Source organism: Butyricicoccus porcorum, from assembly GCF_002157465.1.
Classification (GTDB): Bacteria; Bacillota; Clostridia; order Oscillospirales; family Butyricicoccaceae; genus Butyricicoccus_A; species Butyricicoccus_A porcorum.
Genome location: NZ_NHOC01000009.1, coordinates 1 through 57,671, shown reverse-complemented (window position 1 = coordinate 57,671; position 57,671 = coordinate 1). Strand labels below are relative to the sequence as shown.

Here is a 57,671-nt window from a genome sequence, read left to right as displayed (position 1 = left end):
ATTACAACAATTACAGCAATGCCTATCCGCTGTTGAAACAGTATGGCATGCGGGCGGTGCTGTCACCGGTCGGCACGCTGACCGAACAGTTTACCGCGAGCGATGACACCGGACATGAGGTCTGGTCGTACTGCACGGGCGCACAGCTCAAGGAGATGTCGGATTCCGGCGTGATGGAGATACAGAACCATTCGTATGATTTCCATTCACTCAGCCCGCGCCGCGGCTGCCTGCGCAAGAGCGGCGAAGACAAGGCGTCTTATCAGGAAACTTTTCTCAGCGACACCAGGCGGGCACAGGAGCTGTTTGTCTCACTGGAAATTTCGGAGCCGGTCTGCTATACCTATCCTTACGGTGCATGCAATGATGAAACGGATGCGCTGGTAAAGCAGTACGGTTTTGTCGCCACACTGAGCTGTGAGGAGGGCGTTGCGCATATTACGCGTGACCCGGCATGCCTGACCGGTATCCGCCGGTGCAACCGCGACGGGTGCATGACGAGCGAACAGTTCTGGAGCGGTCTGCTCGCCCAGGCGGAAAAGGGGGATTGAAATGCGTTGTGAGGACAAACGGCATTGCGATGACAACCGGTGCAGGTCGTGCTGCCGCATTGTCGATCTGCGGTGCAAGGAAGTCATCTGTATCGGCGACGGCAGCCGGCTTGGCTTTGTCAGCGATGTGGAAATTGACACCTGTACCGGCCGCCTGGTCGCCATTGTTGTGCCCGGGCGCGGCAAGCTGGGCTTTCTGGGCAAGCGGAACGACTGCGTTATTCCATGGGAGGCCATCCGCCGCATCGGGGATGATATTATTCTGACCAGCTTCTGCCCGCAGGAGTGCTGCCCACCGCGGGAGCACGAAAAGCACCGGTGCGACTGATGCGGCCGACTGTCAGAAAACTGTAAAATTTGCCGCGAAAGCAAAAGTTTTTCTTGCGTTCCGACCGGCGGTATGGTAAAATCAACGAGTATGAAAAATACACACGCATCGGGAGACGCGGCGTGGTGCTCCGGAAACGGGGTCGCCGCCGAAAAGGAACGATGCGGAGGAAAAAACTAAGGAGGACATTTCAATGTCAGTTATTTCTATGAAGCAGCTGCTGGAAGCAGGCGTGCACTTCGGTCATCAGACCAGAAGATGGAATCCGAAAATGGCGCAGTACATTTTCACCGAGAGAAACGGCATCTACATCATCGACTTGCAGAAGACCGTTAAGAAGCTGGAAGAAGCTTACTTCTTCGTTCGTGATACCGCAGCAGCAGGTGAGTCCATCCTGTTCGTCGGCACCAAGAAGCAGGCACAGGACGCTATCCGCGAAGAGGCTGAGCGCGCTGGCATGTACTACGTCAACGCAAGATGGCTGGGCGGCATGCTGACCAACTTCACCACCATGCGCACCCGTATCGCTCGTCTGAACCAGCTGAAGAAGATGCAGGAAGACGGTACCTTCGATCTTCTGCCGAAGAAGGAAGTTATCAAGCTTCAGCTCGAGATCGCAAAGCTGGAGAAGTACCTGGGCGGCGTCAAGGATATGAAGAAGCTGCCGGGCGCTATGTTCGTTGTTGATCCGCGCAAGGAGAAGAACGCAATCGCTGAGGCTCGCAAGCTGAAGATTCCGGTAGTCGCAATCGTCGACACCAACTGTGATCCGGACGAAGTTGACTATGTCATCCCGGGTAACGACGACGCAATCCGTGCCATCAAGCTGATCTCTTCCACCATGGCAAACGCTGTCCTGGAAGGCAAGCAGGGCGAACAGCTCGCTTCCGAAGAGGAAGAAGCAAAGGCTGCTGAATAAGAACCAAATATAGAAAAGCCCGCCGCGCTGAACGGGCGGGCTTTTTTCACACACCAGACGAATAACAGGGAGGAAATTACATCATGGCATTTACTGCAAAGGATGTTAAGGCACTGCGCGAGCAGACCAACGTTGGTATGATGGACTGCAAGAAGGCACTCCAGGAAGCTGACGGCGATTTCGACAAGGCAATTGAAATCCTGCGCGAGAAGGGCCTCGCAAAGGCTGCCAAGAAGGCAAGCCGTATCGCTGCTGAGGGCATTGTCTGCATCGAGGTTTGCGACGCATGCGGCGCTGCTGCAATCGTTGAGGTAAACTCCGAGACCGACTTCGTTGCAAAGAACGCTGATTTCCAGCAGTTTGCATCCGACGTTGCAAAGGTTGTTATCAAGGAAAATCCGGCAGACGTCGAGGCTCTGAAGAACTGCAAGATGGGCGACGTTACCGTTGAGGGCGCGCTCCAGGAGAAGGTTCTGACCATCGGCGAGAACCTTCAGATCCGCCGCTTCGTTCGCTACGACGACAGCACCGTAAATGTTGGCTACACCCATATGGGCGGCGTCATCGGCGTTCTGGTTGGCCTGGAAGTCTCCGACAACCTGAAGGGCAACCCGGTTGTCGCTGAGCTGGGCAAGGACATCGGCATGCAGGCTGCTGCAATGCGCCCGCTGTTCATGGACAAGTCCGATGTTGACCAGGCTACGCTGGATAAGGAGAAGGAAATCCTGCTGGCACAGGCGCTCGAGGAGAACAAGACCGCTGCTAAGCCGAAGCCGCAGCAGATCATCGAGAAGATGGTTATGGGCCGCATTGGCAAGTACTACGAGGAAAACTGCCTCCTCCAGCAGGCATTTGTCAAGGAGAATAAGGTTTCCGTTGAGAAGCACATTGCAGCTGTAGCCAAGGAGCTGGGCGGCTCCATCAAGCTGGCGAAGTATACCCGCTTCGAGAAGGGCGAAGGCATCGAGAAGAAGCAGGACGATTTCGCAGCAGAAGTTGCATCTATGGCAAAGTAATCAGAGTATATTGCTGATATGCGATTCAGCCTCCTGCGTTTGCAGGAGGCTGTTTTTGTAAGCGGCACAGAAAGGAACAAGGCAATGGCAAAACGAGGAAATTTGATGACATTCCGTGAGGATGTCCGTGTCGTAGACGCGACCATCCGCGACGGCGGCCTGTGCAACAATTTTTACTTCACCGACGAGTTTGTCCGTGACCTGTACAAGGCAAATCAGGAAGCTGGCGTCGATTACATGGAATTCGGCTATAAGGCATCGGCTGATCTGTTTGACCCGGAGGAGTTCGGCAAGTGGAAGTTCTGCCGCGATGAGGATATCTATGATATCGTCGGCGACAACGATACCGATCTGAAAATTGCGGTCATGGCGGATGTCGGACGCACCAACTACAAGCGCGACATTGTCGAGCGCAGCAACAGCCCGATTGATCTTGTCCGCGTTGCAACCTATATCAACACCATGCCGGCGGCCATCGAAATGATTGAGCATTGTGCGAAGATGGGCTATGAGACTACCTGCAACATCATGGCGGTTTCCAAGGCACACCGTGAGGATTTGAAGGAAGCACTGGATATGATCGGCAAGAGCTCCGCAAACGCTGTCTATCTGGTCGACAGCTATGGTTCGCTGTATCCGGAGGAAATTCGCGCGCTGTCCGAGATGTATCTGGAGAAGATGGATCAGTACGGCAAGCAGGTCGGCATCCATGCGCACAATAATCAGATGCTCGCATTTGCCAACACCATCGAGGCATGTGCGAGTGGTGTGAGCATGCTGGATGCGACGATGAACGGCATGGGCCGCGGTGCAGGCAACTGCATGATGGAGCAGCTGATGGGCTTCCTGAAGAACCCGAAGTACCAGCTCTGCCCGGTGCTGCACTTCATCGAGCAGCACATGCTGAAGCTGCGTGAAGAGGGCATTGTCTGGGGCTATAATACAGCATACCTGCTGACCGGACGCCTGAACATGCATCCGCGCTCTGCGATCGCGTTCTCCAAGGAGCATCGCTACGATTTCGAGCGCTTCTACCTCGATCTCGATCAGGAATAACTGCAAATCAAATCCGCTGGGGGGAAAACAACCCGGCGGATTTTTTTTGTGCATCGTGCATCTGCACAAAAAGCAAAATATATAACAAAAATATATTGTACAAAACTTCCATATGCGGTATAATATACCCATATAGGGGATGCCGGACACGGGCTTTCTGTCATGCAATAAACAGAGGAGGACATGGGAATGACCTTGCGAAATCTGCGGATCTTTCTGGCAGTAGCGGATTGTGGAAGTATGAGTGAAGCCGCGAAAAAGATGCACATTGCACAGCCGTCTGTCAGCGGTACAATTGGAGAAATTGAGGAACAATATGGTGTGCGCCTGTTTGAGCGCCTGGGACGGCGGCTGTATATTACGCCGACCGGAACGCAGTTGTGCGAATATGCCCGGCACATACTGTCGATGTATGATGCCATGGAGCTGCGGCTCCGGAATGCGGATGAAACCGACATGCTGCGCGTCGGCGCGACGGTCACCGTCGGTACATGCATTTTGGGAGGTGTATTACAGCGGTATATTTCAGAAACGCAGAATCAGCCGCCAAAGGTTGTTGTAGACAATACGCGTGTCATTGAACAGCAGCTGCTCAAGAGTGAGCTGGATGTCGCAGTGGTCGAGGGCAAAATCACCAGCCCTGACCTCGTGACGCAGTTCATGATGAACGATCCGCTGGCACTGGTCTGCGCGCGCGACAAAAATCCATTTGGTGCAAAAAAATCTGTCCGTCTGGCGGATTTGCAGGAGATCCCGTTTATTCTGCGCGAAGAGGGCAGCGGTACACGCGAGGTGTTTGAGAGCGTTATGCCGCACATCAACACGCAATGGGTGTGCAACAACAGCGAAGCCATCCTGCGCGGCGTGGAGATGGGCTTCGGCATGACGGTCATTTCGCGCCGCCTGGCATCTGACCGCCTGCGTTCGGGTGCGCTGACGGAAATCCATGTCGCGGATGCCGAGCTCAACCGCCAGTTCAGCATTGTCTGGCACAAGAACAAATACCTCGGCAAGAGCATGAAACAGTTTATCGAGGTCTGCTCGCAGTACGGGAAGATGTTCGGCGGACGATAATCTGTGCTGCAGGTACAAACAAAGCCCATGCCGGCTGGCATGGGCTTTTCTGCTGGTTTTGGCATCACAGGCGCGCTTCAATGGCGTCGTTGAGCGTCTGGATTGCCTTGATGCGTCCGAATTTTTTGTCCTGAGATTCCACAATGGTCCACGGTGCATACTCCGTGGAGGTCAGCCGGATCATGTCGTTGACGGCGGTTTCGTACAGATCCCATTTTTCGCGGTTGCGCCAGTCTTCGTCGGTGATCTTCCACTGCTTTTCCGGTGTATTCTGCCGTTCCGTGAAGCGGCGGAGCTGCTCATCCGAATCAATATGCAGCCAGAATTTGATGAGGATGGCGCCCCATTTCTCCAGCTCATATTCAAATTCGTTCAGTTCCTGATAGGCGCGCTTCCATTCTTCTTCTGTGCAGAAGCCTTCCAGACGCTCTACCATGACGCGTCCATACCAGGTGCGGTCGAACACGGCAACGTGGCCGTCCTTCGGGAGGTTCTGCCAGAAGCGCCACAGATGGTGGTGCATTTTTTCCACTGGTGTGGGGGATGCAATCGGGATTACCTCATAGCCGCGCGGGTCGAGCGCCGAGGTCAGGCGCTTGATGTTGCCGCCCTTGCCCGCGGCATCCCAGCCCTCATAGGCGATGATAATCGGGATGCGTTCCCGATAGACGATGTTGTGTAGCTTGGACAGTTTTTTCTGTTCATGGCGCAGCATCGTGCGGTATTTGTCCTCTTCAATGCGGCGGTACAGCGGAACCTCATCCAGTTTCGGCTTTTTGACCAGATGGAAGGTGTGTACCTGTGACTGGTATTCCGATGGGACGATGATCTTCGGCTTGTCGAGCGCTGTGCGGATAGAATCGACGATGATGCTGTAAATTTCGTTCATGGCGCTGCGGCGTTCGTGTGCACTGATGACATGCCAAGGCGCAAAGACCGTGTTGGTCTTTTCGAGCATTTCGTCGTAGACGCGGTAATATTCTTTATAATGCTTATTGCGGAATTTGTCGCGCTCTGTGACTCGCCAGCGCGTGTTTTTGTCCTCCATCAGCTTGGCATGGCGCTTGGCCTGTTCTTTACAGGAGATGTGCAGGAAGAACTTGATAATCAGGCAGCCGTCCTGTGACAGCTGGCGCTCAAAGGTGTTGATGCTTTCCATGCGGCTGTAGGCTTCTTCTGTGCTCAGGTTGCTCTCAATGCGGGCACGGGACACCTCGGGATACCAGCTCTCGTCAAAAATTGCCATCTTGCCTTTTTCCGGCGTGCGCAGCCAATGCCGCCACAGGAATGGATGGCGCTGTTCCTCCGGTGTCGGGTCCTTGGTATTGTGGACTTTAAAGAAACGGGGATCGAGCGTCTGGATCATGTTCGCAATCATGCTGCCCTTGCCGGAGGAATCCCATCCCTCAAACAGAACAATGACGGGCAGCTTGCTCTCTTTCATCCGGTGCTGTAAATTTGCCAGCTCTCCGCGCACCGCTTTGGTTTCCAGGCGGTACTCAACGTCCGTCATGCGGCGGTTAAAATCAATACTGTTCAGCATACAATACCCTCCCGTCGTTATGATGAAATATAACAAATCTGTTGTATCCAGTATAACAGAAAATGGCACGGAATTCATCTGCAATCTATACAATTTGACGGGCAATGTTTGTGCATAATGATAAATGAACGGGGAAGCATGTGGTTGTGCTTGCAATATGATACCAAAACTGGTATAATTCAAATATAAGAATTGTTATTGATATTGACTGAAAAGTGAGGTGAACGGGTGAAATATTCCAGGCAGAGAGAGCTGATCCGGGAAGCTGTGAACCAGTCAAACGGGCACCCGACGGCAGATGCCGTGTACCAGCAGGTGCGCCAGAAAGAACCGACGATCAGTCTTGCAACCGTATACCGCAACCTCAGCCAACTGGCGGAAAATAATATGATCCGGCGCGTTGTCGTGCCCGGAGATTCGGACCATTTCGACTGCACGATGGAGTATCATGAGCATATGATCTGCACCGGGTGCGGCAAGGTCGTGGATGTCTGGCCGGAGCGCCCGCTGGCCGAGCAGTTCCGGGCACTGCCCGGTGTTTGCTGCACCGGCTATGAGCTGGTTCTGTATGGCCTGTGCCCGACGTGTGCGGATCAGGAAAACCGACAGAAAACACAAGCAGAGAAAGGATGAATCACGATGGAGTTAAAGGGCTCGAGAACAGAAGCAAACCTCGCCGCCGCATTTGCAGGCGAATCGCAGGCGAGAAACAAGTACACCTACTATGCATCCAAGGCGAAGAAGGAAGGCTATGAGCAGATTGCTGCGCTGTTCCTTGAAACCGCGGAAAACGAGAAGGAGCATGCAAAGATCTGGTTCAAGCTGCTGCATGACGGCGCAATTCCGGACACGATTGCCAACCTGAAGGACGCCGCTGCGGGCGAAAATTACGAGTGGACGGACATGTACGCGACGTTTGCAAAGGAAGCGCGCGAAGAGGGCTTCGACCACATCGCATTCCTGTTTGAGCAGGTCGGCGCAATCGAGAAGGAGCACGAGGAGCGCTACCTGAAGCTGCTGGCGAATGTTGAAAACGGCGTGGTATTCTCCCGCGAGGGCGACGCGATCTGGAAGTGCCGCAACTGCGGACACATCGTTGTCGGCAAGCAGGCACCGGAGGTTTGCCCGGTTTGCGCACACCCGCAGGCGTATTTTGAGGTCAAGGCAGAAAATTATTGATTCGTGACATACAGGCGGCGGAAGCGAAGGCTTCCGCCGCTTTTTTCGTCCTGTGGCATAAAACCGTATCGGGGAGGAAAACTGGGAGTATTGACAGATGGGAGAAGTTGTGGTATGCTAACGCACAGAGGGACACCCCCTGGGGGTGTAAGGGCATTGCGTAACGGAGGTGAGCCAATGGTTCAGCAAAAAAAATTCCGCGTGACCGGCATGACATGCACCGCCTGTTCGGCACATGTCGAAAAGGCAGTGCGCGCAGTCGAGGGCGTCCGGCAGGCGGATGTCAGCCTGATGATGAACCGCATGATTGTTTCTTTTGATGATACAGCGACAAGTGTCGGAGAAATCTGCGCGGCGGTGGCGCGCGCGGGCTATGGCGCGGAAGAAGAGGGTACAACGGGTGCTGCGGAACAGCAGGCCAACCCGCTGGAACAGCAGCAGAAGGAAATGAAAACACGGCTGGTCTGGTCGATTGCGTTTCTCATTCCATTGATGTACCTTTCGATGGGGCATATGATGGGGCTGCCGCTGCCGGGGATTTTCCTCGGGCTTGAAAACGCCATCACATATTCGCTGACACAGTTTTTGCTGTGCCTGCCGATTGTCTATCTCAACCGCGCTTTTTTTATCAATGGCTTTAAAACGCTGTGGCACCGCGCGCCCAATATGGATGCACTGATTGCAGTCGGCGCATCCGCCGCACTGGTTTACGGCGTGTTTGCCATTTACCGCATGGGTGTCGGACTGGGTGCCGGGGATATGGCGCTGGTTGAACAATACCACATGGATTTGTATTTTGAATCCGCCGGAACGATCCTGACATTGATTACCGTCGGCAAGTATCTCGAAGTGCGCGCGCGCAGTAAGACCGGCTCGGCGATTGAGTCGCTCATGAAGCTCGCGCCGCAGACGGCGCTGGTCGAGCGCGATGGCAGACAGATAGAGGTCGGTGTGGACGAACTGCATCCGGGCGATGTTGTTGTTTTGCGTCCGGGTGACCGCGTCCCGGTGGATGGCATTGTCAAAGAGGGAAGCTCGAGCGTGGATGAATCGGCGATCACAGGGGAATCCATCCCAGTGGAAAAGACCATTGGCAGCCAGGTTGTGACAGCGACGGTGAACGGCAAGGGCTTTTTGAAAATTCGTGCCCAGCGCGTCGGCGCGGACACCACACTGTCGCAGATCATCCGTCTGGTTGAAGAAGCGGCGGCATCTAAGGCGCCGATTGCGCGGCTGGCAGACCGCATTGCGGGCGTGTTTGTCCCGACAGTCATGGCAATTGCACTCGCAGCGGCAGGTATCTGGCTGCTGTGCGGTGCGACGGCGGAATTTGCGCTGTCTATCGGCATTTCCGTGCTGGTTGTCAGCTGTCCATGCTCGCTGGGTCTTGCGACGCCGGTCGCCATCATGGTCGGCACAGGCAAGGGAGCGGAAAACGGCATTCTGTTCCGATCGGCGCAAGCGCTGGAGGAGCTGCACAGCATCGACACCGTTGTGCTGGATAAAACCGGTACGATCACGGAAGGACGCCCCTGCGTGACCGATGTGCTGCTCACCGGACTGGTGACGGAGGACATGCTGGTACGCATTGCGGCATCGGTCGAGGCATACAGTGAGCATCCGCTCGCAGAGGCGGTTGTGCGGTATGCGGAAGAGAAACACATTCAGCCGGAAAAAGTTGTCTCGTTTGAGCCGATTTTCGGGCGCGGTGTCGCGGCTACACTGGGGACACACCGGTATCTGGCGGGCAATGCGGCGCTGATGGAGGAAAACGGCATTAATCTTTCCGATGTGGCGTCGGAAGTGGACGCGCTGACACGAGGCGGCAAGACGCCGCTGTATTTTGCGCGGGAAGATGGTCTGCTCGGTGTGCTGGCGGCCATGGATACGGTCAAGCCGTCGAGTGCAGAGGCCATCCGTATGCTGCGCGGCCTTGGGCTGGAAGTGCGTATGCTGACGGGTGACAATCGCGTGACGGCAACTGCCATTCAGCATCAGCTCGGCATTGACACAGTGGAAGCGGAGGTTCTGCCGCAGGACAAGCAGGCGCACATTGCCGCGCTGCAAAGTGCAGGCAAAAAAGTGGCCATGGTCGGCGACGGTGTCAACGATGCGCCCGCACTCGCACGCGCCGATGTCGGTATTGCAATTGGCGCGGGCACAGATGTCGCGATTGACAGCGCGGGCGTCATCCTGATGCGCAGCGACCTGCGTGATGTCGCAGATGCTGTCCGCCTGTCGCGTGCGGTTCTGCGCAATATCAAACAGAATTTGTTCTGGGCATTTTTCTATAATTCCGTCGGCATTCCACTGGCGGCCGGTGTATTCTATGCCGCGCTCGGCTGGCGGCTGACGCCGATGTTTGCGGCGGCGGCGATGAGCCTGTCGAGTGTGTGTGTTGTCACCAATGCGCTCCGCCTGCGCGGCTTCCGCCCGCTGGCGCGCGCCGGACAGGAAGATGCGAAATCAGAACCCCAAACAATAGAGACACAAACAGAAGCAATGACAACAGAGAAAGGAAGTCAGACAATGAAGGCAACGATGAAAATTGACGGCATGATGTGCATGCACTGTGTGGGACATGTCAGCGACGCGCTCAACGCACTGGACGGCGTTTCGGCAAAGGTCGTGCTGGAGGATAACGCGGCGTATCTTGAGCTTTCCGGCGATTGTGATGCGGCACTTGCGGCGGTGAAACAGGCAGTAGCCGATGCGGGCTATACCGTCACCGGTGTGGAACCGGAGGATGCGCCGCAGAAGGCAACACTGAAAATTGACGGCATGATGTGCATGCACTGTGTCGGACGCGTCAGCGATGCACTCAACGCGCTGGACGGTGTTTCGGCAAAGGTCGTGCTGGAGGATAACGCGGCCTATCTCGAGCTTTCCGGCGACTGTGATGCGGCACTTGCGGCCGCACAGAAGGCAGTGGCGGACGCAGGATATACCGTCACCGGAACGGAGCGCGGCTGAGATGCGCGCGGACAAAGAAAACGTCAGCCGCCTGCTGCGCACCGCGCGCGGACAGATTGACGGCATTCTGCGCATGATCGACGAGGACGCATACTGCATTGATATCTCCAATCAGGTGATGGCGGCGCGGTCAGTGCTCGGACGCGCAAACCGCGAAATCATCAGCGCCCACCTCGAGGGCTGTGTCCTCGATGCCATGGAAAATGGTACCGGAGAAGAAAAAATGAAGGAGATTATGGCTCTTATTGATAAGCTTTCCAGGTAACAGGTAAAAAGCGGAATCCGCTTGTGCAAATTGCGAAAAATACATTGCGATAACAGGGGAAGTTTGATATAATAAAAACAATAATCATCTCCGGTAAAGCAGACACAGCGCGTATGGGAGCAAGGATGCGCAGCCTGTGGAGATGAACACAGAAAATCGAGGAGGCAAAATCATGAAACGCATCGGCATGCTGACCAGCGGCGGCGATTGCCAGGGTCTGAACTCTACCCTGCGCGGCGTTGCGAAGGCGCTTTACGAGGAATATGGCAAGGAAGTTGAAATTTATGGTTTCCGCGACGGTTATCGGGGCCTGATTGAAGGCGATGTGCGCCTGATGTCTCCGCGTGATTTTTCCGGTATCCTGACCATCGGCGGCACGATTCTCGGAACCTCCCGCCAGCCGTTTAAGAATATGCGCGACAAGGACGAGAACGGCGTGGATAAGGTCACCAAGATGATCGCTACCTATCAAAAGATGGAGCTGGACTGCCTGGTTATTCTCGGCGGTAACGGCACCACCAAGACCGCAAACCTCCTGCGTGAGGAGGGACTGAATGTCATCTCCCTGCCGAAGACCATCGACAACGATCTGTGGGGCACGGAGGTCACCTTCGGTTATCAGACCGCCATGGACATTGCAACCGATGTCATTGATAAGATTCATTCCACCGCGACGTCGCACAGCCGCGTGTTCCTGGTTGAAATCATGGGTCACGGTGCGGGCTGGCTGACGCTGACCGCAGGTATTGCAGGCGGCGCGGATATTATCCTGATTCCGGAGATCCCGTATAATCTGGAGTCGGTTGTCGCCAAACTGGAGGAACGCCGCAAGAATGGTCATTCGTTCACCATCGTGGCGGTTGCAGAGGGCGCGATCTCGCAGGAAGAGGCGCAGATGTCCAAGAAGGAATTCAAGGCGGCGCGTGCGCAGATGACCGACCCGTCCATCAGCTTCCGACTGGCGCGTGAGCTGGGCGAGGCATGCGGACAGGAGATCCGTGTCGTCAATCCGGGTCACTTCCAGAGAGGTGGAGGACCGGATGCCTATGACCGCATCCTGACCACCCGCCTCGGCACCGGCGCCGCCCGCCTGATTAAGCACAAGCAGTACGGCAACATGGTAGCGATCCGCAACGACCAGATTGTTGCAGTCCCGCTGAGTGAGGTCGCAGGCAAGCTGAAGACCGTACCGGTTGACAACGACCTGGTACAGGCAGCGCGCGATATCGGCATCAGCTTCGGTGATGAGAAGATCAAGAAGGATAAAAAGGACAAAAAAGATAAGGATAAGAAGGATAAAAAGGATAAGGACAAGAAGGAAGACTGATTCCTTTTGATGTAGCAAGCAAGGGGGGCTGTCCGGCAGGAATTGCCGGGCAGCCCTTGCCGGTCGACGGAGTTTTGGTATGAACATCACGCTCATTTATGGATCACAGCGCCATGGAAGCACCTGGCATATCGCGCAGAAATTTGTCTCGCGGTTGTCATGCGGCGGGGAGGTGCGGGAATTTTACCTGCCGTCCGCACTGCCGGAACTGTGCACAGGCTGCGGCGTCTGCTTTATGCAGAGCGCGCGGTACTGCCCGCACCGGCAGTATGTTGAGCCGATTGTGCGCGCACTCGATCAGGCAGATCTGATTATCCTGGCGAGTGCGACCAATGTGTTCCATGTCACAGGATCGATGAAAAATATGCTTGACCATATGGCATATCGCTGGATGGTGCATCGTCCGTCCCCGACGATGTTTACCAAACAGGCCATTGCAATCACAACAGCGGCGGGCGGCGGCATAAAGCCGACGCTCAAGGACATGACGGATTCCCTGTCGTACTGGGGTGTAGGAAAAATCTGGACCTATGGCAAGGCAGTGCGTGCGATTGACTGGAACGGCGTTCCTGCCGGCATCAAACGGAGCATTGACCGTGATGTTGCGCGCCTGTCAGAAAAAATCGGCGCGGGAGGCAGCGCGGTTGTGCCGTCGGGCGACATCCGGCGCAGATTCGAGCTGCTGCGCATGGCATATAAGATTCACAGCCTTTCACCGATTGACCACGAATATTGGGGTGTACAGGGCTGGCTCGAAAAGACGCGCCCGTGGGATACGGTTGACCGGACACCGGAGGACTTGAAATGAAAGCGGCACTCATACAGCTTTGTGTCTGTGACAGCGAGACACCTGCCGAACGCTGGCTGCGTGTGGAACGCCTGCTCGCCGGTCTGGAGGGTCAGGATATTGATTTTATTATGCTGCCTGAGCTGTGGGGCGTTGGGTTCTGCAATTATGACCGCTATGCACAGGAAGAGGAACCGCTGCACGGGCTGACGATTGCCCGCCTGACGCCGTGGGCGCGGCGGCTGCACAGCCATATTGTGACAGGCAGCTTTGTCGAGCGCACGCCGGATGGGAAACGGTACAATACCACCGCTGTGCTCGATGCAAACGGGTATCTGCTCGGCAGCTATCGCAAAATCCATCTGTTCGGTTATGATTCACAGGAGCACATGCTGCTCACACCCGGCCGGCATACGGGCGAGGTGTTTACCGCCTATGGCATTGTGGGCTTGTCCACCTGCTATGACCTGCGGTTTCCGGAACAGTTTCGGCGCATGGTGGACAACGGCGCAACACTGTTCGCGGTGACAGCCGCCTGGCCGCAGCAGCGGCTGGACGACTGGCGACTGTTCTGCCGCGCGCGGGCACTGGAAAATCAGAGTTTTCTGCTGGCGTGCAACCACACCGGTGACTGCGGCGGCACAGTCGGTGCCGGGCACAGCATGGCAGTCGCGCCGGATGGAACGGTGCTCGCAGAAGCGGACGAAGCGGAACAGATACTGGTGGCAGAGCTCGATCTCAACGAAGCGCAGCGCTTTCGCAGAAGATTTCCGGCACTGCATGATCGCGTGCCGATTGGATGAACAGCCGTCTGGCTACAGGCGGCTGTTTTGCTGTCGAAATGATTGCGGGATGTGCGCAGATGCGGTATGATAATAGAGAAATACTGCAATATCGTGATTCTATTCAAAGGAGAACGAAATGGAACAAACAAACAAGCTGTTTTGCAAAGGCGGCGGCTGTACGGCAAAGCTCGGTCCAGCCGTGCTCGAGCGCGTGCTGTCCCGGCTGCCCAAACCGACCGATGAACAGCTGTTGGTCGGCTGTGAATCATCGGACGATGCGGCTGTGTATCGGCTGACAGATGACATTGCAGTCGTGCAGACGCTGGACTTTTTCCCGCCGATGCTGGAAGACCCATATCTGTTCGGACAGATTGCGGCGGCCAATGCCCTCAGTGACATCTGGGCGATGGGAGGAACAGCGAAAACCGCACTCAACATCGTCTGCTTCCCGGAAAACATGGATTTGAATATTCTGGGCGCCATTATGACGGGCGGCAGTGAGAAGGTGCGCGAGGCGGGCGCAAGTCTGGTCGGCGGACATTCCATTGCGGACAGCGATGTCAAATACGGCCTGTCGGTCATGGGCACAGTGCACCCGGACAAAATCCGCACGAATAATACGTGCCGCATCGGCGACTGCCTGATTTTAACCAAGCCGTTGGGTGTGGGGCTGATTATGACGGCAAACCGCGTCGGACAGGCAAAACAGGAATGGTTTGATGCGGCAGTGCAGTCGATGACGACGCTCAATCGCTGGGCGTGTGAAGCGTCGATGCCGTATGAAGTGCACGCCTGCACGGATGTGACCGGCTTCGGCGTGCTCGGACATTTGCGCGAGATGATCCAACCGGCGTATTCGGCGGTGGTGCGTGCGGACAGTGTCCCGATGCTGGACGGCGCGCGCCAATGTGCGGAGGAATTTTTGCTGACCGCGGCGGCACAGCGCACACGCAATTTCCTGCAAGGAAAGGTACGGTTTGCGGTCGATGACTTTGCGCTGGAGGAAGTTCTGTTTGACCCGCAGACCTCCGGCGGTTTGCTCATGAGCGTGCCGGAGCGGCAGGCGGAAGCCCTGCTGGCGGAGATCCGTGCGCTCGGTCTGCGCTGCGGCATCATCGGCAGCATTGTACCGCGTATGGATTGTGATATCATTGTGACAAAATAAGGAGAGTTTTTTTATGAATCCAGTTGAGTTTCGATATGCGACGGAGGACGACGTCGATAAAATTCTGTTTTTTATCAAGGGCATTGCCGAATACGAAAAAATGTCGGATGAAGTCGTGACAACCGAAGCGCTGTTGCGCGAATGGGTGTTTGAAAAGAAGAGCGCAGAGGTCATCTTTGCGATGGAGGATGGAACAGAAGTCGGCTTTGCGCTGTTTTTCCATAATTTCTCGACCTTTGTCGGGCGCGCAGGCATTTATCTCGAAGATATTTTCGTGCTGCCGGAGCACCGCAAAAAGGGCTATGGCAAGGCACTGTTCACGCAGGTGGCAAAGATTGCCGCAGAGCAGGGCTGTGGGCGCATGGAATGGTGCTGTCTGGATTGGAACCAGCCGAGCATTGATTTTTACCGGTCTTTTGGTGCTGTTCCGATGAACGGCTGGACAACCTATCGTCTGGCAGGCGACACGCTTCAGGCTGCCGCCGCACAGGCACAGGACTGATTTTGAAAAAGGAGACATACAGGATGACGACAGTAGATGCAAAGGGCATGGCGTGCCCGCTTCCGGTTGTGGAGGCAAAAAAGGCGATGGCGCAGGCGGCGGAGGGCGAGATCATCCGCGTGCTGGTTGACAACGAAATTGCCGTACAGAATCTGACTAAGATGGCACAGCAGAAGCACTGTGCTGTGACAGACGGCGCGACAGAGGACGGAGCTTATTTTGTCGAGATCACGATGGGCGCACAGACGGAAATTCGTGCGGACGAACCGACGTCCTGCCAGCCCGCACCATCCGGCAAAACCGTTGTCGTGTTGTCCTCTGATACGATAGGCAGCGGAAATGACGAGCTGGGTCATGCGCTCATGAAGGGCTTTGTATTTGCGCTGACACAGATGGATACCGTCCCGGACACCGTGCTGTTATATAACGGCGGCGCGAAGCTGTCCAGCGAGGTGCCGGAGACCATTGCTGACCTCAAAAAGCTGGAAGAGGCGGGCTGTGAGGTGCTGACCTGCGGCACTTGCCTGAATTTTTACGGACTGACTGAAAAACTGGCAGTCGGCAGCGTCACCAATATGTACGTGATCTGTGAAACCATGAGCCAGGCGGGCAAGGTGATCCGCCCGTGAGCCGATTGGTCGTTGTGCGCGGCGCAGGTGATCTTGCCAGCGGCGTGCTGGCACATCTGTACCGCTGCGGCATTGCCGTGCTTGCACTGGAATGCCGCCAGCCTGCGGCAATCCGGCGATTGGCCGCGTTCTGCGAGGCGGTCTATGACGGCTCGCAGACGGTGGAGGGTATCACCTGCCGCCGCATCGACACGCCTGCACAGGCATGGGAAGTGATTGCACGCGGTGAGATTCCGCTGCTCATCGATGAGCAGGCGGACTGCCTTGCGGAGCTGGAGCCTGCGGCGCTGGTCGACGCGATTATTGCAAAGCGCAATTGCGGCACGCGCGCAGATATGGCGCCTGTTGTCGTGGCACTCGGCCCTGGATTCACCGCGCCGGATGACTGTCATGCCGTGATTGAGACCATGCGCGGGCACAATCTCGGCCGCCCGATTTATGATGGGCAGGCGCTGCCGAATACCGGTGTTCCCGGCCTTATCAAGGGCTTTGGCGCACAACGCGTCATGCATTCGCCCGCGGCGGGAATCATGCGCGGTGTACACCGCATCGGTGACGAGGTGGAACAGGGCGAGGTGCTCGGCTATGTGGGAGAAACACCGGTATATGCAAGCCTGACCGGTGTGCTGCGCGGCATCCTGCGCGATGGCTTTGATGTGCCGAAGGGCATGAAGCTCGCGGATATTGACCCGCGCGGCGAGCAGAAAAACAACTGCGTCACGATTTCAGATAAAGCGCGGTGTATCGCGGGCGGTGTAATGGAAGCGCTGCTCGTACTCGGCAGACAGAAGGGAGTGCAGTTTTTTTGAAGCTGATTGAAACGGAAAAAGCGGTCGGCATGGTGCTCTGCCATGATCTGACGGAAATTATCCCGGGCGTGCGCAAGGGTGCGGCGTTCAAAAAGGGGCATATTGTCACGGAGGAGGACATCCCGCATCTGCTCGACATGGGCAAGCGCCACCTGTATGTCTGGGATTTGGGCGACGGTTATGTGCATGAAAATGACGCGGCGGCGCGCATGGCGCGCGCGGTATGCGGTGCCAACATCAGTGGCGGCGCACCCAGTGAGGGGAAAATCAATTTAAAGGCGGACTGCGACGGCATTTTGAAAATCGACCGCGCGGCGGTTTATGATCTGTGCCGTGACCCGGAGATCTGTCTTGCCACCATCCGCCCCGACCGACTGATCCGCAAGGGCAAGCAGGTCGCAGGTACGCGCGTCATCCCGCTCGCGGTCAAAGAGGAAACCGTACAGCGGTTTGAGGAAATCTGTGCCGCACACGCACCTGTGATGGAAATCGTGCCGTTGAAGCCGGCGAAAATCGGCATCGTTACTACCGGCTCGGAAATCCAGTCGGGGCGCATCAAGGACAGCTTTGGCGATGTGCTGCGCGCAAAGGCGGCAGAATGCGGCGCCGAGGTCATCGGGCAGGTGTTCCCCGGCGATGAGGAAGAGGCGATTGCACAGGCAATTATCGATTTTATCGCACAGGGCGCGACACTGGTCGAAGTGACAGGCGGCATGTCGGTCGACCCGGATGACCGCACGCCTGCGGCAATCCGCCGGGTGGCGGAGCCGGTCAGCTATGGTGCACCGGTGCTGCCGGGCGCGATGTTTATGCTCGCCTATGCGGGTGAGGTGCCGGTTGTCGGCCTGCCCGGCTGTGTCATGTTTGCGCGCCGCACGATTTTTGACCTGATTGTGCCGCGCCTGCTGGCGGGCGAGCGCATCACACGCGAAGATATCGTTGCACAGGCAGTTGGCGGCCTGTGTGAAGGCTGCGAAACCTGCACATATCCGGCGTGCGGTTTCGGCGGCTGAACAAAGAATCGTTGGAGGACAATGCGTTGGTAGTGATTACTTCGGTCTGCCGCAGTGAGCGGCGCGGTACGGTAAAACAGAATATCGAAAGCGGTGTGCTGGTGGAAAACTTCGGTCTGGAGGGTGACGCACACGGCGGAAATTGGCACAGACAGGTCAGCCTGCTCAGCCAGGACAGCATCGACGCGTTCAATGCGCGCGGTGCGGGTGTGATTCCGGGCGCATTTGGCGAAAATTTGGCGGTGTCCGGGCTGGATTTGAAGACGCTGCCAGTCGGCTGTCAGCTGCGCATCGGCGGCAGTGCCCTGCTGGAACTCACACAGATCGGCAAGACCTGCCATTCCTCCTGTGAGATTGCACAGCGCATGGGTGAGTGCATCATGCCGAAGGAGGGCGTATTTGCGCGCGTGCTGCGCGGCGGCAGTGTCGCGGTCGGGGACACCGTTCAGGTCATCTGGCGTGCGGCAGTGCTGACGATCAGCGACAAGGGCGCAGCAGGTCTGCGCGAGGACAAAAGCGGGCCGGCTGTATGCGCGCTGGCAGAGAACCATGGATATCATATTGTGCATACACAGATCATTCCTGACGATTTTGACACCATTGCACAGACGCTTCGCATGCTGTGCGATGAGGACAGGGCAGATCTGATTCTGACCACGGGCGGCACAGGTTTTGCGCCGCGCGATGTCACGCCGGAGGCGACTGAATCTGTGCTTACACGCTGGACACCCGGCATCGCAGAGGCGATGCGGGCCGGCTCGCTGGCCATCACGCCGCGCGCCATGCTCAGCCGGGCAACTGCCGGGATCCGTGCCCGCGCGCTGATTGTCAATCTGCCGGGCAGCCCGAAGGGCGCGGCGGAAAATCTCGGTTTTGTCATCGATACACTCGGTCATGGAATCGCGCTGCTCAAGTCGGCGGAAGGAGAGTGTGCGCGGTGATTTATCTCGACAGCGCGGCAACCAGTCTGCACAAGCCGCCGCAGGTGGCACAGGCGGTGGCGGATGCGATTTTGCATCTCGGCAACGCCGGGCGCGGTGCCCATGAGGCGACGCTGTCCGCCGGACGCGTGATCTATGAAGCGCGCGAAAAGCTGGCTGAGCTGTTTGGTGTGAATGACCCAACGCGGGTCTGTATGATGTTCAATACAACGGATGCGCTGAATACCGCCATCGGCGGACTGATCCGTCCGGGCGACCATGTGGTGACGACAGAGGCGGAGCACAATTCTGTTCTGCGACCGCTGTATCGTGCAGAGCAGTGCGGCGCGCAGCTGACCATTGTTCCGATGGATCGAACGACCGGACGGGTGGAGGAACGGGATATCATCGCCGCCATCCGACCGGATACGCGCGCCGTTGTGTGCGCACATGCGTCCAATGTGACGGGCAATGTCATGGACATTGAAACAATCGGTTTGTATTGCCGCGCGCACGGCATTTTATTTGTTGTGGACGCCGCACAGAGTGCGGGTGCCTTCGACATCGACATGCAGCGCATGGGTATTTCGGCACTGTGCATGCCGGGACACAAGGGACTTCTCGGCCCACAGGGTACGGGTGTGCTGTGCGTGGCAGACGGTGTGCGCATTGCTCCGCTGCGCGTCGGCGGGAGCGGGGTGCACAGCTTTTCCCATGAGCATCCGTCGGATTATCCGACTGCACTCGAGGCGGGCACACTGAACACGCCCGGCATTGCCGGACTGTCGGCGGCGCTGGATTTTGTCATGAAAACCGGCCCATCCGCCATTCATATGCGGGAAATTGCGCTGGCGCGTGCGTTTTATGACGCAATACGCAGATTGGATGGCGTAATGGTATACGGCGACTGGACGACGGACAACCGTGCGGCGATTGTCACACTGGGGCTTTCCGGTTGGGATGCAGGCGAGGTGAGCGATGTGCTGATGCAGGACTACGGTATCTGCACGCGTGCGGGCGCACACTGTGCGCCGCTGGTGCACCGGGCGTTCGGCACGGAACACGGTGGGCTGGTGAGGTTCAGCTTCAGCTATTTTAACACGGAAGACGAGGTGCGCGCCGCAGTCGATGCGGTGACGGAACTTACACAGGAGGACAGCTGATGCGACAGAAACCACCACGGCTTATTCTCACGTTTGAAACGACAACCATGGCACTCAAAATGGAAAAGATCTGTCATGCAGCAGGAGCACCGGGACGGCTGATTCCCGTGCCGCGTGAAATTACGGCGGGGTGCGGGTTGTCCTGGCTTGCCGCACCGGAGGAGAAAGAGATTCTGATCGCTGTGATGCAGGACGGCGGGGTTGTTCCGCAGGATATTCACATAGTATAAGGAGGATATAAGGCATGGACATGCGGGAGCTTGCACAGAAACTCATGGATGGCGGCAGTCTGTATGTGCGCACGGCGCTCACAGGCGCGCATATGGGAGAAATGGCGGTCGCAGAAACAGAAGGGGAGTTCCCGGACTGGGCACGTGGGCCGCAGCCGGAGCGGTTTCCGTCGATTGCCTCCGGGGTATTTTGTGAGCGCATTTCCAGCCGCAGAGAGCTGGTCATCTGTGGAGGCGGGCATATTTCCAAACCGGTCTGTGCGCTTGGACATATGCTCGGCTATGCTGTGACGGTTATTGATGACCGCCCCGAATTTGCGGCGCAGGAGCGGTTTCCGGAGGCGGAGCGTGTGCTGTGTCAGCCGTTTGCACAGGCGCTTGCCCATCTCCCTGCGGATGCGAGCTATGTCATCGTCACGCGTGGACACAAGGATGATGCAGCCTGTCTGGCACGTATTTTGCAGGTGCCGTTTGCTTATTGCGGCATGATCGGCAGTAAGACAAAGGTTGCTTCTGCTATGCAGCGCATGCGCGCGTTGGGCTATACCCAACAGCAATTGGATACCGTACACAGTCCGATTGGGCTGAAAATCGGCGCACATACACCGGAGGAAATCGCGGTCAGCATTGCAGCGGAGTTGATTGAAGTGAACTCCATGCGTGAAGTGAGTTTGCTTTCCGCTGACATCATGCAGCAGCTGCTGTACCATCCGGGGCGCATGGTGATGGTGACGATTGTCCGGCGCGAAGGCTCTGCGCCGCGCGGCGCAGGTGCACGCATGTTGGTCGCGGAGGATGGAAACTGTTACGGTACCATTGGCGGCGGCTCTGTCGAGCACGCCGCGCAGCAACGCGCGCGCGACCTGTTCGGCGGCGTGCCGGAGTTGCAGGAATATGAGCTGGGCGGCGGCGAGGCATCGCACCTCGGCATGGTGTGCGGCGGGAACGTGACGATGTTGTTTACCCCGATTGAAGCATATTAAAGGTGTAGGAAAAATATTACAGAATTGCTATTATATAGCATAAGGATACAGGGGGCATCGATCTGTCAGACGGGATTATCTGTCTTTTAAAGTCGGAAAGATACATTTTTTTCGCTTTTTGGCAAAAAAGTAAAATCGGAGGCGGATTGATATATTCATTTATTTGCCTGTCCGTGATCGGCCAAAATTTTACAGTACTTCATATACTTTCTCTAACCAGTCCTTGATTTTTTGCCCTCTCTGTGCTAAACTGATTTTGATTAAATTCGGATATCCGTCTATGATTGGATATATTTCACTACATGGTAGCAATTATGCATGAATTGGGGGAACAGGGGGAGTATATATGGATGACAGGATACACTTCCGGAGAAATCCGGACTATATCTATCGCGAAGTAGCAGGCGAGGCGGTTCTGGTTCCAACCGGAAAGGAGGCGGAAACCTTCTTTGGAATTGCATCGTTGAATGCCACGGGTGCTTTCCTGTGGAAAGCGTTGGAGAAAGAACGCTCGTTCCGGGAGCTGCAGGAGATGTTTGCCCGGGAATATGAGCTGGAAGAGGCACAGAGCTTTCAGGATGTAACAGAGTTTTTAGAGACTGCGCTTTCCCGCAACCTCGTCTTGCGATGTTAACGGCGATCCATTGTGAAAGCAATTTTAAATAGATCGGCAAAAAATCAACAGTTAGGAGGAAACAAAGATGAAAACGAAATTTGCCAAGCGTGTTTTTTCTTCCATGCTCACGCTTGGGGTACTGCTTTCTCTGCTGCCAACGGCTGCATTTGCCGAGAAAGTAACGAGCAGTCCTGGCAATACCGATTTGGAAGTAGAGTATTTCAACAGCACTCTGTACGACTGGAATGAGGCCAAGGCCAATGCGGCGACAGCGAATGCTGACACGAACAGCAATGGCGGATTTGAGGGTAAGGGCTTCTACTTTACGGACACCAGTAGTGGTAAACCCAACAGTGATGCTGATATTCCCGCGTTTAGCAAGTGGATTATACAAAAAGATTCAGACGGCAAACAGGCGCAGAACTACTATATTTATTCCGGCCTGGCGGCCAGCAAGCTCAGCGAGAGCAGCAACGCTCCGTTCAGCAATAACGTGAATGCGGCAAACCTGTTTTCCAGTCAGAACAACGACTATACCAATGTATATACGAATGTAAAGGTGCCTTTCATCTATGATAAGGAAACCGGATATTACGAACTGAACAGCGACAAGAACGGCGTGTACTTTGAAAATGGTACCGGCGCTTCCGACACCAAAATGCAGATTGCCGATCTGCCTGCCGGATATACCGGTTATTCCGGATATCAGAATAAGAAGGTTACCGGATTTGCTCCCTTCAATAGCCTGAGCTCCACCTCTGGGGATGCCTATTCCACAGCGGGACTTGCTAGCACCACAAAAGCATATCCGATCAATAAGGCCAACAATGCGAACGGCCAGGGAAGTCAAAACAAAAACATTAAATATGGTTTTGGTATGGTCACCACTGTGGATTTCCAGATGACCGATACCGGTAAAGATGCCAATGGCAAGGATATTACTTTTGAGTTTGCAGGCGACGATGATGTGTGGGTCTACATTGATGGGGTTCTGGCATTGGATATCGGAGGAACTCACGATGCAATCACCGGCAGCATCAACTTCGCCACTGGCGATGTCATACTGTCTTCCCCGTATGGTAAGGTTGGCGACAAGACCACCGATAAAAATATGTCGAAATGCAACAGTCTGAGTAGTACCCTGAGCCAGACCAATTTGTACGGGGCTCTTGGCACCACCCGCACCGGCTTTGCCGCTCAGGGCAATCACACCCTGACCATCTACTACATGGATCGCGGCCAGGGTCGTACCAACTGCCTGATCAAGTTCAACCTGCCCCAGCGCGACAGCGTGTCTGTGACCAAGGATATCGGCGAGTATTATCTGGACGAACAGCATAAAACTTCGGAAGATAAGATCCCTTCCGAGGTTATGGCCAACCTGAGCAACATCGACTTCTCCTTCACCCTGTATCACGAAGGCAAAGCGGTTGCCGATAAGAGTTACTCCCTCTACGACTCCGACGGGAACTTCGTGAGCACCGGCAGCACCGATGCAAACGGCGGCTTCACCCTGAAAAACGGACAGACCGCCACCTTCCGGAACATTTCCCTGGACGAGGAATCCAGCTGGTACATCAAGGAGAATCTGAGTACCGGCACGAATACCCGTTGGGAAGCGGAGTGGACAGCCAGCTCCAGCGTAACCGGCGCAAAAACGGAAGACGTCACGCTGGGTGAAGGTGAAACCGGCGTGCCTTCTCAGAAGGTCACAGTCACCGGTTCCAGCTCCACCACTGATACGATCAATTTCGTCTGCACCAACAGCTACCAGCGCGGACCGGACCCAGACGTAGACATCTATGATGACACCATCGTGCTGGACTACGGTCTGCCGGTGGAAGTGGATGTCATGGCCAATGACGTGGTCACCAACTATGGTGAGGTCATTACCGATGAAGATGCGATTTCGTTGACAATCCCTGACATTACAAAGGACAGCGACCTGTACGCCAACTACACCGGAACCAGCTCCAACGGCGTGTTCACCGGAACCTACGGCACTGCCGAGGTGAAGGACGGTAAGATCGTCTACACCCTGACCAGAGATTTCTGCGGCATTGAAAAGGTGCCTTACAGCGTCACCGCGACTGTCACGGTGAAAGATGGAGATGGCAATGACGTGTCAAGGTCCACCACCGTCACCGGTACCCTGACGGTAATTCCGGCTACCTCCGTGTACTATGAGGAGAGCTTTGGAACACTGGTGACCACTAAGACCAACAACGCAAAATTTGAATCTGTAGGTACCAGCCTCATCGGCTATCAGGAGACCGGCCTGGTGGGTACCACCACCGACAGCACCTACGGCGCGGATGCCGTGTACATGAACAACCTGGGCGACAGCTACGGCACCAGCCTGAAGGCAGATACCACCAACGGCGCGGCCCAGTATTCCTACACCTTCACCGGCACCGGTACCACCATCTATGGCCGTGTGTCTAATAAGACCGGATATATCCGGGTGACGGTGACGGACAGCGAAGGCAAAGAAGTTGACAAGCAGTATATCGACACGATTAACTATGTGACTGTTCCTGACAGTGAGACCGAACAGATTCTCGATACCACCCTGTATAATATCCCCATTTACCAGAACACTGGGCTGCAAAGTGGCTATGACACCTACAAGGTGACCATCTATGTTTACAAGTCCGGCACCCTGCATGATACCAACAATGAGTTCTATCTGGACGGCATCCGGGTTTACCAGCCTATGGGTACCAGCACGAAGGATAACGAAGGATACGCCACGGCAAACAGCGCTTACTCCACAGACGGCGAGCAGAATGTGGCAGTGGTCAACATCCGGGAGAAGATTGTTGCCGATGCTGACAAGGGTTACGCAGACGATGTATTCACTCTGACCGACGTGAACGGAAACATCATGAATGTCAAAGACTACAGCGACATCGGCCCCAACCAGGAGCTGTATCTGAAAGAAGGCTACAGCGCCAGCTTTGCGTTAGTCAACTGGGATTCGAAGTCCTACAAGCTCTATCTCGGCCTGAAAGCCCCGAATGGAGAAGCGTCTGAAGTGACAGTTGGCTCCGGCACATTTGAAATCGGAAACAGCGCGGACTGCTACTATGACATCAGCGACTATGTGGAAGTGGAGACGCTGGAAGATGGCACCGTAATCGGTTATGTAAACATTGAGGGTGCAAGCGGTCTGACGGCGCTTACCAATCTCAAGGTCACCGGCGTGGATGAGTTTAACCTGGCTTATAGCACCGATCTTGATGAAGATAATGAGGGAGATATTGTCACTGACGATGAAGATACTGAGAACACTCTTTACCTAGTCAGCAAGACCTACGCAGCCGGCTTGGCTGAGGAAGCCGTGGAAGAAGTTCCGGTCTTCACACCTGGCAGCATCACGACCAGCTGCTCCTATGCAAGCAAGAGCAAGAAGGCGACTGTGAACGTGGTGACATCCAAGGATGTTGCCTATGTGACCATCAACGGCGTCAAGGTCACAGGCAAGAACGTTTCCGGTAAGCTCCGCTTCACACTGTCTTATAAAAAGGTGGAAGCTGGTACGACGTGGGATATCGTAGCCTACAATGCAGACGGTGTTGCCAGCGAGCATTACACCGCTACGGCGCAGTAAGAATGGAAGTGATTAATATGAAGGCGAATTATGAAAAGCCGATGATTGAGTTCGAAGAGTATGCGCTGGATACAGCAATCGCCACCGGCTGTGGAACGATTGTAGATCTTGGGCCGGAAGATCATGAGTACAACGGCAAGCAGTACACAGCGTGCAGTTATTTTGGTGAAGAAACGTTTGATGCGGAATCTCCCGCAAATATGAACTTCTTTGAGAGATGCTCCTGCTATCTGAGCGCGGGCGGCAGCACGGTATTTACATCCTGATGATTTGAGAGAGGGGGGCTGGATGCACCAAAAGCAGCCAGCCCCTCTTTTCCGAGGAAAGAAAAACGATGCAAATGAAGGAAATTCTGTACCTTTCTGTGGGAGATGTTCGGATTGGACTGCGCTCGGATGTTCCGCTTGGATTTCTGGACGGAACCGCAGCTTTCCGATGCGAAGCCTGTCTGCCCGATGTTTGGATTGATGTCATCGCCGCAGAGGTACTTCCTGCGACGCCGAACAACCCTTGCGGGGATGACGGGATCTTCCAATATTACCAGGACGGCAGTCTCTGTTATAAAAAAGCAAAAGCAGGACAGGATGGTGCGGTATCTTTGACTGTTTATGCTCCGGATTTTTCCCGGATAGAGCTGTATTTGAATGAAGGCGCATTTCCTGATGTTGTCCAAACAGCGGATAAGGTGCTACAGCTTCTTCCCATGCGGCAGATGCTGGCTCATTTTCAGGCGATGCTGCTTCATTCGAGCAGGATTGCCGTTTGCGACAAAGCGATTCTGTTTACCGCTCCCAGCGGGACAGGAAAAACAACTCAGGCCAAGCTCTGGAACCGCTTTGAGCAGGCGGAGATTGTGAGCAACGACCGTACCATCCTGCGCAAGCAGGGAAATGATTTCAGCTCCTATGGTTATCCGGTGGATGGAAGCAGCCCAATTTATAGCAGGAAATGGCTTCCACTTGGGGCAATCGTTGTTCTCTGCCAGGGAGCGGAAAATCATATCCGGCGTCTTCCGGTTCGTCAGGCATTAAAATGCCTGACGGAACAGACCGCGATGGATTTCCGGGATATGGAGGAACGAATGACCATTCAGCAGCTCTGGCTCGATCTGCTGGCGGTTTATCCGGTCTATCAGCTTATCTGCACGCCGGATCAGGACGCGGTAACTTGTCTCAGAAAGCAATTGGAGAAAGATGAGGTGATAGCGGTTGTCAGCGATTCGTGACAAGCTATTCGGGCTGTCCGCAAAGAAAAGAGTACCAATTACCGGTGCCTTTGAGCTGACCCCGATCTGTAATTTTCAATGTAAAATGTGTTATGTGCGCAAATCTGCCAGAGAGGTTTGTGAACTGGGCGGGCTTCAGCCGTTGGAATTTTGGCTGAAGGTAGCTGAACAGGCACGGGATGCTGGAATGCTCTCCCCTTTGCTGACAGGCGGCGAGACATTTTTGTATCCCCGGATCCGGGAATTATATCAGGCGATGTACCAGATGGGCATGGAGATCAGCATCAATTCCAACGGCAGTTGCATTACTGAGGAAACTGTGGCATGGCTTCGGGAGATGCCGCCTTCTCGAATCAATATTACGCTCTACGGAGGCAGCAATGAGACCTATGAACGTCTCTGTGGGGATCCCAATGGGCTGGACAAGGTTCGCCGGGGTGTAGATCTGCTGGTGCAGAATGGCATCCGGTTCAAGTTCAATTGCTCCTTGATGCCAGAGAATGCGGGGGATTTGAAGAAAATACTGGATTTTGCCAGTAGTTATGGGCTGGGGCTTCGAGTAGCAACTTATATGTTCCCACCTGCCCGCAGGATCGGGCATGGAGCGGAGTTTGCGTCGCGGTTGACTCCAAAAGAATGCGCCTATTACCAAGTGCTTTCTGATTGGTATCAGCTTCCGCCGGAGCAGTTTCGCAGGCTGGCAGCCAATGCCGCAAACTATCAGGAGTTGACACCGGAACTGCTCGCTGAAGCTGCGAAAAAGCCCGAGCAGAAGATGCACTGCCTATCCGGACGGTGCAGCTATTGGGTTGACTGGCAGGGAAACCTGAGCGGCTGCGGCATGATGGATTATCCGAAGATCAGCTTAAAAGATACATCCTTTGCGGATGCTTGGCAGCAGATCGTCGACTGGACTAATAACGCCAGATACAGTTCCTATTGTGGAAACTGTGTCAATCAACATCTGTGTTATGTCTGTGCGGCAATGGTCTATAATGAGACTGGTGGATTTTCAGAAAGGCCGGTTTATCTGTGCGAGAAGGCCAGATATGCCGCAGAATATTACAAACAATTTATGGATATGCTGCCAGATGGGGGACTGGCAATGTCCACAGAACCGACAACTGCACAGCCGATAGGCTGTGTGCTTGAATAAAACAATAGAAAAGAGGCAGGACATGAAAAAAACCCCTTTAAAGAGACTGCTTGCGGCGACCCTGTCTGCCACAATGCTTCTCTCGAGCAATTGCTTGACGGCTTTTGCTGTGGACGACACAGGTACAGTGGCTGGTGCGGAACAGACAGTGATTGTCTCCTTCGGTACGACCAGCCGGGAAAGCAGCTTTAATGATGGCTGGAAGTTCTATTTGGGTACATCTTCTACCGCACAGAATGTCAACTTTGACGACTCAAGTTGGAAGTCTGTCACCCTTCCGCATGATTTCAGCATCAGCCAGAGCTATACCACCAGCGGTGAAGCGGAAAGTGGTTTTCTGCCCGGTGGTACAGGCTGGTATCGGAAGAGCTTTACTCTGCCGGAAAGCTGCGCCGGTCAGACCCTGATGCTTAATTTTGACGGTGTCTATTCGGATGCTTATATCTATGTCAATGGCACTCTGATGGGAGAAAACCATTATGGTTATACCTCATTTGCCTTTGATATCAGCGACTTTGTCACCTGTGACGGACAGACGGAAAATGTCATCGCTGTCAAGGCGGTCAGCAATATTCGGTCCAGCCGCTGGTATTCCGGCAGCGGTATTTACCGTGATGTGACACTGATCGCCACCGATCCGGTGCACGTGGAGCGATATGGCACCAAGGTCACAACTCCGGATATCGAAAACGGAACCGGTACAGTCAGCACGGAAGTTACCGTGAAAAACGACAGCGATGAAGGTAAAACAGTCACGATACGCAATACTGTCTATGCCTCTGATGGCACAACAGCCTCGAATTCTGATGAAACGAGCGTGACCGTGAACGCAGGAGAAACCGCAACAGCGACGAGTGAGCCTATCGTCAACGATCCGAAGCTGTGGACGACCGACGCACCGAATCTGTATTATGTACGCACAGAACTCTTGGTCGATGGTTCTGTGGTCGATACGTATGATACGGACTTCGGCTTCCGATATTTCAGCTTTGACAGTACCGGATTTCACTTGAATGGAAAGAATGTGAAGCTCAACGGCGTGTGCATGCATCATGACCAGGGTGCATTAGGCTCTGCGGCAGCATATGACGCCATGTACCGTCAGCTTGCCAAGATGAAGGACATGGGTGTCAATGCCATCCGCACCAGCCACAATCCGGCAGATGAGGATTTCATTGATATTTGCAATGAGCTCGGCCTGCTGGTCATGGAGGAAGCGTTCGACGGCTGGAGTATTTCTAAAAATGGAAACAGCAATGACTTCGGCAAGTATTTCAACACCAACCTGAGCAGTTCAAACGCCATTCTTGGCGGTGACAGTTCGATGACCTGGGCAGAGTACGCGGTCAAGTCGATGGTCAGCCGTGACCGCAACGACCCGTCGATTATCCTGTGGTCGATTGGCAACGAGATTCAGGAAGGCGCTTCTGCGGATTCCTCTTATCCGACAGTTGCACAGAACCTGATTGACTGGATTCAGGAAGAGGATACAACACGCCCGACCACCATCGGTGACAATACCCGCGGCGGCAACAGCACTCTAGTTAGTGTTATTCAAACCATTATAAATGAGGACGGCATTGCTGGCTTTAACTACGCCAATTCCGCCAGCACTCTTTCCAACTTGGCAAAGAACTACGGTGGAAACACCGGCTGTATTATTGCTTCGGAGACTTCGTCTGCGGTCAATAGCCGCGGCATTTATACTTCGCAGTCGAATGCCAGTAACGCGGACGGCAAATATCATCTGACCTCTTATGATACCTCCGCAGTTAGCTGGGGTATCACGGCTCATGATTCCATCTATAATACCTATCAGAATGACTGTGTCGCGGGTGAGTTCGTCTGGACAGGCTGGGATTATATTGGTGAGCCGACCCCATGGAATGGAACCGGCAGCGGCTCGGTTTCAGGTTCAGGTGCCATTCCAAACAGCAGCTATTTTGGTATTGTCGATACCGCCGGTTTTGAAAAGGACACCTATTACCTGTACCGTAGCCAATGGAAGCAGGATGACACAACCCTGCATCTGGTGACGGCATGGGATAGTGACAATATGTTGACCAGCAGCAACAAGACCCCGGTTGTTATTTATTCCAATGCACCGAAGGTTGAGCTGTACCGCAACGGTACGCTGATTGGTACGGCCACGCGCACGGTCAACACGACCTCTGCGGGGCACAAGTATTATACCTATACAACCACCAGCAACAACTCCAGTGTTTGTACAGCTGTAAGCGGCTCGAATTCTACCAGTTTGTATGCGACATTCAATGTTGCATATGAAGTAGGTACAATTTCCGCGAAGGCATATGACGAAAACGGGAACGAGATCACCGCGACCAGCGGCAATGCTTCGGTTTCCACGCCGGATACGGTCAGCAAGCTGAAGGTACAGACCAACAAGACTGAGATTCAGGCGGACGGTAGCAGCCTCGCATATATTTCTGTCGATGTCACGGATGCCAATGACAATCTGGATACGACGGCAACCAATACCATCAATTTCTCCTTGACTGGCAACGGTGAAATTGTTGGCGTGGACAATGGCGATCAGGCGACCACAGACAAGTATCAGCAGTCTTCTGTTCTGACCTCCGCCACTTCTGCTCAGATTGCCGCCTACGCCGGTAAAGCTCTGGTCATCGTGCGTTCGACAACGGATGCGGGCAGCTTCACTGTGAACGTGACATCCGATGGATTGACTGGCGACAGCGTGACTGTGACGACCAATCCGGTCAGCGAGGGAACCGCACAGGACGGACTTGTCAGTTATACCATGGTGCGCGATTACACGGTATCTGAAGGCACAAAGCCGGAGCTTCGGACGGCAGCGACCGGAACCATGGCGAATGGAACTACGGTAACCGGTACGATTGCTTGGGAAGACATTCCGGAAACAACATATACCACAGCCGGAGACTATACAATTCAGGGCACACTTGTATTTGAAGGCATGGACCCCATCCATGTCACGGCAAAGCTTCATGTGATTGCCGATGTCATTGCGATGCGCAATATTTCCACGGCCACAATGGTCAATGCAATCCCGACGCTGCCGGATAAGGTCAGCGGCGTACTGGCAGACGGCACGCTCAGCGGTGAGTTTGCTGTGACCTGGGATACTATGACAGCTGACGAGTTTGCAAATGTCGGCGATATCATTACAGTTAACGGTACTGCAACCGTGATTGGCGACACAACGCTCCCGGTTACAGCGTCGGTACGTGTTGCGGAAGCGGTAAACACAGAGAGCACCAATGTTGCATCTTCGGCGTCTTTGTCAGAGGATTGTGCTTCTACATCGGACAATCTCAGCTCGATTATAGACGGTGTGACAAACAATTCGTCTGATACGAACGCGCGTTGGACCAATTACAATAACCGGAATACCTCTGATACAGCGTCCATCACCTTTACGTGGGCAACTGCCCAGTTAATCAGCAGCGTCAATCTGTATTATTTCACCGATAACTATTCTGCTTTGCTTCCGAGTGAAGTGACGTTTGCCTATTCTCTGAACGGAACCGATTTCACGGAAATCGGTTATGAGGATGTTACACCGACCGCAGGCTTTACGAAGACGGAATATGTGTTTAATCGGGTCATCAATCCGGTTGCACTGCGTGTGACATTTACAGAAAAGTCCGGGCATTGCGTCGGCCTGACGGAAGCAGAGGTCATGACCTATGCGGGCAAGCTGGAATATAACAGCTCGGCGGCGCTGTCCGGCATTTCTGTAGATGGAACGGCGGTTGATTTCATCGCGGATACGCTGTCGTATGAAGCAGCAGGCTCTCAGGTTACGGCATCCAGCGATGTCAATGCAGGTATTACCATTCTGCCTGCGCAGGATCATATTGTCCGCATCCTGACGGTTTCCGAGGACGGAAACGATGTCAAAACATATGAAGTGACGTTGACCGACAAGGAAGTCTGCGACCATGCAAATACTGAGGTGCAGAATGCGAAGGATGCAACCTGCACGGAGGACGGTTATACGGGCGATACGTATTGCACAGACTGTGACAAAAAGATCAGCAGCGGCGAGACAATCCCTGCCACTGGCCACAAAACTGAAGTGCGGAATGCGAAAGAAGCAACCTGCACGGAGGAAGGCTACACAGGCGATACAGTCTGCACGGTATGCGGCGAGACAGTTAAGGCCGGCAGTACGATTGCCGCAAAGGGTCATAGCTGGGATGAAGGCGTGGTAACCAAGGAAGCGACTGAAACAGAAGAGGGCATCAAGACCTACACCTGCACCAGTTGCGGTGAAACTAAGACTGGGGCGATCCCTAAACTGGAAGAAGTCAAGGTTCTTAAGGTTCCCGGTGTGACCCTCTCCGCTTCGCAGAATAACGGAAAGATCCGGCTGACCGGAGCTGTAGCAGATTATGAGAATCGGGATGATTATTACACGATTACCGGTCAGGGCTTTGTTTATATGACTAAAACGGCATTGGGCACAAAATCCCTGAATGTCAATACAGCTGGACGAACGAAAGTCAGTATCAAGAGCATGGGAAGTGCAGGAACGTATAGCTACAGCATGACACCTAAGAGTAGCTCTACGACGTATGTGTTCCGTGCGTACTTGACTTATACGAACAGCAGTGGAAAGACTGTCTATGTTTACTCTGCTCCGATTTATACAAGTTATACGGGCTTAGCAAAATAAAGAGCGTCGGCGGAAAAATATTGCCGCTTCCCTGTCGGAATTTGATTTATTTTCCTGACAGGGAAGCAGGCAACTGTAAAGATATGTCCGAATAGTTGAGAGGAAGAGGGAAAAAGTGCGCCAAATAAAGAAAAGGATACTATCACTTCTGACAGCAATTCTGATGTTGTCTGCTATTGTACCAATTGAAGCACTGGCCGCATCGGGAAATGGGCATTATTTTGTACCGTTAGGTACAGTGACTGAAACTGGGAATCAAAATGATGGAACAGCCGCTTTTGAAACGGATGCTGCCGTCTATATCAATCCCGCTTATATCGATGTCATTGACAAGGACGATATTCCGGTTCCGGATGACGTTGAAAACCCGGAAAGTTTCGGAAGATCCGGAATCAGTACATTTGCAGAGGATGAAGAAAGTGTCGTATATGTCGATACTGTGGAAGATGCGGGAGCCGTTCTGCGTGCGGGTATGGTCGCGCGTGAGGAGACCATCACGGTTTATTATTATGGTGATATATACAGCTCCGATTATTTTAAGGATTTGTGTATCAATCGTATTATCCCGGCAGCGCTTGCGGAGACAGGAAACGCCAATGAAGGAGATTATCTCCGTTACAACTATGGCGGAACCGGCTACAAAGCATCTATTGCAGCGGACGGTGAGGGAAAATATCGTTACTATACGATTGTCTTTACGCCGACCTATTTTACGACCGCAGAGCAGGAGACTGCGGTGACGAAAACGGTGGATGCGCTTTTGGAAGAAACTCTCACCTTTGAGGAGAGCGCCTCTGATTATGAGAAGACGTATTTGGTGTATGACTATATTTGCAGTCATGTCACCTATGATAACGAACATCTGGATGACAGCACCTACACGCTGAAATATTCGACCTATGCGGCTCTGCTTAACGGAACAGCTGTCTGTCAGGGATATGCTTCCTTGTTTTACAGGCTATTGAGAGAGCTTGATATGAGTGTCCGTATCGCGACCGGTTATGGCGGTGCAGCATCGGAGGACACGGCAAATTATTACGAAAACCATGCGTGGAATATCGCGCAAATCGACAGCAAGTGGTATTACGCGGATTCTACCTGGGACGCTGAGTTCAGCGACGAAGTGGCCGCAGGTACGTATTCCTATCAATATTTTCTGAAGGGAACGTTAGACTTTGACAGTCTGGAAGCTCCGTATTCTACTACAGGTATCCATTATCTAATTATGGATGAGGATTTTACAAATGCATACGGTATAGAGGAGACAAGATATATCGATGCAGGCGGAGCGGAATGTTCACATGAATATGTTGCAGCCGTCACGGAACCGACCTGCACAGAGAGCGGATATACTACGTACACCTGTTCCCTGTGCGGAGATAGCTATATCAGTGATGAAACGGAGGCTCTGGGACACGCTGTTGTGACGGATGCTGCTGTGACTGCAACCTGTGAGAAAACCGGTCTGACGGAGGGAACACATTGCGCAGTCTGTGGCGAGACACTCAAAGCACAGGAAATTGTTCCTGCCATTGGTCACAGTTGGGACGGCGGTGTTGTGACGAAGGAAGCTACTGCGGACGAAGAGGGGATCAGAACCTATACCTGTACAGTCTGCGGAGCTACAAAAACAGAGACAATCGCCGTCAAGATCCTGTCAGCACCGTTGGTGACACTCGGCGTTTCCCAAAACAATGGGAAAATCCGCCTGACTGGAACTGCAGCAGATTATGAGAATCGGGATGACTATTACACGATTACTGGTCAGGGATTTGTCTACATGACAAAAACCGCGTTGGGAACAAAATCCCTAAATGTCAATACAGCTGGACGGACGAAAGTCAGCATCAGGAGTATCGGCAGCGCAGGAACATACAGCTACAGTATGACACCTAAGAGCAGTTCCACGATCTATGTATTCCGCGCATTCCTAACTTATCAGAACAGCACCGGAAAAACGGTTTATGTCTATTCCAATCCTGCTTATACGTGCTACAGCGGAATCAATCTATAGAAATTGATTTATTCGGGCTTTTGCATATAGATAGATTGGATAAGCTCACGCCAGAAGAAACAAAAGAGAATTTTCTGGAATACTTGAAAGAAGCCAAGGTGCTACAATACAGTTAACAGAAAATTCAAAATCGTCCGAAAAAGGATGATATACAGCTCAATTACCGTCGCAGCCTGCCTGATATGGCAGATTGTGGCGGTGATTTTTTCTTTCTGTGTGAGGTGTTTTAGCCGAACACCGTTGAAACCGCCCCATACCTACGATATAATGATACCGGTATGATGCTTGTTATATCCAGATGCATTATCGAAAGATTTAGACAAAGTAAACAAAGAGTATTTTTCACAGGCGGGAGGCATTTCATGAACACAGCAGCGGTCATTCTGGCGGCGGGCTTCAGCCGCCGCATGCAGCATGCGGATAAGCTCAAACTGAATATTGCGGGCGTGCCGATGTATCAGCATGTGATTTCTCTCGCGTGTACCTGCGGGCTGTTTTCCACCGTCATTGTTGTGACCAATCAGCCGGATATCGCGGCATTTGCTGCACAAAACGGTGCACAGGCTGTGGAAAATCTACGCGCGGCGCATGGCATGGGTACCTCCGTCGCGGCGGGCACGCGCGCCTTGCCGGAGAATACAGATTTCTGTGCTTTCCTCACCGCGGATCAGCCATTTCTGACTGCGGATCTTCTGCGTAATCTGGTAGAAACGGCATGTGGGCAAAATAAAATCGCCGTCCCACGGGTGGACGGCGCGCCAAAATCCCCGTGCATTTTCCCGGCACGGTATTTTGGACAGTGCAAAGCCCTCTCCGCCGACAAGGGCGGAAAGGGCATATATCAGCAGCATTTGGATGATGTTGTATGGGTGGACTTCCCGGATGGGCATGCATGGCGCGATATCGATACACAGACCGATTACAGCGCGGTGATCTCCGGCTGAGTGCCGAGGAAACAGGTTGCCGCACAGCGGATCCCGTGAATGGCGAGACCGGCTGAAATTTCTCTTGCTGCATCCCGCAGCGCATCCGTATCACACTGGTTCAAACAGACGGTAAAGTGGTGCGGATAGCCTGCCGCCTGGCGGCATTCAAGCGCAAGACGCACGAAATCATCTGTGTCGAGCGGCTTGTCCGGCAGGGCAGCAAACAGCGGGTCGAGCTGCCAGCGGTGGCAGATGTCCTGTGCCGGTTTGCCGAGTGCAGACAGACCGAGCACGCCGATGACCGAATCTGTGCCGAACCACACCACCGGTTCGGTTGCGTTGTGGCACTTGACCGGCAGGCGTTTGGCACCGTCCGCTTCATACAAAAACACATCGGCGGCCTGCATGGCGGCATCCACGTTCATCGGCGCAATACCGGTGATTTTTTTTTGCCCGCAGGGCGTGCCAATGACAGCAATCTGCCCGGGCAGGCAGATGGATGCAGGATTCTCTACCTGCTCCGTGTGAAAAAAGTGAAGAACATCGGTGTCCTCCGGCTGGAGGATGTGTGTGCTCGTCGTGACGAGCACGCGCTGATTGCCCCGCCGCGCTTCCTCCGCCAGCGCATACAGCAGCGTTGTCTTGCCGCCTGCGCCGCAGATTGCAACGGATTGCACATCTGTCAGGTACAGTGCACCAGAAAGCCGCATGGTCAGACCTCTACCCATTGCGCGCAGGTCGCCTGCGGGACCGTCACCTCGCAGACCGGCGCGACATAGAGGCCGGAACGTCGGTCGACCGGACACACGGCGATGGTATTGGTATATTGCCCTGTGATGACAATGTGTGTGCCGCCCGGCTGGAACGAAAAATGCCGTGGGCCGGAGGTAAACACCGGCAGATAAAACGGCTCCGACAGGAGACCGTCATCCCGCACATGGTACAGTGCCATATAATCGATGCCGCGGCTGGACGCATACAGGTAGTGTTCGTCAGCCGACAGATGGATGTCTGCGGACAGTGTGTCATCCGGGCGCACTGCGGGTACACAGTCGGTAATTTGCAGTTCGGTCAGCACGCCAGTCTCCGGGTCGCGGGCATAGACCAGAATCTGTGCGGACAGCTCAGTGATGACATAGACACGCGTGCCTGCCTTGTTATAGGTCAGATGGCGCGGGCCGGAGCCTGCCGGGGCAATCAGTTCTGTCTGCGCCGGATTCGGCAGTAGTTTGCCGTCATTTTCAATGCAGTAGCTGTAAATGCGGTCACTGCCCAGGTCACAGACGAGCAGGAATCGGTTGTCCGGTGACGGGAATGCCGAATGGATGTGCGGCCTGTCCTGCCGCGGATGCGGGCCGCCGCCGGTGTACAGAATGCGTTCCACCTCTCCGGTCGGAATGCCGTCTGCATGCAGCGGACAGCGCAGCAGCTCGCCCGCAAAATAATTGCAGGCATACAGCGTGCGGCCTACGACCGACACATGGCAGGTCGAGCCGCCGGGCGAGTCGATGCGGTGCAGCGGCGTCAGGCTGTGCCCGTCAAAGGCAAAGGTACGGACACAGCAGCCGGTCTCGGCGCGTCCGCTCGTATACAGCAGGCCGTTGTGATACAGCACATAGGTTGGACTGTAAGCATCTGCCGTGCAGAGCTGGGTGAGTTTGCCGTCCGGAGAAGCTGCAAAGCAGCGTACCCCGTCTTTTCCATCCGGGTCGGTATAAGAACCGGTAAAAATATATTGCATGTTGCATCCCTCCATGTCGGAATCGATTACCCTTATTGTAACAAAGTGCGCGAAAGAATGCAAACGGGAGGGAACAATCCGTTGTGCAATGATCCCAAAAGGTTCGACAAATAGGGCGTATCTGAACAGTCGAAAATTTTGACTATTTCTATAAGTGCGGACAGCTTCTTTGTTAAAAACACTGGAAATGCGAAAGGATTCCAGCGTGCTTTTGCCTTGAACCAGTCTCACCTTTGCGAAAGATTTGTCATTTTCTTGGTTTTCAGATAGCGCCCGGTTCAAATACAAATTGTTCAGGCAACCAAAAGGCCCTGTTATCTGTAAAAAGCAGACGGCTGTCCGTGCAGGACAGCCGAATTTTTGTGTCAGAATATAGAAGGATATACCTCATTAGTATACCATATTTATAGTTATATGAAAAGAAAAAATGTGTGAATTGTAATAATTGCCGATTCTTTCGTCGTTTTCAGTAGAATTTGAGATGTTTTTAATATTGACTTTTGTTTGTCGGTTGGATAACATAAAAGCTAAGGTATTTTAATCCAATCGTACCAATTAGAAATGAGGTTAGACGTAAGATGACAGCAATTGATTTAAACAAATATGGCATCACCGGTACAACCGAAATCGTTTACAACCCTTCCTATGAGATGCTCTTTGAAGAGGAAACCAAGGAAGGTCTGGAAGGCTTTGAAGTTGGCCAGAACACGGAGCTGGACGCTGTAAACGTAATGACTGGTATCTACACTGGTCGTTCCCCGAAGGACAAGTACATCGTCATGGATGAAAACTCCAAGGACACCGTTTGGTGGACCTCTGACGAGTATAAGAACGACAACCATCCGATGAGCGAGGAAGTTTGGCAGACGGTTAAGGACATCGCAGTCAAGGAGCTGTGCAACAAGAGACTGTTTGTTGTGGATGCATTCTGCGGCGCAAACAAGGATACCCGCATGGCAATCCGTTTCATCGTTGAGGTAGCTTGGCAGGCACACTTCGTAAAGAACATGTTCATCCGCCCGACGGAGGAAGAACTGAAGGACTTCACCCCGGACTTTGTTGTTTACAACGCTTCCAAGGCAAAGGTTGAGAACTATAAGGAGCTGGGTCTGAATTCCGAGACCTGCGTAGCCTTCAACATCACCAGCCGTGAGCAGGTTATCATCAACACCTGGTACGGCGGCGAGATGAAGAAGGGTATGTTCTCTATGATGAACTACTACCTGCCGCTGAAGGGCATCGCTTCCATGCACTGCTCTGCAAACACCGATATGAACGGCGAGAACACCGCAATCTTCTTCGGCCTGTCCGGCACCGGTAAGACCACCCTGTCCACCGATCCGAAGCGTCTGCTGATCGGCGATGACGAGCACGGCTGGGACGACAACGGCGTATTCAACTTCGAGGGCGGCTGCTATGCAAAGGTTATCAACCTGGATAAGGACTCCGAGCCGGATATCTACAACGCAATCAAGCGCAACGCTCTGCTGGAGAACGTAACCGTTGATGCAGAAGGCAAGATTGATTTCGCTGATAAGAGTGTAACCGAGAACACCCGTGTATCCTATCCGATCGACCATATCGAAAAGATTGTACGTCCGGTATCCTCTGCACCGGCAGCAAAGAACGTGATCTTCCTGTCTGCTGACGCATTCGGCGTACTGCCGCCGGTTTCTATCCTGACACCGGAGCAGACGCAGTACTACTTCCTGTCTGGCTTTACTGCAAAGCTGGCTGGTACCGAGCGCGGCATCACGGAGCCGACCCCGACCTTCTCCGCTTGCTTTGGTCAGGCATTCCTGGAACTGCATCCGACCAAGTACGCAGAAGAGCTGGTTAAGAAGATGGAAAAGAGCGGCGCAAAGGCTTACCTGGTTAACACCGGCTGGAACGGCACCGGCAAGCGCATCTCCATCAAGGATACCCGCGGCATCATCGACGCAATCCTGAACGGCGACATCAAGAACGCTCCGACCAAGACCATTCCGTACTTCAACTTTGAAGTTCCGACCGAGCTTCCGGGCGTAGATCCGGCAATCCTGGATCCGCGTGATACCTATGCAGACGCTTCCGAGTGGGATGCAAAGGCAAAGGATCTGGCTGGCAGATTCATCAAGAACTTCTCCAAGTACGAAGGCAACGAGGCTGGCAAGGCTCTGGTTGCAGCAGGTCCGCAGCTCTAAAGCTTCGTGACGGCTTTCCGTATGGTGAAGCCTCTCTGATATAACAGAACAAGAGAACAGCGAGATGGGAAACCGCATGGTTTGTCCATCCCGCTGTTTTTTGCTTGTACGATTTGTGTCAGCTCGAGAGGAAGCAATCAGGCGCGGCAGACGCCGCTGCCGTCAAAATGCGGAATAAAGCTCTCGCTGACCGATTCCGCGTCCTGCGTCCAGCCTTCCAGAGCGAGCAGCGCCATCTGTTCGCAGGCATCGGCATATTCTTCGTCAGTGATGCGGCGCGTGAGCTCCGGATAGCCGGACAGGTTGGTGCACGGCGTAAACTGCCGCATCAGGCTGACCAGCACCTGTCCGCCCCAGTTGGATGAAATCGAGCGAAGGATCTGCGCCGTGTCGCCGCCCAGACCGGGCAGCATGAGATGGCGGATGATGGTGCCGTGCGTCATCATGCCGTCAGCATCAAACTGCGGCGCACCGGTCTGGCGTATCATTTCCCCGATTGCGGCACAGGCGATATCGAAATAATCCGGTGCATGCGAATAGCGCGCAGCATAATAAGAGCTGTAATATTTGAGGTCGGGCAGGTAAATGTCAATCAGTCCGTCCAGCATGCGCAATGTTTCCACACGTTCATAACCGCCGCAGTTGTAAATAACCGGGATGGTCAGTCCGCGCGCGCGGGCGAGCGGGATGGCTTCTGCGAGATGGACGGCGTAGTGCGTCGGCGTCACGAGATCAATGTTATGCGCGCCGCGCGCCTGTAATGATAAAAATGTGTCTGCCAGACCGGAACAATCGGTTAATATGCCGTTTGCTGCTGCCTCTTGACCGGAAATGTCATGGTTCTGACAGTAGACACAGCCGAGCGGGCAGTGGCAGAAAAAGACGGTGCCCGCGCCGCGCGTGCCCGACAGGCACGGCTCCTCCCAGCGATGCAGGCTGGCCAGCCCGATGCGGATAGTGTCATCCGCGCCGCAGAAGCCGGTTTGTCCGGCCGCGCGGTTTGCCCCGCACCGGCGCGGGCACAGGGTACAGTGTTCGAGCATCATGGAACCCCTCCTTCGGATATGCCCGGATTTGTTTGCTCTGTCAGCATATCATAGCACAAAAGACTGGGAAATGGAACAGAAATGCGGTATACTAGGTAACAATAGCAAAGGCACTGTGCGGCCAGCGGCGTATTCTTATGCGGGAGTAAAGCGCTGGCGAATCAACAGTTGAAGTGGAGGAGCTGTCATGAATTTTCAGCAGTTTAATGATCTGGCAAAGGCGGCACGCGGCGAAATTCCGGCGGAACTCGTATTCCGTGGGGGAAACGTGGTGAATGTATTCACCGGGGAGGTGCTTGAGACCTCTGTCGCGGTCACAGACGGCACAATTGTGGGGGTTGGAGACCAGTATGTGGGAGAGACCGAGATTGACCTGGCGGGGAAATACCTGTGTCCGGGTCTGATCGATGGGCATATTCATCTCGAATCCACGATGGTAACACCGGCGGAGCTGGTCGAACAGGCAGTCAGATGCGGCACGACGACCTACATTGTCGACCCGCATGAGGCGGCGAATGTGAGCGGCGCAGACGGCATTGATTATATCTTGAACGAGACTGCGGATGTCCCGGCGAATGTATATGTCATGATGCCGTCTTGTGTGCCCGCATTGCCGTTTGAGGACAACGGCTGTACGTTTGACGCAAACGAGATGCGAAACTATCTGGATAACCCGCGTGTGCTCGGTCTGGGCGAAGTGATGGACTATGTGTCCACGGTCAACGCTGCACCCGCGATGGCGGAAAAACTCGCACTGTTCGACGGAAAACCGAAGGACGGGCATGCGCCGATGCTGACCGGGAATGAGCTCAATGCGTATGTGCTCGCCGGCATTACCAACGACCATGAGTGTTCGACGCCGGAGGAAGTTCTGGAAAAGCGCCGTCTCGGCATGCACATCCATGTGCGTGAGGGCAGTGCGGCGCGCAATCTGGAGGCGATTGTGCGCGGCATCGTGCAGGAGCACCAGTTGACAGACGGCTTTTCATTCTGCACGGATGACAAGCACATCGAGGACATTCGGCAGGAAGGGCATATTGACCACTGTGTGCGCAAGGCGATTGCCTGTGGGCTTGCGCCGGTCGATGCCATCCGCATGGCGACCATCAATACAGCGCGGCACTATGGGCTGCATCATCAGCTCGGCGCCATTGCGCCCGGCATGCAGGCGGATTTTGTCGTGTTGGATGATTTGGAAACGGTTCACATTCATGCGGTTTATCACAGGGGACAAGATGTTTCCGACTTCCGTGCACAGCCGAAGCTGCCGCAGGACAGCCCACTGCGCCGCACAGTGCATTGTCAGCCGGTACGTCCGGAGCAACTGGAACTCCCGGTTGGAGAGACCAGCCATGTCATCCGTATTGCCGCCGGCCAGCTCGTGACGGAAAACGAATGCTGCGCCCTGCCGCAGCAAAACGGTTTGTTCGTTCCGCAGGGTGAATTCAGCAAAATTGCAGTGGTCGAACGCCATCACAATACGGGAAAGGTCGGCGTTGGTGCGGTCGCAGGCTTCGGTCTGCATGGCGGCGCAATGGCATCCACGGTAGCCCATGACAGTCATAACCTGTCCGTCATCGGCGACAACGATGCGGATATGCTGCTCGCCGCACAGCACCTGCGCGACATCGGCGGCGGCTATACACTGGTATCTCATGGAAAAATTCTGCACACAGTCGCATTGCCCATCATGGGTCTGATGAGCGACGCGGGCTTTGATACGGTGCAGGCGGAGCTGTCCGCTATGATTGCAAAGGCACATGAGATGGGCGTTCCGGCGGATGTTTCTCCGCTCATTCTGCTGTCTTTCCTTGCGCTGCCGGTTATCCCATCGCTGCGCATTACACCGCGCGGCCTGTTTGATGTGGAACAGATGAAGTTTATCGAAGGATAAACGCTTCACAATTGTGGCTCATTGCGGCATAAAAATTGCCCGTTCGATTTCCGGCGCGGATGGCCGGAATCGAACGGGCGTCTTTGTTTATCTGTTTGCAGTTGCTTATGCGAAGAATGAAACAATCAGTGCGACAACAAAACCGGTGGTACCGACGATGGTTTCCATCATTGTCCAGGTTTTAAAATCTGTGAAGTGATTTTACTGTTTTATTATATCACAATTTATTATATCACAAAGGAACCCCACGGTAAAGAAAACCTGTTTCAACCGAAACGCAGATACGCCCTGGCGAACCGACTTTTACAGCGCGAGCAGATGCTCCCGCAGCTCATCCACTGTGGCGACGATGTGTGCGGCGTGATGGGCTTCGGCCTCCTCGCGTGTACCGAAGCCATACAGCACATAGGTGCAGTCAATGCCGTATTTGCGTGCGCCCTCGACGTCGTGCAGACGGTCGCCGACCATCTCGATATCTGCCGGGTCAGGCTGTCCGGCTCGCTCGAGCGCCAGCCGCACAACGGCATCTTTGGTATTGATGCGTCCGTCGAGTGTTGCGCCGCAAATTTCCTCCAGATATGGCGCAAGTCCAAAGCGCTCCGCGATGCGAATGGAATAGTCCTCCGGCTTGCTTGTCACCAGGAACAGCCGTTTTCCAGCGGCTTTGAGCGCGGCGAGCGTGTCGACAATGCCGTCATAGGCGCGGTTTTCAAACAGGCCGACAGTGGAATAACGCGCGCGGTAATCCGTTACCGCCTGTGCAGCCTGTGCCGCATTCATGCCAGCAATGCCCTGAAAGCTGTCGATCAGCGGGGGGCCGATGAAACGGCGCAGACTGTCACTGTCTGGAATGGGCCAGTCCTGCTTTTGCAATGCATGGATGACGCAGTTTGTAATTCCCTCGCCGGAATCGGTCAGCGTGCCGTCAAGGTCGAAAAAGATAATATGCTTCATAGTAAACTCCTGCCGGTTTCGGGCAGCAGGAAACCGAGAACGTTTCGATGCTGCCCGGATCATTTCTGCAAAAAAGTGTAACAGATTTTGACAGATTGTGCAATATATATGCGGCATTTGTGCCCCAGCTGTTCCAAAACAGCGCGAATGCTTGACGAACAGGGGAAAACTACTTATAATTACATGTGAAATGATAGAATAAAGTGAGGGGGAGCCTGTGAAACAAATTAAAATTGCAGTTTTGGCGCTGTTCGTATGCAGTGTTGCTGTTTTTTCTGTGTTTACGATCCGTGATTTTCTGGAGACCAAGGATCAGCTGCCTGTCATCGAGGCAGAGCAGGATACTATTTCTGTGCCAATCGATGCGACGGATGAACAGCTTTGCGCGGGACTGCGTGCGACGGATGCTGAGGATGGGGATCTGACCGACGGCATTCTGGTGACCAACATCTCCAATTTTGTCGATGACAGCACATGCAATATTTCTTATGCCGTGTTTGACTCGCAGGAGCAGCTCGGCACCTATACCAGAAAGGTTACCTATACCGATTACAAACCGCCGAAGTTTTCCGTCAGCGATCCGCTGGAGGTTCGCATGGGCGGCGAGGTTCAGATTCTGGACAAGCTCAGTGCAGAGGATGTGTTTGACGGGGATATTTCAAACCGCATCCTGATTCTTTCCAGTACGGTCAATTCGGCTGTTGCGGGGCTGTATGATGTCACGGTTCAGGTTTCCAACAGCCATGGCGATGTTTCAGAGCTGAAGCTGCCGGTCGCCGTAACCGATCCGTCGATCGGTGCGCCGACGATTACTCTGACTGAATCGCTGGTCTATCTCAAAAAAGGTGCAGCTTTTGACCCGGAGAGCTATATCGATGAGAAAAAGAGCTCTGTCAAGACATCGTACATTAACGTGGAATCCACCGTCAATCCGGCGCAGCCCGGAACCTATGTTGTGACCTATTCGGCACAGAATACGGAAGGGAACATCGGACACGCATACCTGACCGTTGTAGTGGAGGAATAAGAGATGGAAGAAAAACGATGGAGCTTGGCTTCAATCAATCTGCATACCATGCTGCGGGATGTGTGGAAAAATCTCTGGATGATTGTACTGGTTGCTGCTTCCGCGGTCATGTTGACCCGCGTTGCATCCGAGACCATTTACAAACCGGAATATACCAGTTCGGTCACCATGTCAGTCACATCCAAATCAGGCAGCAATGCGGTTGCTGACCTCAATACGACCCGGCAGATGGCATCGGCCTTTCAGGGCGTGCTCGAAAGTGACCTGCTGCATGAGACCGTTGCGGCGGCAATGGGGGAGACTTCGCTGCCCGCACAGCTGGAAAGCTCGATCATTGAGGGCACCAACCTGCTGACCATTTCCGCGACGGCGGACAATGCGCGCACCGCATTCCTGACCGTCAAGGCAGTGATGGAAAATTATAATACGGTTTCCGATCAGGTATTGTCCGGCGCAGTCTTTACGGTTGTCCGGGAGCCACAAATTGCGCGCGCACCATCCAATGCCATGTCGCTGCGCAGCCGCCTGATTCTGGCGGGCGCACTCGGCGCACTGGCAATGCTGGCGGTTGTTATCCTGATGTCCTGTCTGCGCGATACCGTCAAGCGGGAGGAAGAGGTCAAGGAAAAGCTGGATACCCACCTGATTGCATCTGTACCGCACGAAAAGCGGCCGGATGGCAAAAACAAGAAGGAAAAGCACAGCTTCCTGATTACCCATACGGTCATCAGCTTCGCATTTGAAGAGAGCATCCGCCAGATCCGCACGCGGCTGGAATATGCGGCGAAGCAGGACGGAGCCAAGGTATTTCTGATCTCCAGCTTCGGAGAGAATGAGGGCAAATCGACCATTTCAGCGAACAGTGCACTTTCGCTGGCGGAGAAGGGGTATCATGTCCTGCTGATTGATGCGGACTTCCGCAAGCCCGCACAGTACAAGGTTCTGAACCGCGATGTCGATGAGGCCAACTGCCTCGGCGAATACCTGCGCGGAACGTGCAGCGTGGACAAAATCATACAGACCAACGCAGAGGTTAACCTGTATGAAATGTTTGGAAAAAATTATTATTCTGACTCTGTTGAGCTGCTGGGAAGTGCACGCATGAAAAAGCTTCTGGAGGTTTCCCGGCAGAAGATGGATTTCATTATCATTGACTCCCCACCGATGTCTGCATTGTCGGATACCGAGGTTCTTGCGGAGCTTGTCGACGCGACTGTTCTTGTCGTGCGTGAAGATACTTCGGCTGTGCCCGATCTGAATGAATCCATTATGATCCTGAATGAGAGCAAGTCCAGACTGCTGGGGTGTGTATACAACGATAAGCATACCTCTCCGCTCAGCCGCCTGCCGATTTATGGCAAATATGCCGACTATTATGGCTACCGCGGGTATTATGGAAATTATGGAAAATACGGCAAGAGCAGCAGAAAGCGTGAGGGATGACGATGAGCGAACAGCAACACAATAGCCGCCATGCCGAAGAGGCATGGCTGGAGGATGAGAACAAAATATCCCTTGAGCTGGTGCTGGGGGATATGTGGAAGGGCTTTTTGCGATTCGGCTGGATTGTCATGTTGGTGTTTGCCGTCGCGGGCGCAGTCATCAGCACTGCATATACGGCGGCATCGTTTTCACCGCGCTATCAGGCGATCTCGACCTTTACGGTAAAGGCGAGCACCGGCATGTCGGACAGCGATGACCGCGCCAATTATTATTACAGCTCACAGTCTGCGGAGCAGATGGCGAGCACCTTCCCGTATATTATTCACAACGATGTCATGTATGATGTCATTAAGCAGGATCTCGGCATCGGTGCCATCACTGCGAGCATTTCCGCAGAGGTCGTGCCCGATACCAATATGGTCACTGTAAAGGTGCAGGATTCCAGCGCAGAGAGTGCGTTGGCCGTGCTCAATTCGGTGATGGAAAATTATCCGCAAGTTGCACGGTATGTGCTGGGCAGTACCAAGCTGTCTGTCCTGAAAAAGCCGACCGTAACAGAGAAGCCGATCAATATCCCTTCTTATCCGCGCAAGGCGGTAAAGGGAGCTGCGATGGGTATTCTGTTGGCACTCGCTGTGCTGTTTTTCTATGCAGTCACGCGCAGCACCATCCGGACGGAGGATGATTTCCGTGATGTGCTCAATCAGAAATGTCTGGGTCTGCTGCCACTGATGAAGTTCAAAAAAATACGCGGCGATGCAAGCCCGGTGGTTTCCGTGCTCAATCCGCGCGTCAATTCCAGCTTCCGCGAGTCGGTGCGCGCATTGCGTGTCCATATTCTCAAGGAGCTGGATTCCCATCCCAGAGACCGTGTCATTCTGGTGACCAGTACGCTGCCAAATGAGGGCAAAACCACGGTTGCGCTCAATCTGGCACTCAGTTTGGCGCAAAATGGCGCCTCAGTCATTCTGGTAGATGCCGACCTGCGCAACCAGACCGTCAAGCAGGCGTTGAATCTTTCAGAGGAGAGCGCCGGTCTGACTGAGGTGCTGGAACAGGATGTGACAATCGAACAGGCACTGATGCAGTATGAGGACACGCGCGTGCGCCTGTTGGCAGGCGACCATGTTTCTGAGCATCCGTCTGAGCAGCTCGGCTCAAAGGAAATGGCAAAGGTCGTTGCACAGCTGCGCAAAATGGCGGATTATGTCGTGCTCGACAGCGCGCCGTGTGGCATGCTGTCGGATGCCATTTCCTTGGCGGAGCATGCCGACTGTGCATTGTATGTCGTCAAGCAGGACTATGCAACGGGGAATCGCATTCTCAGCAGCCTGGACCGACTGTCTGTCAGCCGCATTCGTGTCATCGGTTGCGTATTCAATGCCATTGCATCCGGCCTGAGCGGCTATGGCTATGGCTATTATGGCCGCTATGGTCGGTATGGCAGATATGGCCGCTATGGTAAGTACGGCACCTATGGCGAAAAGGAGCGGGCAGTGAGCGAACAGGCCAAGCCGGAATCATAACGCTGACCGCAGAGAGCAATAAAAAATCCATACCGCTTTCATCAGCGGTATGGATTTTTTGCGTCCGGGGGAATTCAGGTATCTGACTCGTCTGTGGTTTCTTCCATCAGCCGCATGCCAGCCGTGCTGGTGACGGGGAGCGAAAAGACGATGGAATGAGCCTTGCTGTCCAGTCCGGCTTTGTCCATAATCGCCTTCATAATGCGGTTTTTCATCTCGGTTTTGACCACAATCAGGACAATTTCTTTTTCGTTGACCAGTGACACGCCGAGGAATTTTTCGGCGCGCGCCATGCCGGTTCCTTTTGCATGGATGACGGTGCCGCCGGCGGCGTCCTCCGCGCGGGCAGCGTCCATGATGAGGTCAGTATAGCCCTGATTGGCAATGACAATCAGCAGTTCATATTTGGTGTCTTTCAACGTGCTTTCCTCTCCTTTTTCAAAGTTCTGATGTTCTGTGAGGAAGAACAGCGGCTTTTTCCCGCCAATGCTGCTCAGCGGGATGAGAAATGCGATGCCCGTGCCGGGAACATCGATTTTGATTTCCTTTTCCAGACTGGCTTTGATTTTCTTCCAGGTGGTGCGGGTTACGACGGAAAAAACAATTCCCTTTTCCGCCTGCTCCAGTCCGAGAGAATCCAGTGTTTCACTCACCGCAGTGCCATCACCGAGTGTGCTGAAGGTCACATCGACACCGTGTCTTCGGTACAGCTCGATGAATTTTTTTGCCTTGCTGCGGTCGGTGATGGTTGTCATAAAATATAATTCACTCATATGGCTCTCCTTTTTCTTTTATGCAGCCTCAGAGCTCAATGATGGCATCATCGTCGAGCAGCTCAAATTCCAATGCGGGTGTGAGCGCAGGCGGTTCCGTCTTGGCATCGCGCCGCTTTTGCAGCTGGTACAGCATGCCGAGCAACTGGATAGTGATGAGCGGTGTCATGGCGACCATGGATACGACGCCGAACGCATCGGTTACAATATTGCCGCCGACTGCAATGCAGGCGCCCTGTGCAAACGGCAGCAGGAAGGTTGCTGTCATCGGACCGGAGGCGACGCCACCGGAGTCGAATGCGATTGCGGTAAAGATTTTGGGGACAAAGAAGGAAATCCCGAGTGCAATGGCATAGCCGGGGATCAGAAACCAGAGGATTGGGATTCCGGTCAGCACACGCAGCATGGCGATGCCGATAGAGACCGCCACGCCGACAGACAATGCGGTTCCCATCGCTTTTGCGGAAATGCCGCCGTCCGTGATCTCCTCGACCTGTTTGTTGAGGACATAGACCGCCGGCTCTGCCTTGACGATAAAGAAACCGATGAGCATGCCGATCGGGATGATGATCCAGTTGTAATGGAGGGAGGCCATGACCTGTCCGAGGTAGTTGCCTGCCGGCATAAAACCGACATTTGCACCGGTCAGGAACAGTACAAGGCCGATATACGTATAGACCAGGCCGACGATGATCTTGCGCAGGCGGCGTTTGGACAGCCGGAGTACGGCGATCTGGAAAATTCCGAAAAAGACGACGATAGGCAGCAGGGAGACTGCAATTTCCTTCAAATAGGTCGGAAGGGCAACGCGGAATAAATTCCACAGCTCCACAGAATTGCTGATTTCCGGCACAGCTGCCGGCGTATAGGTGCTCTCGTTTGGCTGGAACACCATGCCGAGGATGAGCACAGCGAGCACAGGCCCGATGGAGCACAGCGCGACAAGGCCAAAGCTGTCATCTGATGCATGCCGGTCGTTTCGGATGGCGGCAATGCCGATGCCGAGTGCCATGATAAACGGTACGGTCATTGGGCCGGTTGTGACGCCGCCGGAATCGAATGCGACCGCAAGGAAATCCGGTGAGACAAAGCCTGCCACAATAAAAACAGCCAGATAAAAGACAACAAGCAGCTGAGGCAGCGGAATACCGAACAGCATGCGCAGCAGCGCAACGACGAGGAAAATACCGACGCCGACTGCAACCGACAGGATCAGTGTCATGTTGGGGATAGACGGCACCTGCTCTGCCAGCACCTGCAAATCCGGTTCGGATATCGTGATGATGAAGCCGAGAATGAAGCCGATTGCGATGATGAGCAGCAGATTTTTGCTTTTGGTGATCGCGGTACCGACGCGCTCGCCCATCGGTGTCATGCTCATCTCCGCACCCAGCGTAAAGAACATGATGCCGACAACGATCATGGCGGCGCCCATCAGGAAGCACAGCAGGATGCTGGCGGAAATCGGTGCGATGGTGAAGCACAGAACCATCACAATTGCGATAACCGGCAGCACCGCGCGCAGTGCTTCTGACAGCTTTTCGTTGAGATTTGCGAGGGAATGTTTCAATGTGTCAACTGCAATCCTTTCTGTTTTGGGGATATCAATACTATATCATACCGGTCCGTAGGTTTGCGATGGGTAATGTATACATATTTCATATGATTTTATAATTGTAACAACTTCCTAACGGCCTTCCAACGGAAACCCGGCATGAGAGGACTGCCCGCGTCCATCTTACAGGATAGTGCCGAATTCTGCGCGGAGCTTTTGCAGGGCTTTTTTTTCAATGCGTGATACATAAGAACGAGAGATGCCGTGCAGGCGGGCGACTTCGCGCTGTGTGAGTGGCGTATGCCCGCCGAGACCGTAGCGCAGGGAAATAATCTCCTTTTCGCGCGGCTCCAGCACCTGCATGGCACCGGAAATCAGACGAATGCGGTCATTCAGTTCAATGCGTTCGAGGGCATCATCATTGCAGCTGAGAACATCCTTCAGTGCCAGCGCGCTGCCGTCGCTGTCCGGCTCAATCGGCTCTTCAAGCGAGACTTCACAGGACAGCTTTTTGGAGGAACGGAAGTACATCAGGATTTCATTTTCAATACAGCGGGAAATATAGGTTGCCAGCCGGACATTTTTCCCCGGATCAAAGGTTGAGACACCTTTAATCAGACCGATGGTACCGATGGAAATGAGGTCATCGGAATCCGCGCTGGAGGAATAATATTTTTTGACGATGTGTGCGACCAGCCGGAGGTTGTGTTCGATGAGCTTTTCCCGCGCCTGTTTGTCGCCGTGCTGCATGGCCTGAATGCAGGCGGCTTCCTGTTCGGCGCTGAGCGGGCGCGGGAAGGAGCCGGACGGCGAGGAGACACGAAGGATACAAAAGGCTGCGCCGCAGAGCAGTGCAGTTGTGATGGAGAACAGCACGATCATACGCCCTTTCACAATCAGGATGGTTCAGCATATGCAGGCGGATGCTGTCCGGTTACTCCGGCTTCGGAAAAAGGGGAACGGGACAATAAGAAGATGCATTCATTTCATCGAACCAGTGGCCGAGCAGTGTGAGCTTGTAGGCGACATATTCTTCCGGCGTAGGCGAAGAACCTGCAAGCCGGACATCACCCCATGCGATCCGGTTGCTTTCGCGGGCAATCCGGTTGATCTGGTCTATTTTGCGCTGAAAAAAGGCGCGCTCTGCTGCCAGACTGTGCTGATGTTGGGCTGCCCACATTTTGAGAAGAATTTCGGCACAGGCGAGGTCAGTCTCGCTGAGCACAATATATTCCTTCGCCAGCCAAGAGGAGCATTCCGGTACATAATTCATAAAATCCCTCCGTTCACAGAATTGACATTTAGTGAATGTCCAATTTATCCTCAGTTTAACATAAGATAAATCCGTAATTGACAAATTGTGTGTGTCATACGGGGATACAGATGTATAAAAATAAATTGGTGAACGGACGGAACAATGTCTGCGGATTAAAAATAAAAGAGCTTCGCAAGGCGATGCCGGAGCATCCGTCCCAGCGTCGGTTTGCAGATATGCTCCAGATTGTCGGACTGGATCTGGATAAAAATGCAGTACAGCGCATTGAGAGCGGCAGCCGGTTTGTGACAGATATTGAACTGGTCTGTATTGCCAGAGTGCTGGGCGTATCCTATGAGGAACTGTTGGACAGCACGGCGGAACACCTGCGAACATAAAAAGAGGATCACAGATGATCTGTGATCCTCTTTTTATATAAAGATGGGGGCTTTGATGAAAATTACAGCGCGACAACCTTGCCGGATTTCCATGCTTCGGTGGTGCCGAAGGCAATGGCGGTGGACTTGGTGCCGTCATAAACGGTTACGCCCGGCTTTCTGCCTTCGCAGACACAGTTGATGAATTCCTGCATCTCGAGCAGATAGGCTTCTGCAAAGCGCTGCGGGAAGCCTTCGACGCATTCGGTGACAACGCCGTTGGAATTGTACAGCATAGCCAGATTCTTTTCCGGTACCGGGCTGATGCGGATGCTGCCTTCCGTGCCGACGATTTCCGTTTCAACATGGTAACCATGCGGTGCAGTGCGGCCGACATGGATGACACCGATGCCGCCATTCTTGAACTTATAGGTTGCAACTGCGGTTTCGTCGTCGCCGACGGCCTTGAATTCCGGATGCTTGAAGGTAGAGCCGATGGCATAGACCTCAGTCGGCTCGTCGTCGAGGAACCAGCGCATCAGGTCGATGTCATGAACGGCCATGTCGATGAAGATGCCGCCGGAGGTTGCCGCGAACTTGATCGAGCCTTCGACCAGTGCTTCCGGGTCAATGCCGGTTGCCTTTACCATGTACGGCGTGCCGATGGCACCTTCCTGAATCTTCTGCTTTGCATAGGCGTAGGAAGAATCATAGCGGCGCATAAAGCCGAGGAAAAAGATTTTGTCCGGATGGCGCTCGACAGCAGCTTCCGCCTGCTTGCACTCCTCCAGATTGACGCCCAGCGGCTTGTCGGAGAAGACATGCTTGCCTGCGTCCAGTGCTGCTTCAATCTGCCAGCAGTGTTCGGAAGAGGTGGTGACAATAGCAACGGCATCGATGTCAGCCTTTGCGAGCATTTCGCGGAAATCGGTGTAGACGTCGGTGACGCCCAGCTCCTTCTGTGCGTATTCCAGCTCAGCCGGAACAATCGAGCAGGCTGCGGTCAGTTCCGCGTTCGGGATTTTGAATGCGATGTTGTTTGCATGTACCTTGCCCAGACGGCCGAGGCCTGCGATGCCAACCTTGATCTTTTTCATGACAATACCTCCAAATTTATGGTGCTGTTTTTGGGAATCCTCTGCGGGTTTGTTTTTGCTCTCTTTGTTGTGACTGTATTGTATAATGTTTTCAAAAAGAAGTCAATATGCTTTAAAATGCTTTGTATACATGCTTAAAAGTTATTTTTTTATTCATGCATTGTCAACAATGAAAGGCTGGAATTTTGCTCGGAATTTCCGTGACGCGTGACAAAAATGCGGCAGACTGTGGTATACTGAGACAGATGGGAGGAGAGCATATGAAGCATACGGTGCGAAGTATAGCCGCATTGGCAGGTGTCTCGCGTGGGACAGTCAGCCGGGTATTGAACAACCAGCCGGATGTCAGTCCGGAGGTGCGTGCCCGCGTCCTGCGTATTATCGAGGAAACCGGCTATCGCAAGGACGATCGGTTTACAGGCGGCGACCGGATTTGTATTGGCGTCATTGTCGCGCACTGGCAGGATGAATATTTTACCAACGGCACGCTGCGCGGCGTGCATATGGCGGCGCGCGAGATCAATGCGGGAAAGGTCACACTGGAGGTGCGGCGTATGAACAGCCGTTCAGATGAGGAATATATCCGCCTGTGTGAGCAGATGCTGGAGTTAGGCGTGCGTGGTTTGGTGCTCAATGTACCGGATAACATTTATATAGCGGCAGAAATCGAACGGCTGCATCAGGCGGGCGTGGTTGTCGTGACGTATAATTCCGACCTGCCGGACAGCGCACGCGTCTGCCATGTGGGACAGGATTTAATCAAATCCGGCCGCATTGCCGCCGGATTGATGGCGCGCTGCATTTCGCCGCGCGACCAGCTGCTTGTTGTCACGGGTAATATGGAATTTCGTTCCCACCGCCTGCGGGTAGATGGTTTTCTGGAGCGGTGGAAGGAGCTCGGTTTTGCATCGGACAGCTATCGGCTGGCAGAATGCTATGAGCAGTATGAACTGACCTATGATACGGTGCGCTGTGCCCTGGAGGAAAATCCGCACCTTCATGGGATTTATATGGCGACGGAAAACGTGCGCGCCTGTGTGGATGCGCTGGCGCGCGTGCGGCGGCGGGTTGCCGTCGTGGTCAACGACCTGACGCCGGAGGCACGGCGTTCCCTGCGCAGCGGCCGGATTGATTTTGTTGTGGAACAGGATTTTTCTGCGCAGGTTTATCGTGCAATTATGATTCTGCATGAGCTGCTGGTTTACGGGCACAGCGTGAAGCTGCCGGTTGTCTATGTCAATACGTCTATTATTACGCGGGAATTATTGTAAAACGCGAGAAAATTGCAAACAAGGTAAAAATTAGGATTTCGACACAAAAAGTCACAAAATAGCTGTTCAAAGTAAAATTTTCTTTAAGAAACAGAATGATTTGCGGGTATTTCACTGGCTTCTTTGTAAAAAACCATACAAAAACTTTACATAGAACAGGGCGAAAACTTTACATGCGCCTGTTAGGATGATACCAGGAATGACAAAAGGAGAAAATTTATGAACAGTGAAATGGTAACAACCATTACCGGCTTGCTCGGCGGTCTGGCCGTATTCATCTACGGCATGAACCTGATGAGCGAGGGTCTGCAAAAGGCAGCCGGTGAGAAAATGAAGAAAGTGCTTGGCATTCTAACCAAGAATCCGATTGTCGGCATGCTGGCGGGCGCACTGGTTACAGCAGTTTTACAGAGCAGCTCGGCGACGACTGTTATGGCAATCGGCTTTGTCAGTGCGGGACTGATGACTCTGCCACAAGCAATTTCTGTTATTTTTGGTGCCAACATCGGTACAACGATGACCGCTCAGATCATTGCATTTAAAATTGATGACTTTATCTGGCCGATTGTCTTCATCGGCTTTGTACTCTACTTCTTCCCGAAAAAGGAATCCATTAAGAATATCGGTCAGTCTGTTTTTGCGTTTGGCCTGTTGTTCGTTGGCATCACGACGATGAGCAATGTCATGAAGCCGCTTGCGGACAGCCCGGTATTCCTGAGTATGATTGAACAGGTTGCACATATCCCGATTCTTGGTGTCTGTGTCGGTGCGCTGATGACGCTGGTTGTGCAGTCCAGTTCCGCGACAATTGCTGTGCTGCAAAACTTTGCGTCCCAGCCCATGGCGGATGGTGTAACCAGTATCCTTGGCCTGACCGGAGCGATCCCGATTCTGTTGGGTGATAATATCGGTACAACCATCACTGCACTGCTGGCATCTGTCGGCCAACCTAAAAATGCGAAGCGTACAGCTGCGGCACATTGTGTCTTTAATGTTACAGGTACGTTTGTATTCATGTGGTTTGTCCCGTTGTATGCAAAGTTTATCCAGTTTATCTCGCCGAAGGGTCCGGAAATTGAGGTCATTTCACGCCAGATTGCAAACGCACATACTTTCTTTAATATAACCAATACGATTATCTGGCTGCCGCTTATTCCACTTATGGTTAAGATCGTTATGAAGCTGATCCCGGATGGCAAGCAGCAGGCCGCAGAGCAGCCGTTGTATCAGACACGGTTTCTGGATACCAATGTCCTGAAGCAGCCGGAGGCTGCCATACGCCTTGCCATGCTTGAGCTGACCCGCATCACCGAGTATGTCACCGAAATGGCGGGTCATGCAAAGAAGGCATTCCTGCGCGGAGATACCGATGCAATCGGTGCCGTGGACAGCCTTGAGGATGTGGTAGATATTTTGCAGGACAGCATCACGAATTATCTGTCCAGCCTGTGTAAGACAGGTAAGCTGACGCAGGGACAGTCGCAGCGTGTCGCGGGAATGATCCGCGCTGCCAGCGATATTGAACGCATCGGCGACCAGTACACCAGCATCACCAATTTCGCAAAGCTCAAGCGCGAGAAGGAGTATACCTTTACGGAGGAGGCAATGGGCGAGCTGGAGGAAGGTTTTAATCATGTACAGGAAATGCTGCGCCTGACGATCCGCACACTGCATGACAGTGATCTCGAAACTGCCCGGCAGGTTGTCCACCAGCAGGAGAGCGTTGAAGATCTGGAGCGTCGCCTGAGCCGCAAGCATATGGAACGCCTGAACCTCGGCTCGTGCTCTCCGGAAAATACCGTTGCGTTTACTGATGTTCTGCATGATTTGGAGTGCATTGGCGAATACTGCTCGGATATCGCGGAAATGCTGTTGAATGAGAAGGACAGTGTGATTAAAATGGAAAAAATCGATCAGAGAATGAACGAAGCATAAGAATAAACACATGGACAGCCGTCGGACAGAGCAAGAAGTTTCTGTGCCTGACGGCTGTTTTGCATCGCCAGAATGTTACGGTAAAAAGGTTTTTAAGAAAAACATCAAATTTTCTGAAAGTTTTTGTTGACATCGCGTGCTCAGGGTGGTATTATATACAGGCACTCAACGAGAGCGACACGAAAAACCGAAGAATTTGTTGAGATTACTGGCCGGGAGGCAAAAAAGTGCTTGACAAAGTGGTTTGAATGTGTTAAACTAAATGAGTTGCCGCTGAGAGATCGGCGAAACAATCGAATCAAGTTTGAAAAAAGAAATGAAAAAAGTTCTTGACAAACCTCTGGTGAGATGATATAATAAATAAGCTGCTACGCTGAAAGGCGAACAGCGGAAAGCATTGTACCTTGTAAATTAAACAACGCAAGTTTGAACGAATTACAAACCTGAAATTCTTTTGAAGTTTATACTCAGAAGACCACCGGAAGCTGTAACTCCGGTATAAAAAACAACAGCAAGCCAGCTTAAAGCTGAAATTTGATTATAACGGGCTTTGCTCGTGATAATACAATTTTTAGAGAGTTTGATCCTGGCTCAGGATGAACGCTGGCGGCGTGCCTAACACATGCAAGTCGAACGGAGCACTGAGACTTCGGTTTTTGTGCTTAGTGGCGGACGGGTGAGTAACGCGTGAGCAATCTGCCTTTCAGAGGGGGATAACGACTGGAAACGGTCGCTAATACCGCATAACGTATTTTGCAGGCATCTGCGAGATACCAAAGGAGCAATCCACTGAAAGATGAGCTCGCGTCTGATTAGATAGTTGGTGAGGTAACGGCCCACCAAGTCGACGATCAGTAGCCGGACTGAGAGGTTGAACGGCCACATTGGGACTGAGACACGGCCCAGACTCCTACGGGAGGCAGCAGTGGGGAATATTGCGCAATGGGGAAACCCTGACGCAGCAACGCCGCGTGATCGAAGAAGGTCTTCGGATTGTAAAGATCTTTTATCAGGGACGAAGAAAGTGACGGTACCTGATGAATAAGCTCCGGCTAACTACGTGCCAGCAGCCGCGGTAATACGTAGGGAGCGAGCGTTATCCGGATTTACTGGGTGTAAAGGGCGAGTAGGCGGGCTGGTAAGTTGGAAGTGAAATGTCGGGGCTTAACCCCGGAACTGCTTTCAAAACTGCTGGTCTTGAGTGATGGAGAGGCAGGCGGAATTCCTAGTGTAGCGGTGAAATGCGTAGATATTAGGAGGAACACCAGTGGCGAAGGCGGCCTGCTGGACATTAACTGACGCTGAGGAGCGAAAGCGTGGGGAGCAAACAGGATTAGATACCCTGGTAGTCCACGCCGTAAACGATGGATACTAGGTGTGGGAGGTATTGACCCCTTCCGTGCCGCAGTTAACACAATAAGTATCCCACCTGGGGAGTACGACCGCAAGGTTGAAACTCAAAGGAATTGACGGGGCCCGCACAAGCAGTGGAGTATGTGGTTTAATTCGAAGCAACGCGAAGAACCTTACCTGGTCTTGACATCCCGGTGACCGGCATAGAGATATGCCTTTCCCTTCGGGACAGCGGTGACAGGTGGTGCATGGTTGTCGTCAGCTCGTGTCGTGAGATGTTGGGTTAAGTCCCGCAACGAGCGCAACCCTTATTGTTAGTTGATACATTTAGTTGATCACTCTAGCGAGACTGCCGTTGACAAAACGGAGGAAGGTGGGGACGATGTCAAATCATCATGCCCCTTATGACCAGGGCTACACACGTACTACAATGGCAGACATACAGAGGGAAGCAAAGCTGTGAGGCAGAGCAAATCCCTAAAAGCTGTCCCAGTTCAGATTGCAGGCTGCAACCCGCCTGCATGAAGTCGGAATTGCTAGTAATCGCGGATCAGCATGCCGCGGTGAATACGTTCCSGGGCCTTGTACACACCGCCCGTCACACCATGAGAGCCGGTAATGCCGAAGTCCGTAGTCTAACCGCAAGGAGGACGCGGCGAAGGCAGGACTGGTAATTAGGGTGAAGTCGTAACAAGGTAGCCGTATCGGAAGGTGCGGCTGGATCACCTCCTTTCTAAGGAGACCATGAAGCTTGAAACAGAGCTTTGTAAATTCCTAGGTCAATTCAGGAATG

Annotated in this window: 48 protein-coding genes and 1 rRNA gene (1 of these 49 running past the window's edge); 39 read left to right on the top strand and 10 right to left on the bottom strand. The window is 53.6% G+C overall.

The genetic code is table 11. The features are described from left to right. The 6 genes from CBW42_RS10470 to CBW42_RS10445 all read left to right on the top strand — a co-directional run. Positions 1–551, top strand: the 3' portion of a protein-coding gene (locus tag CBW42_RS10470) for a polysaccharide deacetylase family protein (RefSeq protein WP_133058297.1). The gene continues 319 nt to the left of window position 1, outside the view; only the last 551 of its 870 coding nucleotides appear in the window; its start codon lies off the left edge, out of view; the stop codon is at positions 549–551. A gap of 1 nt (position 552) precedes the next feature. After that, the gene (locus CBW42_RS10465) at positions 553–879 is read left to right on the top strand and encodes a PRC-barrel domain-containing protein (RefSeq protein ID WP_087021048.1); all 327 of its coding nucleotides are present in this window, start codon (positions 553–555) and stop codon (positions 877–879) included. Between the two features lie 193 nt (positions 880–1,072). Further along, the gene (gene rpsB, locus CBW42_RS10460; protein WP_087021045.1) at positions 1,073–1,798 is read left to right on the top strand and encodes a 30S ribosomal protein S2; all 726 of its coding nucleotides are present in this window, start codon (positions 1,073–1,075) and stop codon (positions 1,796–1,798) included. A gap of 83 nt (positions 1,799–1,881) precedes the next feature. After that, complete coding sequence (gene tsf / locus CBW42_RS10455; protein WP_087021042.1) at positions 1,882–2,814, top strand: translation elongation factor Ts; 933 nt, start codon at positions 1,882–1,884, stop codon at positions 2,812–2,814. Between the two features lie 84 nt (positions 2,815–2,898). After that, positions 2,899–3,870, top strand: a complete 972-nt coding sequence (locus tag CBW42_RS10450; RefSeq protein WP_087021039.1) for an aldolase catalytic domain-containing protein — start codon at positions 2,899–2,901, stop codon at positions 3,868–3,870. A 189-nt stretch (positions 3,871–4,059) separates the two neighbouring features. Continuing rightward, on the top strand, positions 4,060–4,944 hold the full coding sequence (locus CBW42_RS10445) for a LysR family transcriptional regulator (protein WP_165761141.1): 885 nt from the start codon (positions 4,060–4,062) through the stop codon (positions 4,942–4,944). 64 nt (positions 4,945–5,008) lie between these two features. Here CBW42_RS10445 and pap read toward each other — a convergent pair whose 3' ends face one another. Continuing rightward, positions 5,009–6,487 (bottom strand): polyphosphate:AMP phosphotransferase, encoded by a 1,479-nt coding sequence (pap, locus tag CBW42_RS10440; protein WP_087021033.1) that lies wholly within the window; start codon positions 6,485–6,487, stop codon positions 5,009–5,011. 228 nt (positions 6,488–6,715) lie between these two features. Here pap and CBW42_RS10435 point away from each other — a divergent pair, with 228 nt between their 5' ends. The 24 genes from CBW42_RS10435 (at position 6,716) to CBW42_RS10320 (ending at position 35,466) form a co-directional block, all read left to right on the top strand. Then, the gene (locus tag CBW42_RS10435; protein WP_087021031.1) at positions 6,716–7,120 is read left to right on the top strand and encodes a Fur family transcriptional regulator; all 405 of its coding nucleotides are present in this window, start codon (positions 6,716–6,718) and stop codon (positions 7,118–7,120) included. A gap of 6 nt (positions 7,121–7,126) precedes the next feature. Then, complete coding sequence (rbr, locus tag CBW42_RS10430) at positions 7,127–7,666, top strand: rubrerythrin (protein WP_087021028.1); 540 nt, start codon at positions 7,127–7,129, stop codon at positions 7,664–7,666. 177 nt (positions 7,667–7,843) lie between these two features. Beyond that, a complete protein-coding gene (locus CBW42_RS10425) occupies positions 7,844–10,639 on the top strand; it encodes a heavy metal translocating P-type ATPase (protein ID WP_087021025.1) in 2,796 nt (931 codons plus the stop codon). Between the two features lies 1 nt (position 10,640). After that, positions 10,641–10,904 carry a metal-sensing transcriptional repressor gene (locus CBW42_RS10420; RefSeq protein WP_087021022.1) on the top strand — a complete coding sequence of 88 codons (264 nt, stop codon included), beginning with the start codon at positions 10,641–10,643 and terminating at the stop codon, positions 10,902–10,904. Positions 10,905–11,076: 172 nt separating this feature from the next. Continuing rightward, positions 11,077–12,231 (top strand): 6-phosphofructokinase, encoded by a 1,155-nt coding sequence (locus CBW42_RS10415; RefSeq protein ID WP_087021020.1) that lies wholly within the window; start codon positions 11,077–11,079, stop codon positions 12,229–12,231. A gap of 79 nt (positions 12,232–12,310) precedes the next feature. Continuing rightward, positions 12,311–13,039, top strand: coding sequence for a flavodoxin family protein (locus CBW42_RS10410; protein WP_087021017.1), 729 nt, complete (start codon positions 12,311–12,313; stop codon positions 13,037–13,039). Further along, positions 13,036–13,821 carry a nitrilase-related carbon-nitrogen hydrolase gene (locus tag CBW42_RS10405; protein WP_087021014.1) on the top strand — a complete coding sequence of 262 codons (786 nt, stop codon included), beginning with the start codon at positions 13,036–13,038 and terminating at the stop codon, positions 13,819–13,821. The genes CBW42_RS10410 and CBW42_RS10405 overlap by 4 nt, the downstream gene beginning before the upstream one ends. A gap of 118 nt (positions 13,822–13,939) precedes the next feature. Beyond that, a complete protein-coding gene (gene selD / locus CBW42_RS10400) occupies positions 13,940–14,968 on the top strand; it encodes a selenide, water dikinase SelD (RefSeq protein WP_087021011.1) in 1,029 nt (342 codons plus the stop codon). 13 nt (positions 14,969–14,981) lie between these two features. Further along, a complete protein-coding gene (locus CBW42_RS10395; RefSeq protein ID WP_087021007.1) occupies positions 14,982–15,470 on the top strand; it encodes a GNAT family N-acetyltransferase in 489 nt (162 codons plus the stop codon). A gap of 23 nt (positions 15,471–15,493) precedes the next feature. Then, complete coding sequence (gene yedF, locus CBW42_RS10390) at positions 15,494–16,099, top strand: sulfurtransferase-like selenium metabolism protein YedF (RefSeq protein WP_087021004.1); 606 nt, start codon at positions 15,494–15,496, stop codon at positions 16,097–16,099. Continuing rightward, positions 16,096–16,908 (top strand): selenium-dependent molybdenum cofactor biosynthesis protein YqeB, encoded by an 813-nt coding sequence (yqeB, locus tag CBW42_RS10385; protein WP_087021001.1) that lies wholly within the window; start codon positions 16,096–16,098, stop codon positions 16,906–16,908. Before yedF ends, yqeB begins: the two co-directional genes overlap by 4 nt. Further along, a complete protein-coding gene (locus CBW42_RS10380; protein WP_087020998.1) occupies positions 16,905–17,921 on the top strand; it encodes a molybdopterin-binding protein in 1,017 nt (338 codons plus the stop codon). Before yqeB ends, CBW42_RS10380 begins: the two co-directional genes overlap by 4 nt. 32 nt (positions 17,922–17,953) lie before the next feature. After that, on the top strand, positions 17,954–18,862 hold the full coding sequence (locus CBW42_RS10375) for a molybdenum cofactor synthesis domain-containing protein (RefSeq protein ID WP_407922966.1): 909 nt from the start codon (positions 17,954–17,956) through the stop codon (positions 18,860–18,862). Beyond that, complete coding sequence (locus tag CBW42_RS10370; RefSeq protein ID WP_087020991.1) at positions 18,859–20,004, top strand: aminotransferase class V-fold PLP-dependent enzyme; 1,146 nt, start codon at positions 18,859–18,861, stop codon at positions 20,002–20,004. The genes CBW42_RS10375 and CBW42_RS10370 overlap by 4 nt, the downstream gene beginning before the upstream one ends. Continuing rightward, a complete protein-coding gene (locus tag CBW42_RS10365) occupies positions 20,004–20,234 on the top strand; it encodes a DUF3343 domain-containing protein (protein WP_087020989.1) in 231 nt (76 codons plus the stop codon). Before CBW42_RS10370 ends, CBW42_RS10365 begins: the two co-directional genes overlap by 1 nt. Positions 20,235–20,248: 14 nt before the next feature. Continuing rightward, positions 20,249–21,217, top strand: coding sequence for an XdhC family protein (locus CBW42_RS10360; RefSeq protein WP_242969851.1), 969 nt, complete (start codon positions 20,249–20,251; stop codon positions 21,215–21,217). Positions 21,218–21,563: 346 nt separating this feature from the next. Next, on the top strand, positions 21,564–21,851 hold the full coding sequence (locus tag CBW42_RS10355) for a PqqD family protein (RefSeq protein ID WP_087020986.1): 288 nt from the start codon (positions 21,564–21,566) through the stop codon (positions 21,849–21,851). A gap of 67 nt (positions 21,852–21,918) precedes the next feature. Continuing rightward, a complete protein-coding gene (locus CBW42_RS10350) occupies positions 21,919–25,446 on the top strand; it encodes a PA14 domain-containing protein (RefSeq protein WP_087020983.1) in 3,528 nt (1,175 codons plus the stop codon). A 17-nt stretch (positions 25,447–25,463) separates the two neighbouring features. Continuing rightward, on the top strand, positions 25,464–25,712 hold the full coding sequence (locus CBW42_RS10345) for a hypothetical protein (protein ID WP_087020979.1): 249 nt from the start codon (positions 25,464–25,466) through the stop codon (positions 25,710–25,712). A gap of 68 nt (positions 25,713–25,780) precedes the next feature. Then, positions 25,781–26,671 carry a hypothetical protein gene (locus CBW42_RS10340; RefSeq protein ID WP_087020976.1) on the top strand — a complete coding sequence of 297 codons (891 nt, stop codon included), beginning with the start codon at positions 25,781–25,783 and terminating at the stop codon, positions 26,669–26,671. Continuing rightward, on the top strand, positions 26,655–27,827 hold the full coding sequence (locus CBW42_RS10335; RefSeq protein ID WP_087020973.1) for a radical SAM protein: 1,173 nt from the start codon (positions 26,655–26,657) through the stop codon (positions 27,825–27,827). The genes CBW42_RS10340 and CBW42_RS10335 overlap by 17 nt, the downstream gene beginning before the upstream one ends. A gap of 22 nt (positions 27,828–27,849) precedes the next feature. Beyond that, entirely contained in the window at positions 27,850–32,508 is a 4,659-nt protein-coding gene (locus CBW42_RS10330) for a glycoside hydrolase family 2 TIM barrel-domain containing protein (protein ID WP_087020970.1), read from the top strand. A 115-nt stretch (positions 32,509–32,623) separates the two neighbouring features. Continuing rightward, positions 32,624–34,522, top strand: coding sequence for a transglutaminase domain-containing protein (locus tag CBW42_RS10325; RefSeq protein ID WP_133058296.1), 1,899 nt, complete (start codon positions 32,624–32,626; stop codon positions 34,520–34,522). Between the two features lie 362 nt (positions 34,523–34,884). Continuing rightward, on the top strand, positions 34,885–35,466 hold the full coding sequence (locus CBW42_RS10320; protein ID WP_165761140.1) for a nucleotidyltransferase family protein: 582 nt from the start codon (positions 34,885–34,887) through the stop codon (positions 35,464–35,466). Here CBW42_RS10320 and yqeC read toward each other — a convergent pair. Together yqeC and CBW42_RS10310 are read right to left on the bottom strand one after the other, a co-directional pair. Continuing rightward, positions 35,442–36,176, bottom strand: a complete 735-nt coding sequence (yqeC, locus tag CBW42_RS10315; protein WP_087020961.1) for a selenium cofactor biosynthesis protein YqeC — start codon at positions 36,174–36,176, stop codon at positions 35,442–35,444. The two genes, CBW42_RS10320 and yqeC, sit on opposite strands and share 25 nt — an antisense overlap. Beyond that, complete coding sequence (locus CBW42_RS10310) at positions 36,161–37,189, bottom strand: lactonase family protein (protein WP_165761139.1); 1,029 nt, start codon at positions 37,187–37,189, stop codon at positions 36,161–36,163. The genes yqeC and CBW42_RS10310 overlap by 16 nt, the downstream gene beginning before the upstream one ends. Positions 37,190–37,767: 578 nt before the next feature. On the opposite strand from CBW42_RS10310, the gene pckA reads away from it, so the two are divergent. Beyond that, positions 37,768–39,372: a phosphoenolpyruvate carboxykinase (ATP) gene (gene pckA / locus CBW42_RS10305; protein ID WP_087020955.1), complete on the top strand. Its 1,605-nt coding sequence runs from the start codon at positions 37,768–37,770 to the stop codon at positions 39,370–39,372. Positions 39,373–39,509: 137 nt separating this feature from the next. Here pckA and CBW42_RS10300 read toward each other — a convergent pair whose 3' ends face one another. Further along, the gene (locus CBW42_RS10300; RefSeq protein ID WP_087020952.1) at positions 39,510–40,418 is read right to left on the bottom strand and encodes a radical SAM protein; all 909 of its coding nucleotides are present in this window, start codon (positions 40,416–40,418) and stop codon (positions 39,510–39,512) included. 187 nt (positions 40,419–40,605) lie between these two features. On the opposite strand from CBW42_RS10300, the gene ade reads away from it, so the two are divergent. Next, positions 40,606–42,312, top strand: coding sequence for an adenine deaminase (gene ade, locus CBW42_RS10295; protein WP_087020949.1), 1,707 nt, complete (start codon positions 40,606–40,608; stop codon positions 42,310–42,312). Positions 42,313–42,615: 303 nt separating this feature from the next. Here the strand turns inward: ade and CBW42_RS10285 are convergent, their stop codons facing one another. After that, positions 42,616–43,266 (bottom strand): HAD hydrolase-like protein, encoded by a 651-nt coding sequence (locus CBW42_RS10285; protein WP_165761138.1) that lies wholly within the window; start codon positions 43,264–43,266, stop codon positions 42,616–42,618. 217 nt (positions 43,267–43,483) lie between these two features. Between CBW42_RS10285 and CBW42_RS10280 the strand changes: the two genes are divergently transcribed. From CBW42_RS10280 to CBW42_RS10270, 3 genes are read left to right on the top strand one after another with little or no spacing between them, the layout of a single operon-like run. Further along, the gene (locus CBW42_RS10280; protein ID WP_087020940.1) at positions 43,484–44,293 is read left to right on the top strand and encodes an immunoglobulin-like domain-containing protein; all 810 of its coding nucleotides are present in this window, start codon (positions 43,484–43,486) and stop codon (positions 44,291–44,293) included. 3 nt (positions 44,294–44,296) lie between these two features. Then, positions 44,297–45,736, top strand: a complete 1,440-nt coding sequence (locus CBW42_RS10275; RefSeq protein WP_087020937.1) for a polysaccharide biosynthesis tyrosine autokinase — start codon at positions 44,297–44,299, stop codon at positions 45,734–45,736. 2 nt (positions 45,737–45,738) lie between these two features. After that, on the top strand, positions 45,739–47,262 hold the full coding sequence (locus CBW42_RS10270; protein ID WP_165761137.1) for a polysaccharide biosynthesis tyrosine autokinase: 1,524 nt from the start codon (positions 45,739–45,741) through the stop codon (positions 47,260–47,262). A 74-nt stretch (positions 47,263–47,336) separates the two neighbouring features. Here the strand turns inward: CBW42_RS10270 and CBW42_RS10265 are convergent, their stop codons facing one another. The 4 genes from CBW42_RS10265 to CBW42_RS10250 all read right to left on the bottom strand — a co-directional run bounded on the left by CBW42_RS10265 (position 47,337) and on the right by CBW42_RS10250 (position 50,863). Next, on the bottom strand, positions 47,337–48,035 hold the full coding sequence (locus CBW42_RS10265) for a P-II family nitrogen regulator (RefSeq protein WP_087020931.1): 699 nt from the start codon (positions 48,033–48,035) through the stop codon (positions 47,337–47,339). Positions 48,036–48,063: 28 nt separating this feature from the next. Then, positions 48,064–49,605 carry a DUF1538 domain-containing protein gene (locus tag CBW42_RS10260; RefSeq protein ID WP_242969850.1) on the bottom strand — a complete coding sequence of 514 codons (1,542 nt, stop codon included), beginning with the start codon at positions 49,603–49,605 and terminating at the stop codon, positions 48,064–48,066. Between the two features lie 168 nt (positions 49,606–49,773). Next, positions 49,774–50,484 carry an RNA polymerase sporulation sigma factor SigK gene (sigK, locus tag CBW42_RS10255; protein ID WP_330395853.1) on the bottom strand — a complete coding sequence of 237 codons (711 nt, stop codon included), beginning with the start codon at positions 50,482–50,484 and terminating at the stop codon, positions 49,774–49,776. Positions 50,485–50,524: 40 nt separating this feature from the next. After that, positions 50,525–50,863: a hypothetical protein gene (locus CBW42_RS10250; RefSeq protein WP_087020925.1), complete on the bottom strand. Its 339-nt coding sequence runs from the start codon at positions 50,861–50,863 to the stop codon at positions 50,525–50,527. Between the two features lie 110 nt (positions 50,864–50,973). Here CBW42_RS10250 and CBW42_RS10245 point away from each other — a divergent pair, with 110 nt between their 5' ends. Continuing rightward, on the top strand, positions 50,974–51,243 hold the full coding sequence (locus CBW42_RS10245) for a helix-turn-helix domain-containing protein (protein ID WP_087020922.1): 270 nt from the start codon (positions 50,974–50,976) through the stop codon (positions 51,241–51,243). A gap of 62 nt (positions 51,244–51,305) precedes the next feature. Here CBW42_RS10245 and CBW42_RS10240 read toward each other — a convergent pair whose 3' ends face one another. Further along, complete coding sequence (locus CBW42_RS10240) at positions 51,306–52,319, bottom strand: Gfo/Idh/MocA family protein (protein ID WP_087020919.1); 1,014 nt, start codon at positions 52,317–52,319, stop codon at positions 51,306–51,308. A 260-nt stretch (positions 52,320–52,579) separates the two neighbouring features. Here CBW42_RS10240 and CBW42_RS10235 point away from each other — a divergent pair, with 260 nt between their 5' ends. The 3 genes from CBW42_RS10235 (at position 52,580) to CBW42_RS10225 (ending at position 57,611) form a co-directional block, all read left to right on the top strand. Beyond that, complete coding sequence (locus CBW42_RS10235) at positions 52,580–53,590, top strand: LacI family DNA-binding transcriptional regulator (RefSeq protein WP_165761136.1); 1,011 nt, start codon at positions 52,580–52,582, stop codon at positions 53,588–53,590. Between the two features lie 219 nt (positions 53,591–53,809). Beyond that, the gene (locus tag CBW42_RS10230) at positions 53,810–55,525 is read left to right on the top strand and encodes a Na/Pi cotransporter family protein (protein ID WP_087020911.1); all 1,716 of its coding nucleotides are present in this window, start codon (positions 53,810–53,812) and stop codon (positions 55,523–55,525) included. A 568-nt stretch (positions 55,526–56,093) separates the two neighbouring features. After that, positions 56,094–57,611 (top strand): 16S ribosomal RNA (locus CBW42_RS10225). Positions 57,612–57,671 lie beyond the last annotated feature (60 nt).

Excerpts from the sequence above, each read along its gene's own strand:
- CBW42_RS10465 (WP_087021048.1), top strand. The coding sequence starts at position 553 with ATGCGTTGTGAGGACAAACGGCATTGCGATGACAACCGGTGCAGGTCG.
- rpsB (WP_087021045.1), top strand. The coding sequence starts at position 1,073 with ATGTCAGTTATTTCTATGAAGCAGCTGCTGGAAGCAGGCGTGCACTTC.
- tsf (WP_087021042.1), top strand. The coding sequence starts at position 1,882 with ATGGCATTTACTGCAAAGGATGTTAAGGCACTGCGCGAGCAGACCAAC.
- CBW42_RS10450 (WP_087021039.1), top strand. The coding sequence starts at position 2,899 with ATGGCAAAACGAGGAAATTTGATGACATTCCGTGAGGATGTCCGTGTC.
- CBW42_RS10445 (WP_165761141.1), top strand. The coding sequence starts at position 4,060 with ATGACCTTGCGAAATCTGCGGATCTTTCTGGCAGTAGCGGATTGTGGA.
- pap (WP_087021033.1), bottom strand. The coding sequence starts at position 6,487 with ATGCTGAACAGTATTGATTTTAACCGCCGCATGACGGACGTTGAGTAC.
- rbr (WP_087021028.1), top strand. The coding sequence starts at position 7,127 with ATGGAGTTAAAGGGCTCGAGAACAGAAGCAAACCTCGCCGCCGCATTT.
- CBW42_RS10425 (WP_087021025.1), top strand. The coding sequence starts at position 7,844 with ATGGTTCAGCAAAAAAAATTCCGCGTGACCGGCATGACATGCACCGCC.
- CBW42_RS10420 (WP_087021022.1), top strand. The coding sequence starts at position 10,641 with ATGCGCGCGGACAAAGAAAACGTCAGCCGCCTGCTGCGCACCGCGCGC.
- CBW42_RS10415 (WP_087021020.1), top strand. The coding sequence starts at position 11,077 with ATGAAACGCATCGGCATGCTGACCAGCGGCGGCGATTGCCAGGGTCTG.
- CBW42_RS10410 (WP_087021017.1), top strand. The coding sequence starts at position 12,311 with ATGAACATCACGCTCATTTATGGATCACAGCGCCATGGAAGCACCTGG.
- CBW42_RS10405 (WP_087021014.1), top strand. The coding sequence starts at position 13,036 with ATGAAAGCGGCACTCATACAGCTTTGTGTCTGTGACAGCGAGACACCT.
- selD (WP_087021011.1), top strand. The coding sequence starts at position 13,940 with ATGGAACAAACAAACAAGCTGTTTTGCAAAGGCGGCGGCTGTACGGCA.
- CBW42_RS10395 (WP_087021007.1), top strand. The coding sequence starts at position 14,982 with ATGAATCCAGTTGAGTTTCGATATGCGACGGAGGACGACGTCGATAAA.
- yedF (WP_087021004.1), top strand. The coding sequence starts at position 15,494 with ATGACGACAGTAGATGCAAAGGGCATGGCGTGCCCGCTTCCGGTTGTG.
- CBW42_RS10365 (WP_087020989.1), top strand. The coding sequence starts at position 20,004 with ATGCGACAGAAACCACCACGGCTTATTCTCACGTTTGAAACGACAACC.
- CBW42_RS10360 (WP_242969851.1), top strand. The coding sequence starts at position 20,249 with ATGGACATGCGGGAGCTTGCACAGAAACTCATGGATGGCGGCAGTCTG.
- CBW42_RS10355 (WP_087020986.1), top strand. The coding sequence starts at position 21,564 with ATGGATGACAGGATACACTTCCGGAGAAATCCGGACTATATCTATCGC.
- CBW42_RS10350 (WP_087020983.1), top strand. The coding sequence starts at position 21,919 with ATGAAAACGAAATTTGCCAAGCGTGTTTTTTCTTCCATGCTCACGCTT.
- CBW42_RS10345 (WP_087020979.1), top strand. The coding sequence starts at position 25,464 with ATGAAGGCGAATTATGAAAAGCCGATGATTGAGTTCGAAGAGTATGCG.
- CBW42_RS10340 (WP_087020976.1), top strand. The coding sequence starts at position 25,781 with ATGCAAATGAAGGAAATTCTGTACCTTTCTGTGGGAGATGTTCGGATT.
- CBW42_RS10330 (WP_087020970.1), top strand. The coding sequence starts at position 27,850 with ATGAAAAAAACCCCTTTAAAGAGACTGCTTGCGGCGACCCTGTCTGCC.
- CBW42_RS10320 (WP_165761140.1), top strand. The coding sequence starts at position 34,885 with ATGAACACAGCAGCGGTCATTCTGGCGGCGGGCTTCAGCCGCCGCATG.
- yqeC (WP_087020961.1), bottom strand. The coding sequence starts at position 36,176 with ATGGGTAGAGGTCTGACCATGCGGCTTTCTGGTGCACTGTACCTGACA.
- CBW42_RS10310 (WP_165761139.1), bottom strand. The coding sequence starts at position 37,189 with ATGCAATATATTTTTACCGGTTCTTATACCGACCCGGATGGAAAAGAC.
- pckA (WP_087020955.1), top strand. The coding sequence starts at position 37,768 with ATGACAGCAATTGATTTAAACAAATATGGCATCACCGGTACAACCGAA.
- CBW42_RS10300 (WP_087020952.1), bottom strand. The coding sequence starts at position 40,418 with ATGATGCTCGAACACTGTACCCTGTGCCCGCGCCGGTGCGGGGCAAAC.
- ade (WP_087020949.1), top strand. The coding sequence starts at position 40,606 with ATGAATTTTCAGCAGTTTAATGATCTGGCAAAGGCGGCACGCGGCGAA.
- CBW42_RS10285 (WP_165761138.1), bottom strand. The coding sequence starts at position 43,266 with ATGAAGCATATTATCTTTTTCGACCTTGACGGCACGCTGACCGATTCC.
- CBW42_RS10275 (WP_087020937.1), top strand. The coding sequence starts at position 44,297 with ATGGAAGAAAAACGATGGAGCTTGGCTTCAATCAATCTGCATACCATG.
- CBW42_RS10270 (WP_165761137.1), top strand. The coding sequence starts at position 45,739 with ATGAGCGAACAGCAACACAATAGCCGCCATGCCGAAGAGGCATGGCTG.
- CBW42_RS10265 (WP_087020931.1), bottom strand. The coding sequence starts at position 48,035 with ATGAGTGAATTATATTTTATGACAACCATCACCGACCGCAGCAAGGCA.
- CBW42_RS10250 (WP_087020925.1), bottom strand. The coding sequence starts at position 50,863 with ATGAATTATGTACCGGAATGCTCCTCTTGGCTGGCGAAGGAATATATT.
- CBW42_RS10245 (WP_087020922.1), top strand. The coding sequence starts at position 50,974 with ATGTATAAAAATAAATTGGTGAACGGACGGAACAATGTCTGCGGATTA.
- CBW42_RS10240 (WP_087020919.1), bottom strand. The coding sequence starts at position 52,319 with ATGAAAAAGATCAAGGTTGGCATCGCAGGCCTCGGCCGTCTGGGCAAG.
- CBW42_RS10235 (WP_165761136.1), top strand. The coding sequence starts at position 52,580 with ATGAAGCATACGGTGCGAAGTATAGCCGCATTGGCAGGTGTCTCGCGT.
- CBW42_RS10230 (WP_087020911.1), top strand. The coding sequence starts at position 53,810 with ATGAACAGTGAAATGGTAACAACCATTACCGGCTTGCTCGGCGGTCTG.